Below are 57,671 nucleotides of genomic sequence, written 5' to 3'. Positions count from 1 at the left end.
CCGTGTGTGAGCGCATTCTCAACCAAAGGTTGAATCAAAAAGGGCGGAATCACTTGCTGATCGCTAATGTCGTGCGTCTCAATCGAGAACGCTAAGCGCTCATCTAAGCGTATTTTCTGAATATTAAGATAAGCATCTAACAAGTCGACCTCTTGTGCGATGGTCGATTGCTCAGTGCGGCTGTTCTTCAGAGTCACACGCAGCAAATCAGTCAGCTTTTCGAGCATCAGCTTGGCTTTCGCACTGTCGCTCTCAATCAACACATTAATGGTCGCCAGCGTATTAAATAGGAAGTGCGGTTCGATTTGGCTTTGCAGCTGCTTAAGTTGACTGAGTACCACCACCTTATCTTGATCGGCCTGACGGCGCTTGGCCACTTCTAATTCGTTGTCGGCACGCAGCTGCTTCTCTCTTGAGTAGAAGTAGTAATAGCAAACCGAGCAGAAGATAACGCCTAACAACACCACAGATTTAAGATCAGAGATATTGGATCCGAAATACCCGTTTAACCAATAGTGCGCATTCATAGTACCGAAGGTCATCGCGACCACCATTGATATAGCCACTTCAAGCCTTCTGGATGTTCTCTTAAACAACTTCACCAAGATGAAAGAGGAACCCACGGCGCTATAACCAAAGCCAAAACTGATTGCTAGGTTAACCGTTAATCCTCCGCCCCAAATCGTATGGGTTGTAATCGCAATAAGAACACAAAATAGCGTGGTGAACGCGAAGCTTTTAATCCATGAAAACCGACTGTTTGAAGAAGTGTTCATTAAAATCGTCCTTTGATATTTATAAGAATCATATGACTATCGGGTAAGTTGGCGTAAGCAGAATCACTTTTACCGCCTAGAAAGCGTGCAGCAAGTTCCAATTCCAACGATGAATCGCCATTATCTAACGCCTGATAGTTGAGCCACTGAGTCGCAATAAAACCACCGTCTTGTGGAGACAACATCACATCAAATGTTGGCGTGATATCTTCAAGCCAGCCATGTGTCGAATCCAAAGACCAGTGAAACATGATGTTGTGTTGGACCAAATTAGCGTGCTGATAGCCTTGCGCATAAGAACCAGCCAATGAAGCTGTCATCGGATTCACCGACAAAGACTCTGCACTTTCTATTGCGCTTTGCCACTCAGAATTGCTCCAAGCGCGGCTATCAAACCAATATTCCAGCACCACATTGTGTCCAGTATCATTCGCCCATGTTAATCCGGCTAACGCTTGATAGGTCTCGCCCTGTTCTTCTAAATAAACAGGTTTCAGCAAGGAATCAGGCTGGCTGTAACCAAGGCTTTGTCGCTGATAAACCATCGAACCATGAAACTCCCATGCGAGGTTTAATACCGAAACCAAGCTCGCTCCAAACAAGCCGTGGCGCACATCGTCGTAATAGGCGACCCATTGATACTCGTGGTCGCCAATCAGGTTGTAACGACGTAAACCCACACCTTGTTGTTGGTTTTGCTTTTCGAACTCATTCACGTCTTGGGAAGTCCACGAGGAATCGCTGTAAAGCAGTGTCCATTCGCCCGTCATATCGAACAGTGACGCCGACGCCACACCCGCGCCCTCTTCTGCGACAATGCCTACTGGGTTTTGTCGGTAAGGCTTGATGATGTCTAGTGGTCGGTAGCCATAGCCCACGCCCCAATCGAGGCGCACCTTGCCGAGCGTGACATCGAGGTAGTGGTCACCGATTATAGAATTAGACAGTTCAACACCACCTTGCCAAAACAACTCGCGCACGATGAATTCGGATTCAAAGCTCGCCTCTTGCCCTTGAGGGTTATTGCTCAAAATGTCGTTGGCTTTCACTGCAAACAGACCAAGCCAATTGTTATATCCAACCTCTAGATCCAGCAAGCCATTTAAAGACTGACGATTATCAGACGCTAAAGGGCTGAATGGCGACTCTCTCGATTCAACGGCTTCTGCACTCAGTTGCCAGTCCCACGCTAGGCTCAGATCGTCCGCTTGAGTCGTGTTACTCATACAAGACAATGCAAGCAAGGTAGCGATTGAAGACTTGATGTGGAATCGACGGCTAGAAGCTTTCATAGCAACCACCTACAGCCCAGACACGCTATTACGCGATAAGTAAGCAGGGTTGTAATACTTATCTTCCAAGGCTTGTTCAATCACTTCGCGGTACTCAATCACGGTTTTTTTACTTGGCTGAATCTTATCGAGCAAGGTCATCGACACCACTGTTGGTAAGCCATCTCGCACGCCTTCAGTAAACCACGCTTGCTTGGCTAACTTTCCTGAACGCAGGTACAAATCCGCTTTAACTGGAAATGCGCGATCTGCCGTTAACCACAGATCGATGGATTGATAGCTCGCGCCTTTGGTTTTCGCAGTTAGCTTTAGGTGATGGGTATCAAGTGTCTCGCTAGTCGGCATCTCAACCTGTTGTTCGGCAACCCACTTGCCTTGATAATCTTCGCTCCAAGTGAGCGTCGAAATATCCCCAACTGAAGCTTCACCCAATAGTTTTTGCATCGGGGTGATACGAATCGGACGGCGAGACTTCGGCATCAGTAGCCAGTAGTTATCTTCAATCATCAACATCTTTTGACCTGCTTCAACAGCAGACTTGAACACGACCAATGACTCTCGGTTTGGTCTTGTATAGACGTTGTACTCACGGGTTTTATCCAGTTGTTCGTCTTGATATAACGCGACTAAAGAGACCACCTTTGACGCTTGTGCACTGTTCAAGCGGTAGCTGTCTGCTTTAGCAATCATCTCGGTGACTTGTTGTGAATCGACAGCCCAACTTGGTGCCGATGCTAGAACCAAAGCCAACGCAGAACCTAAAATAGTGAATGAACGAGTTAATTTACACATAAACCAGCGCCTCCGTGATTGGCTTATTCACGCCTTTACGAGCAGAGAAATAAGCAGCCAGCAAACATATCGTCAGCACACCTAAAGTGGCGTAACCAACCAATTCTAATGAGAAGTAAATGTTGAGTGGATAACCTTCTGTTCGACCCGGAGGTGGTGGCATTTGTATATCAACCACCAGCAATAACACCGACACTAAGCCACTCACAAGCGCGCCTATCGCACTGCCAATCACCGCCAGTAACCCTGCCTCTTTTAAGAAGCCTGCGACGATTTCAGAGGGGTAACTGCCGAGTGCCGACAAGGTGCCAATTTCACGAGTACGCTCTGTGACTGACATGGTCATGGTATTGAACAGCGACACGAACACCACCAATGCCATCACTGCGCCCATGATGCCGAAGATACGGTCGTAAAGGTCTTTAACCTTGGTGTAGAAGAACGCGCGATCTTGCCATGGGGTGATCTCTATTTCGGAATCTTGTTGTACGTTTTGTCTATTCAGTAACACCTCAATGCGTTGCTGCACGGTCGATGTCTTGCTGGTTTCAAAAAGAAATACCGATAAGGTACTTACTTTGTCTGACGCTAAAAGCTCTTGTGCGGTGGTGATGTGCACGTACAACTGACGTTTGTCCAACTCAGGCACGCCAGTCGAGTAAATGCCCTGCACCTTAAAATCAAAGGCATTCAATGCGCCATCACTGGTGGTCGCAAGCAATGTGACCCAATCACCAACGGCCACTTTAAGGTTACGAGCAAGATCGGTTCCGAGCATCACTTGTGGCTCTTGGCTGTCGTATCTTGGTGATTTCACATCCGAGAGGGTTTGACCGTTGCGCACATCAAGAAACGGCCCTTTCATGTCGAACTCACGCTCATTAACGCCTGTTCCCATAAAGATGGTCGACTTGCTTCCGTTAGACACCAAACCGCTAAAGTAAACTCGTGGCTGCACACCACGTACGTCGCTGTCACCAATAATGCTCTTGGTGAGCGCTTGGACGTTATCCAGACCATTGCTCAGCGGCATATCTTCGTCTTGTTCAAAATAACCCGGCGTGCTCAGAGTAAGATGGCCCGTATCGCGCGCGGTTGATTCTCTCAAGGATTCGTAGGTGTACAGCCCATAACCGCCCGCACTAGTCAGCGCAAACACAGCAATCGCGATGATCAACACCGAAAGCAGACTACGTCGACCATTTCTCAATAGATTGAGCCACGCCAAACGCACCGAAGTTGGAAGTAAAACGGAACTAAAGCCTTGCGTTAACTTGCCCATGAGATAACCTCCATTGCTTCGGCTTGTGGTGCCAGTTGTCCGTCGATAAGTTCAATCACTCGATCACAACGCTGCGCCATTCTTGGGTCGTGCGTTGCGACGATAAAGGTGGTGCCCATCTCATGACCGAGCTCTTTCATAATGTCGATCACAAGGTTGGCAGTGTGGCTGTCTAAGCTCGCGGTCGGCTCATCAGCAATCACTAGGCTTGGGTTGTGGATTAACGCTCTGGCTATTGCGACACGTTGCTGCTGACCACCTGAAAGGTTATCTGGACGGTGATGAACGTAATCTCCTAGCCCAACACGCTCTAACATCTCTTGCGCTCTGGTCTGCTGTTCTTGTTTCGTGCATTGGTTCAACATCAATGGATAAGCGACGTTCTCAAGCGCAGTCATTACAGGAACTAGATTGAAGCGCTGAAATACAAAACCCAACGACTGGCGACGAAAACGCGCAGCAACGATCTGCTCTGTTGGATACGCTTTGCCATCAATGTCTATCTCGCCCTGAAAGTCCATATCCAACAAACCAAGAATGTTCAAAAGCGTGCTTTTCCCTGATCCCGACGGGCCACACAACGCCACCATTTCACCGCGTTTGATTTGGCCATCGACGCCCTTGAGCGCATCTACACTTTGACCGCCAGTGAGATACGATTTGCCGATACCTTTAAATTCAATCATCCCGTTGTCCTCCGATTACCAATCCATTCTTAAGCGTTCGCAGCTACTATTTAGCTTCCGCGTCCATTATTTAGCATTCGCAACTGTTACTTGGCTTTCGCTATTAGGGCCTTCGCAGTCATAGTTTCGATGTTGCCAGCATCGGCTGTTTCCATTTGTTCTAACCAAGCTTGTGCTTGTTTTAGGTCTTCAGCACGAATCGATGCCTCAATCGCATAACGGTAAATCCACGATGTCGCAGCGAAATGCTGTTGCTGGAAAGCATCTTCAGCCAGTAGCGAGAGGAACAGGTCGTAACCGCGATCAAAGTGGTTAAACATGTCTGGAAGTGAGGTGTAAGTCACCGCAGCCATAGCGCGAGTCAGGTAAGAATCTGGTAACCCTTGAACACGAGGTTGTTCATGAATGGGTTGGTCTTCGTCTTTCAGCAGCACCAATGATTTATCAATGGTCGATAAGCCCTTTTCTACATACTTCATCTTGTTCCAAGGCAAGAATGCATCACGGCCCATCAGGGTTTCTGTGCTTCCTAGATAAACCAAAGTCAGTGGCGTCGCGCCGTCTTGTTGCAGCGTGTCGTTAAGGCGTTCATAAGCCACCTCAACCATGTCTTCATTGCCTTGCGCGGCTTGGTTGTAGATATCGAGCACGTCTGAGCTTGGGTTAGCCAAAGCTAACGTAGAAGCGATTGAAACAAGCCCAATCAAAAATGAGCGCTTAAATTGAGAAATAAGTGAGTAAGTCGTGTTTACAGTAGTCATGATTTCTAATCCCTTTCAAATATTGACGTTGAAAGGTTAACTAGAATTTGTCATGCAGTTTTATCAATGCGACGAATGGTAATAGTAAGGAGTGAATGGTTTAGTTGGGTCGTGAGTGGTAGAACAGAAGTGGAAAAAAAAAGCCCGCGATACCTTCGAAGCACCTTTGCTTACTCAGTATCACGTCGCTTTTAATGGATTCGCTAGTTAACTACTTTTAGTAGCATTAATTTGACAACTTAAATTAACCTACTTTCTTAATCATCGTCGCTGGGTTGTAACCTTTCTCGCCTTTGCTCACTGGTTCGCTCGGGTTGTAGTGGCGCATCAGAACATTAAATTTACCCGTGTTATTACCGTTCATAGTTGGAATGTTGTTTGGCTGACCTTCACATCCGAAACGGAGAGTGTAGGTTCCATCGCTGTTCATCACGGGTGCCATTTCACTCGAAATATTGGCCTTGTCGTTGAACATGCGTCCATCAGCGTTATATACGGTCGCCGACCAGAATGAGCCTGCCTTCGGATCTTTGAAAGTCGTCTCGTAACATGCATTCGCATCGAAGTACTGGCTGGTTTGATAGATGTTGTCTTCAACCATTGCACCACCCCAACCGCCAGCTGCGCCAACGTAATTCATATAGTCAGTTTGGCCGCTTTCTTTGTTACCAAACGCTTTGGATTGGTCATATCCATCACTGAAATCGATGTTGCCAGCTTTATCCGTGGCCTTGAATGACGCCATGTCCCACTCTTTTACTTCAAACGGTTTCTCACTGCCTGTTTCAATCTTCAGATTACGGCGCGCATCATCTTCAAGCGCACGGACAATCACAAATGCGTGATCGGTTTTTGCACTGATTTTATGACGACCCGAACCGTAGATCATTGGTTGCGTCTCGTGGTTTTCATCGACTACTTGCAATGACACATATTGGTCAGTTTCTGGAACCGTCACGTAGACATCATCGTTCGACATATCGATGACAGAAACGGAGTAAAAGGTGTCTCGATTCATTCGCACAACAAACTGCTCTTCTGGAACGCTGCTTGGTACTGGCATCTCAAAGAATGTATTGATACCACCCGCTTTCTCTACTACCGCGCCGAGACGCATATTGGTGTATGCCTGAGCAAAATTATCTTCCGTGACAATGGTTGGCGCTGCAATAACGCTGGTTGAGAATAAAGCGACAGCAGTAAGGGGAAATAATGTTTTCATAGTAGCGACCTTTATATTTCAAAGTGAATGTCATTTGGAAGAGTATTATTTGCTCTGCCGATAGTGATCACTTTATACTTCCAAAATGGAAAGCGTGGAAAATAGGACTTGCCAAAATGGAAAGTACAGACTTGAACTTGCTGCGTACCTTTGTATTGCTGTGTCAGTCGAATAGCCTTAAAAGGGCTGGGATGAAACTGGGGATCTCCGAAAGCGCCGTCAGCAAACAAATGACCAAGCTAAGAGAGCAATTAGGACACCCACTTTTCGAGCGCACCACAGAAGGGCTGAGACCAACGCACTACAGCAAATCTATTTTGCCCAAGATTGAACAAGCCTTGTCCTTGATGCACTCCGCCACCTCACCAATGACATTCGATCCTGCCACCTATGAAGGGCCAATTACCCTTGCTTTCTTCGCTTACACACTCGAGTTTTCAGGTGTTAGTTTATTTAGGGAGCTCTCGAAAACATTTCCCAAAGCACAAATAGAGCTGAAAACTTGGACATCGGATACAGAACAAAAATTAGAAGACGGTGATATCACCTTAGGTGTGCATTTTCTAAATGAAGACCGTAGTTCGAATATCTTCCAGAAACGCATCATGGCCGACCAATTGGTGATTGCCGTATCAAAATCATTGGGGCGGCTAACATGGGAAGAGGCGTTGCGGTTGCCTTTTATCAAGATCCGAAGCCAAGGTTGGAATGAAGAACGTTACCGATATTTAGAAATGTTGAGAGGTAGTGGTATTGATCCCCACATCAGTATCACGGTGGACAATTTTTCAGTGGCGAGGCAAATTCTAGAGCAAGGTGACCACGCCTGCGTATTAAGCGATAGTTGGAAGGACGCTTCGCTTAACACCATAGAACCACCCAAAGAGCTTAGGATTGATCTAAATCTTGTGTCCTGCATGCGTCTTGTCGATCGCCAAAGCCCTCTAAACCTTGCCGTTCATGACGTGATTAAAAGGGTCATGCTTCAATCTATATAGGTTTTAATCTAGATAGTTAGTGTCTGAAACGAGTTAAAAAGGCTTGTTATCGTTTCATGCAAACAAAAATAGCCGCTAATCAGCGGCTATTTTTAGTTATCTAAACGAAGCTTCAATTACTTCTATTACTTCTGTCTTGCTACTTCTTTCTCTCTTCTACTGCTTCGTCTCTTCAACGACAGCTTTCATCAGTACTGATGTATCCATGCGGCCTTGTCCTTCAGCAGACAATGCCTTGTAAGCGTTGTTAGTCTTTTCAGTCAACGGAAGTTGGATGCCTTGGCGTTCTGCTTCATCTAGGCAGAAACCTAAGTCTTTGATCATCCAATCAATTGCGAAGCCGAAATCGAACTTGTCTTGCGCCATTGTCGTGGCGCGGTTTTCCATCTGCCATGAACCTGCTGCGCCGTTTTTAAGGCAATCAACCAGAGTTGGGATATCCAAACCTGATTTTTCAGCCAGTACCAAGCCCTCAGATAAGCCGTTCAATACACCCGCGATGCAGATCTGGTTCACCATTTTCGCGCGTTGGCCTTGGCCGACTTTACCCATTAGAACTGACGATTTACCGTAAGCTTCAAATACAGGTTGAAGGTCGTTGAATAGCTCTTGCTCACCACCACACATGATAGTTAACACGCCGTTTTCTGCGCCCGCTTGACCACCAGACACTGGTGCATCCATGAAGCGAACACCTTCTTCCTTCGCAGCGACTTCAAGCTCTTCAGACAGGATTGCAGACGTTGTTGTGTGGTCAACAAGAATCGCGTTTGGCTTCATTGCCGCCAGTGCGCCTGTTTCGCTGGTTGTCATGCTGCGCACGTCGTCATCGTTGCCTACACAAACCAATACTACGTCAGCTTCTGCGACACACTCAGCCACGCTCTCAGCGGCTTTACCTTGGTGTTTATCAGCCCAGTCTAATGCTTTGCTATGAGTGCGGTTAAATACCGTTACCTCAAAACCGGCTTTGACTAGGTGGCCTGCCATTGGGAAACCCATTACGCCTAGCCCGATAAAACTTACTTTCATTTCTTTCTCCTTTTCATTTAACTCAGCTCATCGTGATGGAACGATCGAACGCTCTCAATCAAGGTCTCGATAAGCAAAGTCAAAGCCTTCGGCTGATATTTTCTTTCTTTGTACACTAAATACGCTTGGCGATCACCCCGATGATACTCAGGGAGCACTTGAATCAGATTCATTTCCGGAGAAACATGACGAAAAGGCAGTGAGGCGATGCCCAATCCCTTTTGCGCAGCGGCCGCGACCGCATAAATATCGTTAACGATAAACTTAGGTTTGATCGTCACCATCTGCTCTAACTGACCAGATTTGTAGAGCGGCATATCAAACACATCATCGACATTAATCCACTCTTGATGCTCGAGATCGTCTGGCTTTTTAATCTCTTCGCGAGAATCCAAATAAGCTTGGCTCGCAAAAAATCCGTGCTTGGCCTTAAACAGTGGTCGCGCAATCATGCCGTCCATGTCGGAAATTTGAAACGTGATCAACAAATCACGATCGGTTTCAGGCACAACTTGTTGCTGGCTCAAGATGAGGTTGAGCTGTACTTTTGAGTACTCAGCAAGGAATTTCTCGACAGTCGGGCGAAGAAAGCCACTATAAAAGTTATGAGGAACGGCGAGCTTTATCTTGCCTTGAATGGTATCGCGCTCTTCAAGCAAGCTACTAAAACCCTGATGCAGTGACTCCATGCTGCTACTCAGCGCTGCAAAGGCCGCCTCACCATCTTTAGTGGCCACCAGCTCTCTACCCTTCTTCTCCAAAAGGCGAATGCTCAGGCGCTCTTCCAAAGCGGTTAATCGGCGCGACATGGTCGACACCGGCAGTTGAAGTCGCTTCGATGCCGATAACAACGACCCCTCTTCCACCACAGTACAAAACAGGAATAGATCATCAATGTTTCCAAATATGGAATTCATACTTCTATATGTGCCTATTTTTCTCATTTATGGATAGGAGTAACCTTAATGCATTCCAATAATAAAATCACCAAGGAGAGCAGATGAATAACAAACTGCATTGGGTTACCGCGATACTGTCTTCACTTGTCATGGCATTCATGATGTCGGGGATCATATCGGGTTATAAGATGGGTTTCAGTCAAGCATGGCCACCAATTTGGTTAAATAGCTTTTTGATTGCTTGGCCGTGTGCACTCACACTAAGCCTAACCTTGTTACCACAAGTCAGAAAGGTCGCCGAGTGGCTATGTCGCCCAAGATCAAAAACGATAGCCAAAGTGAGTTTATGCGATGAATAACGCCATGAATTCCAAAGTTATTTATAGAACCACCGGAACGATGATCAAAGAAAACAGTCATTGTTACCGACATAAAAAAAACCGAGCACTAGGCTCGGTTTTTTAATAACTGTTATTACTGTAAAGATTACAGCTCAGCGTTGTGGTAAACCTGCTGAACATCATCACAGTCGTCAAGCATGTCTAAGAACTTCTGGAACTTCTCAGAATCTTCTTCAGCTACTGGCGTAGTCGTTTGAGGAACGAAAGTGATTTCCTCAACGTCTAGCGTTAGCTCTGGGAACGCAGTGTTTAGTGCAGTCTTCGTTTTGAAGAACTCAGTCGTTGGAGCGAATACAGTGATAACACCGTCTTCTAGCTCAACGTCAGTCACGTCTACGTCTTCCATCATTAGCGTTTCTAGGATGATCTCGTCATCTTCGCCTTTGAACTGGAATACAGCTTGGTGAGCGAACATGTGAGAAACAGTACCTTCAACACCGATTTTCGCGCCAGTCTTAACGAAACATTGGCGAACGTCTTGGAAAGTACGGTTGCCGTTGTCAGTTAGACAGTCAACGATCACGCTTGTGCCACCTGGGCCAAAACCTTCGTAACGAGCTGGTTGGAAGTCTTCACCGCCGCCGCCGTTCGCTTTATCGATCGCTTTGTCGATAACGTGAGCTGGTACTTGGTCTTTCTTCGCTTTAGCAATCAGGTGCTTAAGAGGTAGGTTCATGTCTGGGTCAGAGCTGCCGTTCTTAGCCAGTACGTAAATCTCTTTACCGTATTTAGAATAAACTTTAATTTTTGCGCCTGCAGTTTTCGCCATTGAGGCCTTGCGCACTTCAAAACTTCTTCCCATCGGGATCTTCTCTCTGATTCAATTAACGGTGCAAATTCTAGCAAATTACTGTGTCATTTCAATTCTACAGCATTGCTGGGCAAGGTTTGTCTGCGTTTATGCGACACCCATTACCCGTTTGTATTTTTCTACAGACTGTTCAAACCACACCTTTTCATCTGGGTCACCTAGCTTCATTGCTTCTTCAACAATGGCTTCAGGGCCACATTTCGCTTGCTTCAGTTTCCATACAAGAAACGATGCTTGCTTATCCAGTTCGATTTTATTTTTCTCGCTGGGTGGAAGGAGTGAAAGGTTGATAGACATTGCTAGCCTTCGTCTGTAATACACTTGGCCGAGAAATATATCATAGAGCAGCCTCATAAAACCAATACTATGAGTAGTAGAAAGGGTTTATGAGACCCGAAACCAAACAAGTCACTGATGCAGGTCAAGCTAGTTTGAGAGAAGTGACGCCCCATGATGCGAAAGTATTACTTATTCGACTCACCTGATGAGCCGAATAATGAGTTAATCACATCACAAAGGCGCAAGAGTAATTTCTAACCTGCAATACTATTCACTCACCGCGAACACATCGCAGCGTGAAGCACAGATGAAATCATTTTTGTGGAGGCCTTTGATTGAGTGGCTCCACCAAGTAACGGTGACTTTGCCCCACTCCAATAAGATAGAAGGGTGATGGAACTCTTCTTCTGCCAACTCTGACACTTTGTTGCTGAATGCCCATGCTTGTTTGTAGTTCTTGAACTTAAACACCTTCTCAAGCTGTGGGATGCCGTCTCTTTCCATGATCTGCCAGTCAGACAACTCCAATAGTAAAGATTGTTGTTCATCTTTACTTAGGGCAATCGCGTCGATACTGCAGGCTTCGCATTTTTGTTCATTCAACATGTGTTGGTTCCTTGGGTTCAAAAAGTGGTGGTAGTAACCCCGCATCAATCGCGAGATCAGCTTGCTGTAATAGGTTTTCCTGACTGATTTTGAAGAGCTCAGATAGCTCGTCGATTACGTAATATTTCGGCTGCATGATGTCGATGCGATAAGGGGTTCTTAAAACCGTTTGTAGATCGAACCGCTCACGAACGGCTAAATCCCCTCCCAACGCATACATGGTTTCCGCCGGAGACGAAAGAATGCCACCGCCATAGATTTTCAATTGTTGGCCTTCTTTTACTAAACCGAACTCGACCGTAAACCAATACAAACGGGCAAGATAAGCGCGTTGTTTGGATGTCGCCGCTTGGCCTAGTTTTCCATAATGTTCAGTGAAGGCTGCGAAATCAGCATTAGTGAGCATGGCACAGTGACCAAAAATTTCATGAAAGAAATCAGGTTCTTGCAAATAATCGAACTCGTCTCGCGTTCTCAAAAATGTCGCGACGGGGAATTTCTTATTGGCAAGCAAATCAAAGAAACGGTCAAAATCGATTAACGCAGGAACAGGCTGAACCTGCCAACCTGTTGTTTCCTTTAGCACTTTGTTTATCTCTGGAAGCTGGGGAACTCTGTCTAATGGCAGATCCAGCAGGGTCAAACCGTGCAAATAGGCATCACAAGCGCGGTCACTAATGACGTCCAGTTGCCTTTTCACCAAGTCGTGCCAAATGGCATCTTCTTCGAGGCTCCACTCAACCCATCCCTCTTGGCTCACGGGCTTAGAATGATATTGAGTCATTACACACCTCCTTTTGAATGTCTCACTTTAAGCCTATCTCCACTCCTTATAAGCGCCAATTTGCGTGATTTTTCGAAACAGGCGATCGTGTAACATTTTATTTACACAATTCCGGCAAGCGCTTATTTTGCTGAACTTTTGACTTTGTAAAACCTAAATACCAGACTGAAAACGTTAACTTTTTGTTAAAGGTAAAGGAATGCACGAAAGCAATAAGCCCATTTGGCAGCCCAGTGAGCAGCGTATCGCTGATGCCAACTTAACCCGATTTATCGATAGCCTTGAACAATCTGGGTTAAACCTAGATAGGGACGTAAAAAGCTACGCCGAACTCCATCAATGGTCTGTGGAACATCCCGAGTCGTTTTGGCAGAACGTTTGGCAGTTTTGTGGAGTGGTCGGCTCGCAAGACTCTATTAATAAGGTAGAAAGCGAGACCATCAAAGCTCAAGGTGAGAGCCGCTGGCAGCAGCCTAAATCGAATCGTGATGCGGTTTGGTTTCCCAATGCACAAGTAAACTACGCCGAGAACTTGCTGCGTTTGGCACAAACCATGCCTAATGAACTGGCGATTTGGTTTGAGAATGAACGTGGCGAACAACAGAGTTATACATGGAAAACCCTGTGTGAAGCGGTCTCTAGCGTTCAGCAATGGCTTGTCGATAGCGGAGTGAAGCAAGGTGATGTGGTTGCTGCGTATACGCCCTATCTGCCACAAACCGTAATAGCGATGCTGGCAGCCACCAGCTTGGGCGCGATTTGGACATCAACCTCTCCTGACTTTGGTGTCGAGAGTGTGATTGAGCGATTTGGCCAAGTGAAACCCAAGGTGCTGTTCACCTGTGATGGCTATACCTTCAATGGCAAAACGTTCGATATGACGGACAAGAACCGTGAAATTATCGAGCACTTAACCGAGCTAAAACAGGTGTGTCAGATCGGATATTTGGGAAGGAATGACTTTGAAAATGATGTGTCGGCCCGAAGCTGGCACAGCATCATTAACCACTATCAGCCACAACCTGTGCGATTTGTGCGTGTCGGCTTCAATGAACCATTGTTTGTGCTCTACTCTTCCGGTACCACAGGCAAGCCAAAGTGCATTGTTCACTCAGTTGGCGGCACCACCATCAACCACCTAAAAGAACATCAACTTCATTGCGATGTTAAACCAAACGATCGCGTGTTCTATTACACCACTTGTGGTTGGATGATGTGGAACTGGCACGTCTCTGCTCTCGCCAGCGGCGCTTGTTTGGTGATCTTTGATGGCAGCCCAGTTTACCCGCAACCAAACGTTCTATGGGACTTGGCACAGCGCGCCGATGTGTCGCTGTTTGGCACCTCTGCCAAGTATCTAGAAGCGATCGAGAAGGCAGAGCTCTCGCCAATCGACAGCCATTATCTTCCCGACTTAAGAACACTGTGCTCAACCGGTTCTGTGCTTTACCCAGAGCAGTTTGATTACGTTTACAAACACATCAAACAAGACCTGCATTTGGCGTCCATTTCTGGTGGTACGGATATTTGTGGCTGCTTTGTATTAGGTAACCCAATCTCGCCAGTGTATCGCGGTGAGTGCCAACAGGCAGGGCTTGGCGTCGAAATCAAGGTGTTCAATTTGTCTGGTCACAAGGTCGATCACGAACGTGGTGAACTGGTGTGCACAAATTCCCTCCCCAACTTCCCTGTTGGCTTCTGGAATGACACCGGAGAGCGTTATCACAGCACGTATTGGGATAGGTTCGATAATGTGTGGCATCACGGTGACGAAGTCGCACAGAGCCTGCATGGCGGCTATCTGTTCTATGGGCGAGGTGACACCACACTCAACCCCGGTGGTGTGCGAATTGGTACTGCCGAGATCTACCAGCAAGTGAACACCATTGACGGCATCATCGATTCCATCGCCGTCGGTAAAGATCTCGACCGCAATGAGCAGATCTGGCTGTTTGTTCAACTCCAGCAAGGTGTGGATTTAAATGAAACGCTATTGACTGCCATCAAGAGCAAGCTCAAATCATCTTGCTCACCAAGGCATGTGCCCAACCAGATTTTTGCGATCAGTGACGTGCCAAAAACACGCTCTGGTAAACTGGTGGAGTTGGCGGTGAAACAGGTAGTGAATGGTAAGGCTGTCGAGAACATCGGCGCGATAGCCAATGCGGACGTGCTCGATGAGATCAAGCGTGTGATTTCACTTTAGCGCTCTTATCTCATAAGCTCTCAATTAGAAGAAAGTAACTTCCAACAAAAAGCCCTCCACTATTGAACATCGTGGAGGGCTTTTTGATCATAGCAACTGTTTTGTCGTTAACCTGAACTATGCGTTCGCATCAGCCTGATTCTCTGGCATTGCTTCGATAAACGCAGATAATTGATTGCACGCTTCGACAATCGAGTTAATCAGCGGATACAGCGACATATCAACGCCAAAACGCAGCGCGTTGTAGACTTGCGGCACTAAGCAGATATCAACGATACAGGGCGAATCCGTCAGGCTATACACCGAGTCGCCATGTGCTTTTCTGTGCTTTGCTAGCTTCTCTTCCAAAGCATGGAAACCTTGGCTCATCCAGTGATGAAGCCAATCCATTTTTGCCTCTTGCTCGCATGACAACTCTCTCTCCAAATACTGCAACACGCGCAGGTTATTAATAGGATGGATTTCCATCGCGATATCCTGCGCCATTGCCAACGCTTGATAGCGAAGTGGTGTTTGCTCAGGGATCAATAAGGAATCTGGGCTGCTCTCACACAAATCGCTCTCGTCCAAGTATTGTAAGATCGTCAGCGACTGATTGAGTTGAACATCACCATCCACCAGCACTGGCACTAATTCACTGGCATTAAGCTCACGATATTGTGGATCATGCTGCTCGCCGCCATTACGCACCAAATGCACCGATTTCGACTCATAGCTAAGTTGCTTTAGGTTCAACCCAATACGCACCCGATAGGCTGCCGAAGAGCGCCAATAACCATAGAGTGTAATCTTCTTGTTCATAAAGAGCCCTCGTTCATAACGTGCCTCTCTGTAGTTTTACTCTTGTCGTTATCACTAGCGTGGTCGATATTGACTGACTTTCTGGTCAATCGCGCCAAAGATCGAGTCACCATCGACATCAAACATCTCTAGACGAATCGAATCACCAAACGACATGAATTGTGTCGACGCCTTACCATCACGAATCGTCTCTATCATGCGTACTTCTGCAATGCATGAATAGCCTACGCCGCCCTCGGAAATTGAGGTGCCATGGTCAGTGCCTTGCTTATTCGATACCGTGCCTGAGCCAATGATCGCACCAGCCGACAGTGGACGAGTTTTCGCAGCATGGACGATCAGCTCAGCGAAATTGAAGGTCATGTCCACACCGGCATTAGGACAACCAAAAGGTGTGTCGTTGTAGGTTGAAGTCAGTGGCAGGTGTACCTTACTGCCTTTCCACTGTTCACCCAGCTCATCAGGCGTAACGGCAACTGGAGAGAACGCTGAAGAAGGCTTCGACTGGAAGAAGCCAAAACCCTTGGCGAGCTCTGCCGGAATCAAGCCACGCAGCGACACATCATTCACCAACATCAGCAGGCGAATCGAATCATGCGCTTGCTTGGCGCTAGCCCCCATTGGCACGTCACCGGTGACAATCGCGACCTCACCTTCGAAATCGATGCCCCATTCGTCGCTGGCAAATTCGATGTTGTCACGAGGGCCGATAAACGCGTCTGAGCCACCTTGATACATTAATGGATCGACCCAGAAGCTTTCTGGCATTTCAGCACCACGCGCCTTACGCACCAGTTCAACGTGGTTTACATAAGCGCTGCCATCCGCCCATTGATAAGCGCGTGGCAATGGTGATTCACAATACTGAGTGGCAAACACTTCACTGCCCGTTACATGCCCGTTATTTAACGAGGTGTATAGCTCTTCTAACTGAGGAGCAACGCTGTCCCAGTTATCCAAGGCTACCTGCATGGTAGGTGCCAGATGCATCGCGTGGAAGATTTCAGTGGCAGGTACACACTGTTTGAGATCTTTACTCACGACCATCAATAAGCCATCACGAGTACCATTTTTCTTGGTTGCTAATTTCATCCTTGTTGCCCCTTACTTCTCTTGCCAACTGTAGACATATTCTTTGTTCTCAACGCTATCGAGTTCGTCAGAGAACTGCAGTGCATGGCGTGTATCGATCATCACAGCCACTTCATCGGTGAACTTTTTCTTATGCGCTTGCCCAGCCTTAAAGGCTTTAGGATGAGGCCCATGAGTGAAGCCCGCAGGGTGGAAAGTCACCATGCCCGCTTCAATATTATCGCGACTGAAGAAGTCACCAGCGTGATAGAACAGCACTTCATCGTAGTCGTCATTGTTGTGATAGAACGGCACTTTCAGCGCTCCGGGATCGCTCTCAATCGGGCGTGGTACAAAGGTGCACACCACAAAGCCTGCGCCAACAAATGTAGTGTGTGCTGACGGTGGCAAGTGGTAGCGGTGTGACATCAGCGGTCTGATATCGCGCCAATTCACTTTCACTACGGCCAAATCCCCATGCCAGCCAATTGCATCCAGTGGATTGAACGGATAAGTGATCACGCTAACTTTATCGTGGCGTTTTACCTGTACTTGGGTTTGATCTTCTGAATACTGAGCGCGAAATTGATCGTTGATCGACGGGATTTCAAGAACCGCCGGATCAAACACCGCGTGATTACCGACCATGCCTTTCTCTGGCAAGGAATAAGCCGCGTCGGTGTTCTCTATCATCAAGATGAACATCGGCTCGCTTGGCTCTAAGCACCAGTTGGTCGAGCGCGGGATCATCACATAATCCCCTTCACTCACCGCTAGATGACCATAGTCACAATAGAGATCAGCACTGCCTTGGTGAATGAACAGCAGCTCATCGCCATCGGAGTTACGTACCAAGAAATCCATCTTCTCGTCCATGCGCCATACACGAATTTTACAGTCCGCGTTGTGCAAAAGATGAGGCACAGCCCAAGGGGTTATCTGGCTGGCTTTTTCCACCAGCGTAAAATAAAAAGCGCGAGGGCGTAAGTCGCCCTCCCACTCCGACCAACCTGTTGGGGCATGTTGGTGATGAAAGTGAGCGGCAGGGCCGAAAAATCCACTTCGACCCGCCTCTCGCTCATAGATTGCCTCTTCAGGGAAGTCGGCATGCGCTTGTTTAGAACACACCCCCTCCCGATGAGGAAACGAGATCCATTTATGCATCGTCTAATACTCCTCGACGAATCTGGTCCTCTTCGATCGATTCAAACAGCGCCTTGAAGTTACCTTCGCCAAAGCCTTCATTGCCTTTACGCTGAATGATCTCAAAGAACACAGGCCCGATTACTGTCTGCGTGAAAATTTGCAGCAAGATGCCGTCTTTGGTCGGCGCACCATCAATCAGAACGCGTAGGTCGCGTAGCAGATCGGTGTCTTCACCGTGGCCTTTCACACGATCGTCAACTTTCTCGTAGTAGGTATCTGGGGTTGGCATAAAGTCCATGCCGCGATCACGCAAAGTCTTCACGGTTTTGTAGATGTCATCCGTAGCTAGGGCGATGTGCTGGATGCCTTCGCCGTTGTATTCGCGAATAAACTCTTCAATTTGTGATTTGTCGTCTGAAGACTCATTGATAGGGATGCGGATTTTGCCACATGGTGAAGTCATAGCGCGGCTCACAAGGCCTGTTAGTTTACCTTCAATATCGAAGTATCGAATCTCGAGGAAGTTGCCGATACGCTCATAAAAACCAGACCACAGATCCATATTGCCTTGTTTCACGTTATGCGTGAGGTGATCGATCTCATAAAGGCCCACGTCGGCTTTCGCCATGCGCTCTTGCGCGTCATCATAGAATCGGAAATCAACGTCGTAGATGCTCTGCTTGCCGTAGCGATCCACAAAATAAAGCAAACTTTCACCGATACCATAAATGGCAGGAATGCTCAGCTCCATCGGCCCTATTTCTGTTTTATACTCTTCACCACCACCGCTGAAAGCTTGTGTCATTGCCGCAGTTGCATCGTTCACACGAAACGCCATGCCACACACAGATGGGCCGTGAACTTTAGCGAACGCTTCAGCTTGGCTGTGTGGCTGTTCATTGACGATAAAGTTGATGTCACCTTGTCGATACAGCCAAGCCTCTTTTGAACGGTGCTTGGCGATCTCAGCAAAACCAAGTGACACAAACAGCGCTTTAAGTTGCTCAATTCCCTTGTGGTCGACAGCTGTGTATTCAACAAACTCGAATCCATCCGTACCAAGCGGGTTGTATGACTCCACCATGAACTTTCTCCTTGTACCTATTGGTTTTGTATTACTGGTTTTTATTACGTGACTTCTTATGGCTTGAAGAAGTGTTGTGTGTTTTTTGTCTTTAATTAAATTTGGCTCACAAGCGGAAAGATTGGAATGCATGGAAGGAAATGGGTAATCTCGCTAAAAACCCGTCAATTTGTAAAAAAATTGTTACACGAAGACAATTAAGGAATGAAAATGAGTGCTATCAAGGGATTGAAAGGTGATGGTTTGATTTACAACTGAGGAATAGATGTTATTGAATTGTTACACGCATAGGCTTTTAAGCGAAAGGGATGGGATAAATTCGGCTTAGTGCCGCCTTCGATGTTATCAGAAATAGAAGGCGACTTTTGAACTTCATCAATTTAAAGAGTCACAGACGAGATACTCTTGAACGCATAGAAAGCACAGACATTAAACTGATGAGCATTAATAACCCGGTACCGGCACCACTACGTTCAACATCTTCAGCGCTATCATCACTTCTTTCAGCAATGTCTTCACTTGTTGCTCCAGATATCGGGATAAGTTTCACTGCCACCACCCTCTCATCACCCACTCCATCATTACAATAAGCAAAGTGCGCGGTTGAATCATAAGCCATAGAAGAGGAGCTACTTTCGCTCGCAAAACATTGTATTGCCGTCCCAGAGATAACACCCGCGTCATTAATGTCGGTTGCGTCCAATATCCTAAAGTGGTTGTTAGCATCACTGTAGTCACCACCGTTAGTTAGGTCGTCTAACCACCAAGCTTGATCATTATATCTTGCACGTCTATCAGCATAGCTACCAGTGTCGTTGTAAGGGAAAATGAAGCCGCGATGCCTTCTTTCATGGCCGTCTACTTCAGAGTGAGTTTCTGCGTCAACATAGCCAACAATTTCATTGTAATTATTGATCTCACTTGCTTTTCCTTCTGCACTATCAAAGAAAATGTCTTCACCTAAACTTGCGAAGAATGTGGCTGTTGGCGTTGTGTCATTCGCATCAGCGACAAACATACGATTGTCAGACACACGATCCGACGCATAATCACCATCTCGTTTTGCATAACCAATAACCATCATGTTTTCATTAATATCTGTTGCAACAGAATTACTGTGAATGTATGAATCACTCACTTCTACCGTCGCATTAGCGATAAATGTAGTCGTCCAAGCATTTTCCGAAACGCTGAAATTTGACGTACTGCTTGGCCTAAACACAGCAGCCTGCATAAGAAAGTTATCAGAATCATCTAGCTCTGTATTGTAACCAACTAAAACAGGATAAGAGCTATATGTCCCTCTAGATGAAATCGTTGCAGCCCTCACACTCGCCTGTGCTGAAGCTTCATCATCGTTGTAAGAGTAATAGGTCGAACTGGTTTCCCAATCGGATACAGCAAAACGGTTTCCATCATCATTGGGGCCATTCGCATCAGTTATATTCCAGACAAAAGCTCGATTAGCAAAAGCAAAGTTCTGACACTCTGGATATAAAGCAGGCTCAATATCTCCATCGATACAATTATCTAGATCCTCTGCATCACTGTCGGATGTGTACGGAGAGTCATAATCTTTGTATCCATCACTGTAATAAAAAGTCGCAACGGACGCGCTTCCGACCACATAGCTTTCTCCTTCATAACTGAAAGAGTCAAAAGCCATCGTTCTTCCCATTTGGGAAATTATATTCGCTTCGCCGTCAGCATCGCTGATCGTAATACTGGTATCGGCTTCAGGTTGGAGAACCGTAAATTCAGTGCCTGTATCGTAGTAACCACGCTGCCTATACAACTGAATATATTGGTTGTTATAGCTGTAGTAACCACTGCTGGTGTTACCAAGAACAAAACCATTCTCGTTAACTTTAGTGATGACCTTCTCCTCTGTTCCATCAACAAAGGAATAACTATAACTGCTCACATCAGGTGGGTTACTACCGACATCCGGGATCTCACTTAACGAGTAAGAGTCATAAAAAGCCGTGGAATTCGTCTGATAGCTCAACTCGTAATATGCATCACGCTCATTTTTCAAGCCTCCAATACCAGCATCCTCATCGCCATACCACAACAAAGAACTCCAAGCTTCACAAGTCGCGTAGCCAAGTTCGCTCGTGCAGTAGCTATAGATATCGTCATAATCCAAATAGTAGAACGTGTTATCGAGACCTAAAGGGACCTCCTCTTTAAAGGAAAAACCTGGTTCTGCATTTTGAGCTTCCCCTGCGAATGCGTAGTCGGTGTCACCACAACTGGTACTAAAGCAATCCGTTGTACCAAGCTCTGGTTCAACTGCGACCCCATACACCGATTCCGTTTCTACTGGTGATTCCTCTAAAACCACCCTATAAAGCGCAGCGTTGCTATAAGAAGCAACCAACAACGTAGAAGAGACAACAACTGACTTTTTTACCATTGCCTTCATTCTACGGCTCCTAAAAAATAATCCATTTCAATACCAACGATAGCTTTCTGCCTTTATTGCTAAAGACATTAAATTCATGAGTTCAATAGTGGACTAGGATAAAAATAGAAAATGTGGAAACTATGTAGAAACAATGGAGGTTTAAACAACCTGACTTAATGGGCTGATGATCTGATGCGCTATTAAAATTAAGCGCTTACTTTCATCTCCTAGATTTATCCATTTTCTCTGCTAATTTGATCGCTAACCTATTTGCGTCAAAGAAATACACTTATATTTGGTTACGAATAGGAATTAAATTATGAAAAAAATCACGACAGCATTACTTTTACTTACATCGACATTCGCGCTTCAAGCGTGTGCTGAAAGCCGTGAAGGTCCAAGAGAAATGCCAAGCTTTGAAGAAATGGATGCAAACGGTGATGGCGAATTACAATTAGAAGAGCTCAGAGGTCCACTCGCCGATGACTTTGACAAACTAGACGCAGATGGAAGCGGTGGTCTATCGGAAGAGGAAGTTCCGCCACCACCACCAAGACGTCAATAATTGTTAGAGGGTTATCCAAAAATAGTGATAATTCAATGCGAGCTGATGGGACATAGCACCCTGCCAGCTCGCTATTCGTTTCTAACAAAAAGACGCTTATACATGGCCTAAGATGAATTAAGAAATCAATGTCCATATTTCCCACAAGATTGGGGATTAATATTGGTTTAACTCACTTTTGTCTTAACTCATTTTACTGTCCTAATTCACTTTAACTTCTGGAGAGAACGTGCGCATATCAATTTTCACTAAACTGTTTGTTTCAATACTAATGGTATGCGTGACCATGCTCTTTGTACTCACCTATTTTATTAACTCCAGTTTTCAAAGAGGGCTCCAAGATTTCACAAATAATAATGAGATTGCCCTAGCTCAAGAACTCGCCAATAACTTAAAGCAATATTACTCACCTTCCGAAAAGTGGAGGCGGCTAGAACGTGAACCACATTTAATCGCCAGTAGCATTGGTGGTCCCTCACGACCACATGCTCGTGACAGACACCCATCTCCACCACCATTACGAGAGCCGGAAGCGCCTGGTCTTCAACCTATTTGGCAACGACTCAACATTTTAGATCAAAACGGGCGAGCTATAATTGGACCTCCTGAAAACCTACATCACCTTGAAGATGGTCAGCATCAAGCACTAGTCGAAATAACACGGGATGAGCAAGTGATTGGGTATATCTCCATAATCCAGATGGATGAAATATCAGGGCCTTTAGCTGAAAGCTTTTTCAAACAACAAACGACGCATGTAAGCACTATCGCATCGATTACCGTGTTGCTTTCATTTCTTATCGCTTTGTTTCTTGTTAGGCGATTTTTGAAACCATTGCGTGCTTTGTCGAAAGGTGCCAAATCTATCGAAAATGGCGATCTCGATTTCTACATTGAAAAAAGCGGCAATGATGAATTGTCCGATCTCATCGGAATATTCAACGGTGTAGTCGAAACACTAAGAAAACAAAAAACACTTAGAGAACAGTGGTTATCGGATATTTCACATGAACTTAGAACGCCTATCACCGTGCTAAGAAGTGAACTAGAAGCGCTACAAGACGGTATTCGATCACCTGAACCAAAATACATAGACTCGTTACATCAACAAATCATCACACTGGGTCAACTCGTTGAGGATCTTCATCAACTCTCCCTGTATGACATCGGATTTAACCTCAATGTAAAAAACAACGTTGATATACATAAACTGATTGATTCGGTGATCGTTCAAAACTCGATCCGTTTAGAACAAAAAAACATCACATTAACAAAGCACTATAACCATTCAGCCCCACTGTTAACCTTGTGTGATGATAGATTACTGACACAACTGTTTGTGAATCTGTTGGAAAATAGCGCGCGATACACTAGCGATAATGGGCATGTATCGATAGATGTTACCGACATTAGTGATAGTATTATTATCAACGTTGAAGACAGTGATCCAGGTGTACCTGATGCATCACTCCCGCGTTTGTTTGAGAGGCTTTACCGCGTTGATAAATCGCGCAGTCGCTCAAGTGGCGGTTCTGGGCTTGGCTTATCTATCTGTAAAAATATCGTTGAAGCGCACCAAGGACACATTACTGCCGACCACTCAGAATTGGGTGGGCTACGAATCATCATAGCGTTGCCAAAGGAAATAAAATCGTGATTTTAGTCGTCGAAGATGAGCCTGCATTAGCAAGTGTACTGTGTGAGTACTTAGAGCACTCTGGCCTTGAAAGTCATCATATTATCGATGGTAATCTTGTCATTGACTGGGTAAAACAAGCATCGCCTAAACTCATTATTCTCGACCTAATGCTACCCAATCGAGACGGGTTGGATATTTATCGAGAACTGAGAACGTTCAGTGACATCCCAGTAGTTATGGCGACAGCCAAAGTAGAAGAGATTGATCGACTCGTTGGGCTTGAATTAGGTGCAGATGATTATATATGTAAGCCGTACAGCCCGAGAGAAGTGGTCGTGAGGGTGAAAAATATTTTGCGCCGTTCCAACAAGCCCCAAGCCACGTCAGCAACGAACGCCATTGATATTGATGAATTGAGTATGACCGCCGTCCTATGTGGTATTAAGTTAAGTTTAACGCCAGCTGAGTTTCGGCTTTTGCACCTTCTTTATCAAAATGTTGGCCGCATTTATAGTCGCGATCAATTGATTGATAAAATCTACGACGATAGAAGAGTAGTCAGTGATCGCACTATCGATAGCCATATTAAAAACTTACGCAAAAAAATGGTCTCGATAAATGAAAAATGTGACTACATTAAATCCATTTACGGGATAGGTTACAAACTTGAAATAGAATAATACGAATCAAAAAAGCCGCTGTAGTCAGCGGCTTGATAAGTTCTAGAACGAAGCTAATTCGAATATAAGATTCGCGTTAATCCCAGTTGAGAATCGACCAATTTGGTTGATCAGCCAATGCTTTCAAACGCGGGCATGGATTCACTAGATACGCAAAATCAGCGTGTTCACACAAAGGTAAGTCGTTGATTGAATCCGTATAAAAGTGAATGTCTGAGTAGTTGGTTTCTTGGTTGTCTAACCACTCTTTTAAACGCGTCACTTTACCTTCACGGTAGCTTGGCACGCCTGATATTTGAGACGTGAAACGGCCTTGGTTTTCGACTAAATCGATACCGAGTGCATTCTCGATACCAATCTTGCGGCCGACCGCTTCCACTAAGAAAGTCACGCTGGCAGAGATGATCAACATGTCGATGTCATCATTCTCTAGCTGCTCAATCAAAGGTTTCGACTGTTTAAACTGCTTAGGCAGAATATGCTGTTCAACACACTCTTCCACCAAGGCAGTGACTTGCTCTGTTGGCATGTCCGCGAGCGGCTGCATAGCGAAAGTGAGGTAATCTTCCATGTTCAGTTTACCTTCCGAATACAGACCCATTAAGCGCTGATCTTCTTCGATAAAGTTAGGCGAAGTGGCAATGCCCTTTTCAACCAAGAACTCATTCCAAAGCATAGCTGCATCGGCATTGATCAGCGTTTCATCCATATCAAATACATACAAAGGTTTGAACATCTTAGGCTCTCACAGGTTGAATTTCGTTAAGGTTAAACAGGAGTTCAAGTTGGCTGCCGTTTGCCAACAGTCGCTCAGAAGAACGGTTAAGTAAGTCGACCGTTAATTCACACTCATCAACGTCCACTTGGTAGCGAATCACGTTACCCAGGAGTTGGTGATTGCGAATGGTGCCGGTTTTCGGCGCAGAGATATGCTCGCCATATTGTCGGCCTTGCTCTTTAACGTAGATAGATTCAGGTCGAATCGCCACCTTCCACTCGGTTTCAATATTAAACAGCTGCTTAGCCTTGTTCGCTTGTACCAAGTTGTAGTGCCCCATGAACCCTGCCACGAATTCATTAGCCGGTTGAGTGTAGATCTCTTCAGGTGTGCCGGCTTGCACGATCTCGCCTTTATTCATCAAGAAGATACGGTCAGACATGATCATCGCTTCTTCTTGATCGTGAGTCACGAAGATCGTGGTCAGGTTCATCTCTTTTTGAATATCTCGGATCTGCTGGCGCAGATGTTTACGGATCTTCGCATCCAGCGCTGAAAGCGGTTCATCCAACAACAGAATACGCGGCTTGACCACCAAGGCTCTAGCCAAAGCCACACGCTGACGCTGACCGCCTGATAGCTGATGCGGGTAGAACTTCTCTTTGCCCATTAAGTCCACCAGCCCAATCACCTTCGCGACTTCGCGCTTAATCTCGTCAGCAGCAAGCTTTTTCATCTTAAGACCAAACGCAATGTTGCCTTCAACCGTCATGTTTGGGAACAACGCATAAGATTGAAACACCATACCGATGCCACGCTCTTGCGGTACTTGATGAGTGATCTCTTCACCATTCACCCAGATTTCACCACCATCGACCGGATTCAAACCCGCCAAGCTACGCAGAAGGGTTGATTTACCGCAGCCACTTGGGCCAAGCAGCGTGATGAATTCACCCTTCTCGATGGAGAATTCAATGTCTTCAAACACCGTGTTGTCACCAAAGCGCTTGGTGAGGTTTTTTGCATTTACATAGCTCATTATTTTGTTCCCTGGCTGAAACGACTTGCCAACCAAGTCAGTAAGAAAATAAACAGGAAGTACGTCATCACAAGGGCTGACGTGAAGTGACCACTGGTTTGACGCATGTTGTATAGGTAGATTTGCAGCGTCTCGTAACGTGTACCCACCAAGATGTTGGCGAACACGAACTCGCCCAATAGGAACGAGAACGACAAGAACAGCGACGCCATTAAGCCTTTCTTAAGGTTTGGCAGAATAATCAACAAGAACGCCTTGGTGGTGCTTGCACCGAGCAGGTGAGCAGCGTCCATCAAGTCATGCAGGTTGATTGCTTCAAAGCTGTTGGCAATCGCGCGATACATGAATGGCAGTGCGATGGTGAAGTAAGTACCAATCAAGATCCACGGTGTACCTATCAAAGAAATCTCGCTATCGGCATACAACTGAAGTAAGCCGACTGACGAAACTACTGGCGGTACTGCGAACGGCAATAAAATCAGGATATTCATCACCTTGTCGAGTTTCGGGAAATAGTAAAACACCACGAAAATCGCAGGCAAGACCAACACCACACTCAATGACAGTGCCGCCACACAGATAAACAGTGAACGACCAAAGGCGTGTAAGAAGCGAGGATCCGTCAGCAGGTTGATGTACCAATCTAGAGTAAAACCATCCGGCAGGATCGTTGCACCCCATCGAGAAGAGATCGAGTAGATAAAGGTCGCTAAGATCGGGATCATCATGATACCAACGATCGAATAGACCACGGTTTTATGAAAGCGAGTATTTACGGTGTTCATTACTTTCTCTTCCCTGCGTAGCTTTTGCTGATCAGCCATTGGTTAATCACGGTGATAAAGGCCAGCATCGCCATTAGAATTACGGAAATTGCAGCAGCTAGGTTTGGCTCTAGGAACAAGTCGCCCGATACTAAGCTCGCGATTCGAATCGTAATCACGTTGTAGTTGCCCGAGGTCAAGGCATACACACTCGCATACGCGCCAATCGCATTGGCAATCAAGATGATGAAAGTGCCAAACAAGGCAGGAGATAGCACAGGCAGCGCAATTTTGGTCCAGTATTGCCAGGTTTTCGCGCCAAGCAGTGCTGAGGCAGCTTGCCAGTCGTCACTCAAAGCATCGAACGCTGGATATAGCAACAACACCGCTAATGGGATCTGGAAGTAGATATAAATCGCCAGCAGGCCCCACTTGCCATACAGGTCGAAATCCCCCAGTAAACCGTACTGCTTGAGCAATAAGGTGATCGCGCCGTTGGTGCCCAAGATGATGATGAAAGCAAACGACAGAGGCACACCAGAGAAGTTGCTGCTCATATTGGTGAAGGCAATCACCGCATCGCGGATTTTAGAATCAACGCGGCGCAATGAAGAGACCAGCAGAGTCGCAATCGCTAAACCAACAATACTCGACCAAATCGATAACCATAAACTGTTGCCAAAAGCCTGCATCATGAAGGCAGAATCGAATATTTCAGAATAGTTTTCGAGAGAGAGCTCATCGTCATAGAAGAAGCTGTTGATCAGCACCCAAACCATAGGTGCCAGTTGGAACAGGTAGAAAAACAATGCGAAAGGCGCAAGCCACAAAGCGGGCTTGAAGCGTTTGAACCAAGATTTGGTTTGAGGTTTAAGCGCAGAGCCATCGCTCTGCGTGATTACAGAACTGCTCATAGGGCCAACAATTCCTGAGTGTAAGATTTATCGTGTTCAAGGTTAAGCAACTGACACACGCTGCCGCAGATGTCGGTCTGTTTCACTGAACATTCTTGGTGTGTGAACTTATCGCCAATCACAAAGAATGGCACTTCACGCTCTTCAGGTAGGATGCCACCGTGAGACAAGTCATTGTTCATGCCGTGGTCACTGGTGATGATCACCTGATAACCATCGTCTACCCATTTCTCAAGATAGTTCGACAGGTAGATATCCGCGCCACGTGCACTGTTGCGGTACTGGCGAGAATCCAACCCATGCTTGTGCCCAATATCGTCAATGTTCATTGGGTGAATCAACAAGAAGTCAGGCTGATGAGTGACGCGCAGATGCTCTGCATCCAAGAACAAGGCTTCATCTGGGTAGTGGTCCCAATGGTAGAAACAGCCGTGTTGAATGTTCATGGTTTCATCGTTGGTGAAACGGTCGCGCACTGCATCAAACGGCGCTCGGTTATATAACTCACTCACCCAGTGATAGGCAGCTGCAGCCGTCACTTTGCCCTGAGATTTCGCCAAGCTAAAGATCGACTCGTGATTCGACAAACGCACGATTTGGTTGTTAACGATACCACTTTCAACAGGGCGAACTCCGGTTAAAATGCACTCATACAATGGGCGTGACATAGACGGCAGTTCACACTGCATTGGGTAAAGTGTGGCGCGCAGTTTGTTTTTTTGCGTGCTCTGTTTATTTTGCAAATCGCCCTGTTTTTCATGAAGATCTTTAAGTTCTAGAAGACCGTTCAGGTAGCCCATACAATCACGGGCTACCTGATAATTCAGTCCATCTAGAACAACAAGGATAACCTTATTGCTCATGGTCTATTCTCTATTGCTTGTTTCTATAAGCCACCCGTTACAGGTGGCATGTTAAGCGGGGTTATTGCTGGTGAATCAATACGCTTTCTTGCCATTGGCGCGGCAGGCGACGTGCTGATTTTTCCCATGCTGAGAAGTCAGATACTGGGTGAACGTTGCTGTATTGCTCGTTCGAGATCAGTTTGTCTTGTACTGATTGAGGTAGCGTAACGCTGCTACGGATTGGACGTGCGTAACCTTCTGCTAGGTTGATTTGGCCTTGGTCGCTGAAGATGTATTCACGAGCCAACTTCGCCGCGTTCGGGTTTTTCGCGTATTTGTTGATGATGGTGGTGTAACCAGAGATCACTGAACCATCTTGTGGAATGCTTACTGTAAAGCGCTCACGGTCGATCTTGTCGCGGTAGTTCAATGCGTTGAAGTCCCACATGATCGCCACTTCTACTTCGCCTTTTTCAAGGTTCGCGATACTTGGATCTGTGTAAGACAGACGGCCTTGCTTCGCTAACTCGCCAAAGAACTTAATCGCTGGTTTTAGGTTTGATTCGTCACCGCCGTTAGCAAATGCAGCCGCTAGAATTGCGTTGTTTGCTTGCGCTGCTACGCCTACGTCACCAACAGTAACTTTGTAGTCGCCTTCTAGTAGGTCACTCCAAGACTTTGGTGCGTCTTCAACAAGGTTATTGTTTGAAATGAACGAGATAGTGCCTGTGTAAGCCAGAGCCCAGTGACCATCTTTGTCTTTCGCCCAGTCTGGAATGTCATTCCAAGTGGTTGGCTTATATGGCTGCGTTACGTCTTTCTGCACTGCGACACGTGCAAAGGCGAAACCAACGTCACCGATATCTGCGGTTGCGTTTCTTTTCTCTGCTTCAAATTTCGAGATCTCTTGTGCCGAGCTCATGTCTGTATCCTGATGCTTCAATCCGTAGTTCGCTTTCAGATCAGCCCATGTGCCTTTCCAGTTTGCCCAACTGTCTGGCATGCCTACACTGTAAACCGCACCCTCTTTTTGAGCGGCTTCAATCAGTGATTCAAGATCAGCATCCTTCGCCATCGCTGGCATTGAAAGTGTTGCCGTTATTAGCGTTGCGCCAATCAGTTTAGCTGGCGATACAGTTGAACGGCTAAGCAAAGTTTTCATTGTCTCTATCCCTCTGGACTAGGTCAGTAAGTTCGTTTTGTATGCTATCGCCAGAATATGACGCTTTCGCGCAACTTATTTGACAGTTCAGATGCATTTACATGGCAGTTATATTTCACTCATATGACAGCAAGTCGTTGTTTACTGTCACATTCCTGTTAACTCCGTGGTTTACCTTATTGAACACACGAACTTATGGACTAGATCAGTAATGAGAACATTGGCAACAGGGCAATCAGGGACACAGCTAGGCAGAATTAAGGCAAGCATCAGAGAACAGCTTCAATCTGGCATCTTCACCGAGGGGCAAAAACTGCCATCCGAAAGAGAGCTTAGTGAGCTGTTTTCCACCACACGAATCACGCTCAAAGATGCGTTGGTGTCGTTAGAAACCGAAGGTCTGATATACCGAGAAGAGCGCCGAGGTTGGTATGTGTCGCCCGAACGTATTCGCTACAACCCATTGTCACGTTCTCACTTTCATCAAATGATTCGCGAACAAGATCGCATAGCAGAAACCAGACTGCTGAGCACCCGCACAGAGATGGCGGCAGGCGATTACGCCAAAGCACTAGAGATAGAACAGATCACGCCTATACACGTGATTGAACGATTGCGATTTATTGATGGCAGAGCGGTACTGTTCGTCGAAAACGTCTTGAAAGCGCCCTTGTTTGAAAAAATATTGTCGGAAAACCTCACCATGTCACTGACAGGTATCTACCGAGAAAAATACGGCTACGAGACCAAGCGTTCGCGCTTTGATGTGATTCCTACTTCTGCCCCTGCACATGTCGCTAAGGCGTTGAATTTAGCTGAGGGGCAACCTGTTCTTAAAATCTGTCGAGTGAACTACAAACAGGACGGCGAGTTGATGGACTGTGAGCTGGAATACTGGCGACCCGATTCTGTAGTGATCCATATTGATAGTATTGGGTAATGCTGTGCCTGCTTAAGAGAAGAACCCCACACATATAAAAACTCCGACGGATTGAGTCGGAGTTTTGGGTTTAGCGATGAAACATTAAGGTGATGTAAATCATCTAGTTCATGAATCAAGTTTAAGGAACTGCCTTACCCTTGGTGAGTCTGGGTTAGTGAAGAACTTCTCTGGATTAGATTTCTCAATCAAGATGCCCTTCTCAAGGAATACCACCTGATCCGACACCTGACGCGCGAACTCCATCTCATGAGTCACTACCACCATGGTGTAACCCTCTTGCGATAGCTTCTTCATCACCAGTAATACCTCTTCGACCAATTCAGGGTCAAGCGCCGAGGTTGGCTCATCAAACAGTAAAACATCCGGTTCCATCGCGAGCGCTCTGGCAATCGCGACACGTTGCTTTTGTCCACCCGATAACATACTTGGGTAACTCTCTAGCTTGTGTGACATGCCCACCTTGTCGAGTTGCTTACGAGCCATCTCTTCAGCGTCAGGCTTCGCTATTTTCTTTACGTGTACCAGCGCTTCCATCACGTTTTGCAACACGGTGAGATGCGGCCATAAGTTGAAGCTTTGGAAGACCATTCCAAGACGCTCTCGAAGTTTCGCCAACTCTTTGTATTTGAGCGGCTTCCCCGTTTCAGAGTTGATACCAATACGCTCATCACCCATGAAGATAGTGCCGCGTTCTGGTTGTTCTAACCAATTCATGCAGCGCAATAATGTCGATTTACCCGACCCCGACGAACCAAGAATACTCACCACATCGCCTTTGTTGATGGTGAGGTTGATGTCTCGGAGCACTTCGATGCCATCAAACTGTTTCGACAAGTTTTCAATGTTGATGATCGTCTCGCGCTCTTCCAACAGTGGCTCGCACTCAATCACTTCCAAACTCACTCCCGAAGAGGGGGTAATCGGCGCTTCCGTTTCAATAATCTCTGATTGTTTAAGCATGGCTAAGCCCTCTAAGTTCAACTTTGGTTTGAATTCGTTTGGTAATGGTTTCAAGTGCAATACTCACCGCCCAGTAGAGCGCAATCGCAATGATGAAGGCATTCAACGGGATGAAGTAGGTCGATTGAATACTATTGGCTGCCGCGGTAATTTCTGCGACGGTAATGATGCTAAGAAACGCGGTGTCTTTTAAGCAGATGATAAGTTGGTTAGTGATCAGAGGAACCGACTTAAATAACACGTTGGGGGTGATGACTCGGGTGAAGGTTTTGAGCTTAGAAAAGCCGTAAGCGTGCGCCGCTTCGATGTAACCAGGCTCTAACCCTTTGCGTACACCGCGGAAAATCTCACAGAAATACGTACCATGATAGAGGCTGAGTGCGATGATTCCCGCAGTCACTGCATCTAATCGAATGCCAACCTGAGGCAAACCGTAATAGAGCAGGTAGGCTAAGATCAGAAACGGTAAGGTGCGCATCATGCCTATCAAACTGTTGATGGTGTATTTCACACCAAATCTTGAATTTTCAAGACAGTACAACAAACCAATACCTATGACGAAACTCAAGATTGAAGACGAAACAAAAAGATAAAACGTGGTCACAAAACCAGAAGCAAACAGCTCTTTTTGTTGCCAGATAATATTCCATTCTTCCATATTTACTCCTTAAATTTACCCACTCAATGACACTTCATAAGCAGGTAAATGGTGTTGCTGACCAAGTAGTTATGACGGCCAAACTGTGGCTGCTGATAACAGCTATGCATTTATTGCTGAAGATATGTGGCTCTGTTTTCAGCCACAGCTTGCAACTTCACCAACACGCCAATAATCAACATGTAGATGGCACCAGCACATAAAATTGGCCCGAGTGGCTCATAGGTAACCGCTGCAATTCGATTGGTGACACGGGTCAAATCAACGATACCGATCACTGCAATCGCTGGGCTGCCTTTGATTAAGAACGACATCTCATTGACGAGCGCAGGTAAGCTCATGATCACCATCTGTGGGAACATGATTCGGCGGAAGTAAGTCAGTCGTCGCATACCAATCGCTTCGGCCGCTTCCATTTGCCCTTTTGAAAAGTTGAGAAAAGCATTGCGCCAAATTTCAGCATTGAATGCCGATGTATTGAGTGTGAGCGCTAAAATGGCAGATACGTGTTTGTCTAAATTGATGCCAAATGACGGGAACGAAAGAAAGATAAACAGAGCCAGTGTAACCAAGGGTGTTGCTCGAGCCCAACTGACATAGATACCCAACATTTGATCCACAAACGGGATTTTCATCATTCGAATCAAGGCAATGACTAGCCCGATGACGACACCTAATACAATCGAGACGGCCGATATCCATGCCGTAGCCCACGCGCCCTGTAGCAACTGTTCCCAAGCGTAATAATCCATAAACGACCTCTTTGATAAGCGACTTCTTTCGATAGGTTTTGCGCAAATGACTCATGAGTTAAACCGCTTTGAACCCATTGGCATGGACACAAACAGCCGTTAACTGTTTGTGTCAGCGCATGCTTATCCATCTATTGGACTGCTGTTAGCTTGTGATACTGCTCAACGGAAGTGATGGCCTCTGAAGGCAGTTGGTCGAACGACTCACCGAACCACTTCTTCTGCAACTCCGCCATTTTTCCGGTTTGCTCTAGGTGCAGGAAAAACTCCGTTAAATAAGCCAAAAGCTCAGGGTTCTCTTTAGGAACAGGCCAGCTCACGAAACCCGGGCCAGAGACTGCCTCGCCTTTTTTGAATACCTTCGACTTGGATTTCACCACCTCGTTAACGGACACGACACTGTTGATCACGTAGTCTATTCGGCCGATTGCCAAGTCGGAATACGCTTCTGGGTAGGATTGATACTGAACGACTTTGCCCAAATACTTGCCTTGTGCTTCGAGCATCACTTCTAGCTCTGGAAGTCGCTCTAGCAAAGCACTGCCCGCTTGTAAGCCCACGGTTTTACCATCTAAATCCGCTACCGTATTAATGTCTTCCGCATCAGCTCTGGTTAAGAAATAATGCTGCGCTGAAGCAATCGGTGGTGTGAAGTCAAAGGCCTTCAAGCGAGCATCGGTAATGATCGCGCCAGTTAACGCCACATCATATTGACCGGCAGATACCGAAGCGAGTAATCCAGTCCAAGGTAAGATCTCTTGCTCAATATCGAACTTCGAATATTCACGTAACTCATCAAGCAAATCTTTGTTAATCCCCGCAGGCTTACCGCGGTCGATATAGTTGAATGGAGAGTAGTTATCTTCTGTCGCCACTTTCATGAAGCCTTGCTTTTCGATGGCTGCAAGCTCCGATGCTTGTGCGACTCCAAAACAGCCCAGTACAACTGTCGCTGCCGCTGTTGAAACCCATGCCTTCATCGTCATTCCCTGTTTCATACGCTTTCCTTATCGAGATTATTTGCCTGCCTTTACTTTATGAACGGAATGCATCGAAGACGTAGAGCCAATTTAATTTTCAGATTGGGACAGAGCGGTTTTCTAGTTTGGGACAAAGTAACTTTCGGGTTTAAGAGTGTGCAAAAAACTGTCCCTAGAACATCAATATGAACTCTGGCGCATTTCTTGCTCTTTTATACAGATTGGACCGAGGTTCACTGAGAATAAGGACTGTATCTCATGGCGATAAATCACAATTGTTTCATCGAGTTTGATTCCAAAAGAAGCCTTCAAGAACAAGTACGTAGCTATTTGGTGACGGCGATATTGAATGGTATTTTTCCGGCAGAACAAGCGCTTCCGTCTTGTCGTAAGCTCTCTAGCCAATTGGGTGTTTCACGCAATACTGTCTCCTTGGTGTACGACAGTTTACTCGACGATGGCTACCTCATCAGTAAGCCTCGCAGTGGCTATTACCTTTCAGAAAAGTATCAAAATCCGAGTGACACTATCGATGCGAGTTTGGATCATTTTGAATCAACCGACAGCGACAATGCACCGGATTGGAGCAAACGCGTTAAGCTGCAATTGGGCCAATACCCACGCATCGTCAAACCCTCTCATTGGAGTTGTTACCAATACCCATTTATTTTTGGCCAACCCTCTATCAATGACTTCCCATTAGCTCAATGGCGAGAAGCGACAAGAAAGGTCACCTCAGACCCACATGATCACCGCTGGCTTTGCGACAAGGTCGATAAAGACGTCGATATGCTGGTGGAACAGATACGCACAAGAGTGCTCCCACAGCGTGGTATTCATGCTCAAAGTGATGAGATCTTAATAACCTTAGGCTCTCAGAACGCGCTCTATCTACTCTCTACCTTGTTGATGAATCACCAGAGCCGAGTCGGTGTCGAAAACCCCGGTTACAAAGAAGCGAACCACATCTTTAATCTCTCTGGCGCACAGTTACACCCACATCAAGTAGATGAACAAGGCCTAAGGTTCAATGAACACTCTTCACTGTGTGACCACTTCTATGTCACACCCAGCCATCAAGCACCTACTGGCGTGACCATGAGTGACGAACGTCGAACTCAGTTACTTGAGATGGCTAAAGCCAATGATGCAGTGATTATCGAAGATGACTATGACGCCGAGTGCAACGTGGAGTGGAACCCTAAACCTGCGCTGAAAGCCAGTGATAAAGAAGGGCGTGTCATCTACGTCAGCAGCTTCTCTAAACTACTGGCACCCGGCTTAAGGTTAGGCTACATCGTGGCACCTGAAGAGCTAATCTACGACCTTAGAATACTGCGTAGGTTGATGTATCGACATGCACCAAGCCGCGTTCAAATGGAAGTGGCTCACTTTATTGAACAAGGCTACTACGACAGCTTCGTGAGGCGTTTTAGAGAAAACACGCGCCAACGCTGGAAGCTGATCAATGATGCAGTCTTAAAGTACTTACCAGACTGCAAGCGACTGGCTCAGAGTGAGCAAGCCAATTCTTTGTGGCTACAAACACCGAGTCACATCAATAGTCAACGCTTAGCGTCACGAGCCGCACAAAAAGGGATTTTGATTGAGACAGGGTATTCTCACTTCATGACCGATCCCGAAACCAAGTTGAGCAATGACACTTCATCTGAATTTGATCCCAATTCTTATTTCAGATTAGGTTTTCACGCGATCGATAAAGACTTGATCGCACCCGGCATCAAAGAGCTGTCAGAGGTAATGAAGAGCTAGCATCACAAAGCGTTATATGGACGTTGTTATTCAAGGCAATAACGTAAAAAAAGAGCATCAATCGATGCTCTTTTTCGTCTATACCTAATCAATTAAAAACTAGACACTCAAAAGCTAAGCACTCACTAAAAATAAGCACTTTGAAAAGGACGGGGAATCCTTTACCAAAATGCCTGTGTTTCTGTGTTAGCTATCTTATTTAAGAATCAAGAAGCGAGCTCAAGCAAAACTTCATCAATGATCTTCACACCTTTCTTAATTTCACTCGGTTGAATAACCAGAGGTGGCGCGACGTGAATACGGTTATTCACAATGAAGGTCAACAAGCCTCGTTTGGTTAGTTCCGCTTTCAATTGACCCATTTTTTCATTGCTCAATGGAGTCTTGCTTTCACGATCCTCCACCAGCTCTACCGCCCAAAACATCCCTTTCCCGCGCACATCACCAATCATTGGGTGCAACTCTTGAAGACTGAGTAGAAGTGGTCCTAGAACGCTGTTACCGACATTATCGGCATGTGTGACAATACCCTCTTGCTCCATCACATCGAGCGTTGCAACAATAGAAGCCATCGCCAAAGGGTGACCAGAATACGTCAAGCCACCCATAAAGAAGTTCGACTTAAAGTACTCAACGATTGGTTCACTGACTACCACGCCACCAGCAGGAACGTAACCCGAGTTAACCCCTTTCGCGAAAGTAATCAGATCCGGTACAACATTGAAATGCTCAAACGCAAACCACTTACCCGTTCGGCCAAAACCCACCATGACTTCATCAAAGATCAATTGAATGCCGTACTTGGTTGCAAGCTCACGCACACCAACAAGGTAGTCTTTGGGCGGAATGAGAAAGCCTGCTGTTCCCGGAATGGTTTCTAAGATAATCGCCGCAATCGCCGTTGGCCCTTCGCACTCTATCACTCGCTCTAAATGCTGCAGGGCACGCTCACTCTCTTCTGCCTCAGTCGCCGCATTGAACTCGCTTCGATAGAGAAATGGATTGAAGAAGTGAACGTGCCCACGGCTATACTCGTTTGGAATACGACGAAAATCGCCCGTCGCCGCTATCGCTGTTCCGGTATTGCCATGATAAGAACGGTAAGCCGATAGCACCTTATCGCGCCCTGTAAATTGTCTCGCCATGCGAATCGCATTTTCGTTGGCATCTGCCCCTGCGTTGGTAAAGAACACCTTCTTAAATGTGGTTGGCGCTTTCGACAAAATGCGTTTCGCCGCCAAACCACGAGTGAGGTTGGCAGTCGCAGGTGCAACAGTCACCAAGGAATCCGCTTGATCTTTAATGGCTTTGATCACCTGTGGGTGCTGATGGCCAATATTGGTGTTGACGAGCTGGCTACTAAAATCGAGGTATTCCTTACCTTCGTAGTCCCACATTTTGCAGCCTTGTCCACCCGCAATGGCGATAGGTTCTGCCGCCTCCTGAACTGACCAAGAATGAAATACGCTCTTGTCGAGGTCGATAATATCTTGGTTCACTAACTGTTCTGTTGATACTTCCATTTCATCGTCTCCATTAACAACACTAGATTCACAGCCCCTTGTGTCCAGCACGCCTTCAACAACGGAAGACGCGAAACACCAAACTGAAAAGGCTGCGCTATCGGATGGAATAATCTTCATCCCAAACAGGGCGAACCGCATAGTGTCAGTTTCAACAAAACCGTGGGCCAGTGAAATTGGCCCGACCCCACATTCCTTCCAACCGACAACCTGACCCAATCCAATCGTCGAACTGGCTCTATTCAAAATTCTTAGGAGTGAATAGATTGAAAGGCAGACGAGACAAATCTCATCAAATGCGAATGAAGAACAGCAGCTACAACAGTAGACAAGCACGCAACAACAAAGAGGTAAGTAAGAGTGGAAATGGGCTTGGCGATGACATTGATTTTGTTTGCAGGGGTAGTACGAGGCTATTCAGGGTTTGGATTTGCGATTATCGCAGCGCTATCCCTCAGCTTTATTGTTCCACCGCTGCAAGCCGTGACCATTGCGATCCTATTGGATTTTTTAAGTACTTTTCCTCTGCTCAAACGAAGTAAGTCCGCCGTCAACATACGGCTTATTGCGCCGTTGTGTATCGGCATGTTGGTTGCGGTGCCCTTCTCGCTGTACTTCATTAGCACGATATCTGAATCAGGCTTAAAGGCCTTTATCGCGATGATGTCTTTAGTCGCTGGCTCATTAATCATTTGTGATTTTCGCCTCACATGGCTACACCAGCGACACGCATTTTGGGCTGGGGCAATTTCCGGATTCAGCATGACTACCGCTTCTTCGGGAGGGCCTCCGTTGGTGACGTATTTGATAAGCCTGACCATTGAAACCAGTGAACAGAGAGCCACTGCAATTGTGTTTTTTCTACTGAGTTCCGCGATCTCGCTGATCGGCTTCATGTGGATTGACGCATTTAATCAAGCGTCATTCATCACAGGTTTATGGCTCTTACCGGCAGCTTTGATTGGCAATCTACTCGGGCAAAAGCTGTATCTATCAGTACCGAACTTGTCAGCAAAAACAACGACCGCGCCGATTTTGATCGGCATGGCACTACTTATGTTAATTTCAAATTAGAAGGATTTACTTATGGATAAGATAGCGTTCATTACAGGGGCGACCTCTGGCTTCGGCAAAGCGGCAGCAAAGCGTTTTGCAGAAGATAACTGGTCATTAGTGTTGTCTGGTCGTCGTATCGAAAGGTTACTCGACCTAAAGGAAGAATTAACGGTGCCTGTGCATGTGATTCAACTCGACGTTCGAGACGCAGACGCCGTAAAACAAGCCATTGATTCACTACCCGCTGAATTTTCATCGATTACCGCATTGGTTAATAACGCAGGCCTAGCCTTAGCGCCAGAAGGCGCGCCTGATGTGGACTTAAAAGATTGGCACACCATGATCGACACTAATGTCACTGGGTTGGTCAATGTCACGCATGCACTGCTGCCGACGTTAATTAAAAAAGGCTCAGGGAGCTCTATCATCAATGTTGGCTCTATTGCAGGACAGTGGCCTTATCCAGGTAGCCATGTGTATGGCGCGAGCAAAGCATTCGTAAAGCAGTTTAGTTACAACCTACGCTGTGACCTACAAGGCACAGGAGTGCGTGTGACTGACTTGTCTCCTGGCATTGCAGAAACGGAATTCACGCTAGTTCGAACCAAAGGTAATCAGATGGCTTCAGACAATCTTTACCAAGGTACGACGCCACTGTCAGCAGAGGATATCGCCGAACAGATGTTTCATATTGCGACCTTGCCAGAGCACATCAACATTAACCGAGTCGAGGTGATGCCGACTCGACAAGCGTGGTCTCCGTTTGCAATCGACAGGGATTAAACTTAAGCAGACAGAACGAAGATCAAACATACACAAACAGAAAGGTGGTCTACCCAAGTAGACCACCTTTATCGCTTCCTCAGCTTTTCACTTAAATGTAATCGACCACGTCAAAGGCTTGCCCTGATTCATCACTTGAGATGGCATAGCGATACGCTTTGGCCGTATCTGCAACTGGCACGCCAGTACTGCTATCCATTCCCATGAGTTTCATAGTTTCATTCTGAGGCGGAAACCCATCGTAGATGCCACTTAGGCGTGACCATGGATGTACCTAAACTCTTGCTCAATTGCATGAAGCATATTAATTGCGTTCTCAGACGATGCATGGATGATCTCGGTCTTAGGTACCGCGCCTATTTGTTCGATTTTTATTTCATTTTCAGAGAGTAGAGAGATAGTCGTACGCTCAAACTCAAAGCTATTTAGGTTCACGTCCATAATGGCGCTCGCCCACTCAATTGCCTCCAAATCTTTGGTTGTGTATTGGTTAGTCAAAATACCGCAACTGCCATCTGGTTTCGGCAAGACATGATCAACAATGCCATCGTAATCGTTGTCCCAAATCAGAATTTCTAATTCACCGTCACCATCACTCACTGCAGTAACTGGGTAACCACTTTCATCCAATGTGAGCAACACTTGGGTATGAGGCTTCAATTCAGGTTCATGGTGGGTGTCTGGCTGAGAGATTGAGTCGAGAAATTGTGAGAATGAGTATTTGAGATAAGCCTGCACTTCTTCACTGTCATTGATGTTCATGCTGCTTGGTGCGTCTGTGTGAGCGGTATTGATTGAGATTTCCGGCATGCCCGCTAAGAAGTCGTCGAATAGTTGCGTTGCTTTGTCTAACTCAGAGAGAGTTGCGATTACTTTACTCATGTTTATAGCCCTTTCAATTGATTAGGTTTCAATAAAAGCAAATAGCAGAGGTACAACAAATGATGGATGGGATGTGGGTGAATCCTTGATGGATCATCACTTTACATTAGCAAAGCCAAAGGAAAACTGTATGACAAAGAAATGAAGCTTGAGCATGGGTTCAATAAAGTGAGCTAGCGATCAATGTTCACGGTTCTTAACTGTTTTTTTAACTGACGGGTGCCAATGTCTTCTAACAACACATAAAAAAGACCCAAAGCACGGTGATGCTTTAGGTCTTAATAAAGGCGGGAATATAACTCACATCAAGCTAGACAATTTTTTGCTCACTCTCTTCGTTCGTTGAATCGGTTTCTTTCGCTAAAAAACTCTCAACGATCTCTCGTAGCTTCCCTTGATTAACAGGCTTAGGTAAAAACTCATCCATACCCACATCAAAACAAAGATGCTTGTCTCTCTGCACAACGTTGGCTGTGAGTGCGACGATAGGAATATGTTGTGAAGAGCCCTCTTCCAGCACTCGGATCTGCTTAGTTGCTTCAAAGCCATCAAGAACAGGCATCTGACAGTCCATAAATATCATCACGTAGTCATTAGCTTTAAACTTCTCGACGCCGATTTCCCCGTTGTCTGCGATATCAACCTCAAAGCCCAGCTTCTTAAGCATCATCTTGGCGACTTGTTGATTCACTCTCGAATCTTCCACAACTAAGACTTTGCCACTAAAAGAAGCCGTGACCGCCGCAGGTTTTGATTCTTCTTTTAAAGCCGTTTTCTCTGGTTGTGCTGGCTTAGCAACAGTAGCGGGGTTGGTGACGGGTGCCGGTTCATTGTCTTTAAACGCCACCTCGCCTCGATTTGGGTAGGTGAAGGTTGAAGTATCAGCGGCTCTCGCAAGTACCTCACTGATGGTCCACTTAAGTTGGTTGTCCTGATAAGGGCGAGCGATGTAAGCGACAAAGCCGACTTGTTTCGCGCGAACTTCATCTTGTTTTCTTGGGTCGGCGGAGATCATCACTAACTTAGGACACTCGCTACCAAAGCGCTCGACTAAACTTCTCGCTAGTTGGAAGCCATCAACCGACGGCATCACTTTATCAATCAACACCAAGTCGTAGGGTGACGACTTAGCCACAGACTCTGAAACCAACTCTAGCGCTTGGTTTGCCGTTTCGCAGCACTCTGACTTAACGCCGAAGGATTGAAGCTGTGTGGACGTTATACGCATGTTCAACTGGCTATCATCCACCAGCAATACCGAGACCTTATTAAAGTCGATGTTGCTCTCGTCCACTTCTAAACACGGATCAAAGTCGGCAACGAAATAGAATGTACTGCCCTTACCTTCGACACTGGTCAGTTCAAGCTTGCTACCCATCAAGGTCACGATCTTATCGCATATCGTTAGACCAAGTCCTGTGCCGCCATAAATACGTGTGGTACTGCCATCGGCTTGTTGGAACTTATCGAATACCGATTGCTGTTTGTCTTCTGCAATGCCGATACCGCTGTCTGTCACTTCAAATCGAACCCTTAGCTTTTGCTCCGGTTCAATCACTTGCTCTAAATGAAGCGACAGCGTGACATGGCCATGCTCAGTGAATTTGATGGCGTTGCCGACCAAGTTGTTCAGTACCTGTCTGAGCTGAGTTCCATCGCCAATCACCATGGTTGGGATCTTAGGATCAATCGCGAGTTGGAATCTAAGCCCTTTCTGTTCAGCTTTAACTCGGAACGTCGATTCAACATCGGCTGCGATGCCCATCATTTTCATTGGTTCTTGCTGAAGCTCTAAGCGACCCGCTTCAATCTTCGAGTAATCGAGGATGTCGTTAATCAGGTCGAGCAGCGTGAGTGAGGAGGTGTTGAGCATATTCACATACTCTTTTTGCTCTTTCGGCATGTCCATTTCAGAGAGCAGAGATGACAGCCCAATAATCCCATTCATTGGGGTACGGATCTCGTGGCTCATGTTCGCCAGGAATTCACTCTTGTTACGGTTAGCCACCTCGGCGATATCTTTGGCTTTTTCCAGTTCTTGGTACTGTTGACGAATGCGTTCAATCGACTGGTTGTAACTGCTCTCTAGTGTCGAGATCTCATCTTTGTAAGTCGAATCGGTTGGCGTTAAGAAGCGCGGTTTGTTGTCTTCAACCTGTTGTTGATTGATCTGAGAGGACATGGCCATCAAGCGTTTCACGACAAGACGATACACTATTGTTAGACACACCAGAGAAAGTAAGAAAACTTTGACCGCTTCGAAGGCGAGTAATAACAGAACCCGTTCTTCGAAGTCATTGAGGATCATACTTAAATCAGATTGCACCGTGAGCGTCGCTAATGGGAAGTCTTTGCCGCCCATCTGGTGCACCATCTCCCAAGACTGAGAGTAAGACTGGCCAGTGGTTGGTCGGCCTAGTTCTAGAATTTTTTCATCGGGGCTTTCTATTAGAAGATAACTAACAGAGGGTAAACGAGAGATGCCTTCAGCTTGCACAAACAGTTGGGTTCGGTCTTCCACCCATAAGCTCGCTGTTAAACCAGAGAGGTAGCCAGCTTTAACCTGTTCGATCTGAGAACTGATAAAAGAAACTCGATTTTGGTACTCCACATATAATCCCAGACCTGTCACTATGACTGTGAATAAGGTACTGATTGCGATGATTACCCCGATCAACTGTCGGGAGAGTCCAATATAGCGTTTTCCTTTTTTCACCATACACAAATTACCATTATTGTTATCCTAGCAAACTACAATTACTCAACTAGTATAATAGTAGTCATTCATCAAATAACTAGGGAAGGTTATGAAAAAACATCTTATCGTTGCATCCATAGTCAGTTTGTTTTCAAGCAGTTATGCTTTTGCAAGCGAACCTCTTCACTACTACATTATTGCGAGCCAAGCGCAACCTTTTCAGATCGAAACTGACGGGTCATCTCACAGAGGAATGGTATCGGATATTGTTGAAGCGGTATTCGATGACAGCCAATATGAGATCAACTACCACACCTACCCTTTTAACCGAATGATCGACAAGCTCGATGCTAGAGAGAACCCAAACTGGGTAACCTACGGCAGCCCAAGTTGGGGAAATATCCAATCTGTTAACCTGTCTGAAGATCCGATTTACAATGTAAAACACGTGTTACTCAGTAGCGGTAAAAAGCCGTTTGAGTTCAATACAATCGACGACCTAGACGGGAAAGCAGTGGTATTGCTGGTGGGATTTGAATATCCGAACCTAGAACCATACATCCAACAAGGCAAGCTCAACGAGATTCGAGTTAAAGATTACACCGCTGCGTTTCGTGTCCTGAACCGAGCACCTGGCGATACTGTGTTTGTGGAAATGGAGTCACGAATCAAATACAACCTAAACGAGCAGAAGCTGAGTATTGATGACTACCAGATGCAAGAGTTCGGTTCAGTCATTAATAACTACCCTATCCATTTGGCGTTCGACCCTGAGATGGACCCTAAACTTCAAACCTTCATTAACCAACGTCTAGACCAGATGAAAGACGATGGGCAGCTCAACGACATCGTACAGAGTTACTTATAGCAACGGCATCACTTATAACCCAAGCATCACCGTATAGCTTAGGTAACGCACTTTAGCTCTCTTCGATACCTAACTCGCTCTTAAACTTAAAAGGCCGCCCTGTTAAGCACACAAGCTAAACAGGGCGGCCTTTTCAATTCCTCTTTAAGGGCTAAAAGAGTTTGCCCGTAATCGACCCACTTAATTTGGAACAACCTAAGGTCAATGGATTAGTGTGCAGCGATCAAATGCAGTTGCTGAGTACGAAGCTGTTGACGCACAGCCATCAGAATCTTGCCTAAATGGTTCTCGCCAGTTCCATCGCCGCCATCGCCCCAAAAATGGTCTTTGTGTGAATGTTCTTTGATCACCGAATCTCCGGTATTGGTAAGAAATAGAGCAAACTGCGGATTCTGTCTGAATTTCTCGGTGACGATGAACTGCATCACTTCAACACGAATCTCATACCAATCCTCACGAACTTGGTCTTCGTAGTCACGGCTCAAAGAGAATGCTTCAGCAGGTGTGCTAGCTTGCAGAATAGTATTGCGAAGTACTTCGCAGGAGAACTTCATAGCTTGATAATAGTGTTCGCTGGTTGCCCAAATTTGATCATCAATCTTGATGGGGCAAGCTGCAAAATTTGACAGGTATCCGTTTGGATCTTCAGGTTCATAAAATAGCACTTCTTTGGCTTGAGCCACAGAATTAGACATAGCCTTCTCCTTACCAACGACATCACATATTTTTGCTTTAACTTTAAAATTAGTGGCGTTGCATATTACTGTCAAACAACTTGGTTAAAGAGTATGTCATGGGCGTGTTTTTAGTCTGAAGGACGTGATTTCAAAAAATGTATAGCGAAGCTGTAAACTAGAGAAGAGAATCAAGCTATTGATTTAACATAGACAGGAATTATAAAAAAGTACTTATAAATCAAAGGGTGGCATGGTGCCACCCTTCTAAATGCAATGGGGATTATTAGTGAATAAGACCTAACTCCCTCGCTTCTTCCAGACTCAAACCGCTTTCTCTAATTTCTCTTAGAGCCTCGATACGACGACGAGCTTCAGCGGACTTCATTTTCTTTTCTGGTTTGAAAGATACTTCTTCTTCAGCATCCCACTTGTTTGCAATATTTGTCATTTCATCATGGTTGATAGAATTAATGGACATGTTTTCCTCCGAAAAGCACCATGTAATGGACAGGTAATCTGTAGCAAATGCTATTTCGCTTGTTAAGAAAATCTGTACTGAAATGTGATGATTCCGACGCTTCACAAACCTAATTAACAAATGCCTCATTTAAACTTTGCCAAAGGCATTTTCTGCAATTACATTTAAAAGATTCCCCATAAGAAATGTGGTTTGATCCAACTCTCATTTTCCCCTCTTCCAATTCTTCTTTTCCGCTGAAAATTCGTGAAATAACCCAAGATAAATTTCGAGGCACTTCATTCTTTTTGTGCTCATCGCTTTCACTAAATTCAACACATGTTAATGATAATAGTTATCAATATCATAACTGAGTATTTATCATGTCTGTGGGAATTTCAGATACACCACTTCTCGAAGTGAAGAATTTATGTGTCGACTACATCACCGATGACGGTGATTTCAACGCGGTCAAATCCGTCAGCTTTAGCATAGGCCAAGGTGAGATTTTTGGCTTAGCCGGGGAATCTGGCTGTGGCAAAAGTACCATCGCATTTGCCATTAACCGTCTGCATAAGCCGCCCGCGTTCATATCTGGAGGCCAAATATTGTTTGATGGACAAGATCTACTGAGCTTATCAGACAGTCATTTGAATACCTTGCGTTGGAGCGAGATTGCCATGGTGTTCCAAAGTGCAATGAATTCACTCAACCCTGTATTAACCATCGAAGAGCAATTTGCTGATGTGCTGCGCCACCATAAAGGCATGAGTAATGAACAAGCCAAAGATCGCGCAGAAAAGTTACTCGACCTGGTAAACATTCCGCGCAACCGGCTCACAGAGTACCCTCACCAATTCAGTGGCGGCATGCGTCAGCGTTTGGTGATTGCTATTGCCCTCGCCCTCAACCCTAAGCTGATCATAATGGACGAGCCGACTACTGCTTTGGATGTGGTTGTGCAGCGCGAGATTTTGCAGCAGATACACCAACTCAGAGAAGAATTTGGCTTCTCGATCCTCTTTATCACTCATGACTTAGCGTTAATGAGCCAACTGTGTGACCGCATTGCCATCATGCGCCATGGCCAAATCGTCGAAGTCAATCAAGCCTACGAGATTCGCAATAATCCGCAGCACTCCTACACCCAAAAGCTATGGAGTTCTTTCCCTAATATTCACGAACATGCTCACGCGACAGCGTGCTAGGAGAGCTCTATGTCACAACCAATTTTTCAAGTAAAAAACCTCGTCAAAGAGTTCACTGTTGGCGGTGGATTTGGCAAAGAAGAGATATTCAGAGCGCTGCATGGCGTAAGCTTTGACCTATATGCAGGAAAAACGCTGGCACTGGTTGGCGAGTCCGGTTGCGGGAAAAGCACCTGCGCGAGGCTGATGACCAAGGTTTACCCTGCGACAGAGGGAGAGATTTTATTCAATGGCAGAGACATCTCGACACTCAAGAGCCGTAAAGACATCTTGGATTACCGCAGCCGTGTGCAAATGGTGTTTCAAGATCCATTTGGCTCACTCAATCCGACTCACACCATAGAGCACCACTTAACTCGCCCGCTTAAGATTCATAAGCAAGTCGCCAATAAAGCGGCTCTAGAAGAACGCCTCAAAGAGTTGCTCACGCTGGTAGAGCTGCCTGTCGAAACTCTCGCGAAATACCCTCACGAGCTCAGTGGCGGCCAAAGACAGCGGGTTAACCTAGCCAGAGCGCTTGCGGTTGGGGCTGAAGTCATTCTTGCCGATGAACCGACCTCGATGTTGGATGTTTCAATTCGACTTGGCGTGCTCAATCTCATGCAAAAAATGAAGAAAGAGCTTGGGATAGGCTTCTTATACATTACTCACGACCTTGCGACCGCTCATTACATCGCAGAAGAAACTGCGGTGATGTACAAAGGACAGATCGTTGAATGGGGATCAACTCAGTCGATCTTAACGAATCCGCAGCACCCATATACCAAACTGTTGATCTCTGCAGTGCCGGATCCTGATCTGCCATTTGGCGAACTCGTAAAAAATGAGCCAAACTATTCCATAGACGCAGATCGTATTCGAGAGCAGAGCAGCGAAATACAGCATGACATTAAGCAAGTCGCTGATAATCACTTTGTAAAACAGTGGGATAACGTTGCATGAATGAACTAGACACTTGGTTAGAGCGAATCGGAGATTGGTACAAAGACCGAAAGCATGATCAAGTGGAACGGTTGGAACCTTTGATCTTAACGCCTCCAGATGCACTCTGGGGGCCTTTGATCACAGATGAACAAAGCAAAGGCATCGCATGTTGGTTAGACGGGTGCCTGCGTATCTTTACTTTCTACCGAAATTCAGACCACAAGCCACATCATCAAGAAAAAGCGTATCAATACCTAATGTTCGCTTACAGTAAGCTTCAAGCCGTGTGTTGTGACACGAAAGCGGAGCCAGACTTACAAGAGTGGTGTACACAGCGAGTACAGCATTTGTGTGTGCTCGCGTTGGAGTTTGCGAATCAACAACAAGAGCCGCGCTGGTTACAAGAATCCGAAAAATTGATCGAATCGCATGTCCGCTTTATGGCAAGCCAGTCCCAGAACGATGATCAAGGAAACGTGAAACATCAGATTCACTGATCATCCCCTATCGATCCAATATCAACTCATCAAAATGACCGTCTAGTTGAAACGACAGGATCAATTAAAAGCATGATCTCACCTTGATCATGCTTCAGAAGCCGAAGCATGTAAGCTATTGATTTTTTAATGTTGAGCGGAATTTAAGACAAAAAAAAGCGAGTCCCTTGGGGAACTCGCAAAAATCTATTCAGTATGATGTAACAAAATATGAGCCAATCTATTAATCATAAGAAAGGACAAAAGGTTGTCTATTCGGGATAAATAATAATCAACTGGATGCGTTACATTGTCATCGCTTTGTCAGCATTAGGTGCAATTATTATCAGCACCTAATGATGATTAAATGACCTATTCACAACAGTGAAAGCGGGGTAAAAACTAGTGGCCAATCGCCATTTCATCGAGCGCCAAGAACACATTTTCATCTAGATGACCTTCGTGCACTTGTTTACACACTTTACGACGCACCGCCAAACCAGAGATCAGACGTTCGATAGAGAGATGTCGATTACTGTTGCTATCACGGTCGTTGTACAGCTCAATCAGCTTACTCAATGTTTCGTAAGGGATAACATCTTCCCCTACTCTCAGCCAATCAAGCTTCTCAATGAGCTCTGAGCACTCTTCTTTGATCGAGGCATGTGAGTGCCCTGTCATAGCAGATAAAGCCGTTATACTGCGTTCTAGAGCCTCTGCAGAGGTATATTTAGAGAGCGTTATCATGATCTCGTCAGCATTGATCTCAACAGAGTGCTTACGTTGCTTCACTCGACGTCCTAATTTGCCTCTTGGCGACGGTGCCTTGCGCTGAATCGGTTCAAACTCACCATCGATGATCTCAGACAGCTCTTCCAGCTTCTGCTTAGAGACCATCTCGTTGCGAAGTGGGTTTGGCAGCGTTGGTGCCATGTTACGTTTACCGGCGTTGGTGGTACGTGCTCTTGAGTATCGCAGTACTTCTTCCACGTTACATTTGATATCTACTTGATAATCGGTCGTTTTGCCTTTTTCGATCAACGCGGTGATCGTCAAGTGATAACCCCAAAGATTAACCAGGAAGGTATCTTCTTGATCTCCGACTTCGCCCAACTTTCTCAATTCGCGGATCAGATCCATCGAAAAACGACGCCAATCGATGTTACGAGCCAACTTCTGATTCAGTTCGCTCAGCAACATACAATCTGAATGACGGCGGGCCATACGGCTTCTGAAGTACGAATACATTTGGAAAACCAAGGTATGTTGCTTAAGGATTTCTGGCGGGAACAAGAAGAAATAATCACGAGTCAGGAGCTCTTCGTAGAACGAAGGTTCCCAAACGAGGATGTATAGGTTCGGTTTAATGCGAATTTCGCCGTCAGAGCCCTCTGTAGGCGCTTCTTCCGATGCAGTAATGGTTCTTGCTAAGAATCGGAAACGATCACTCTTAAAGCCTTCTGGCATGTTCTCACTAAGCCAACGACCAGTAAGCTCATGCAGTTGGAAATCCGTAAACTCGATACGATCAATACTGTCGCGAATCGAGTCACGAGCAGGGCCACTGTCTTTCTTACCACGCAAAGACAAAATGTCCGTGATGTAGAGTGGTGTTTTGTTCGGCGTGTGTTTCGCGTCTAGGTGGTAATCATCTTGGTGATGGTCATGATACTGAACGGTTAGCGTGAACAACGCGAAAAGCGTCATCAGATCATCGACCGTCATAATATTTTTAGACGATCTTGTCTCGATCACAGCGCGAGTGCCCGAGATCGAAACCATTGATTTCTGGTAGCTCTTGCGCGTTCTAGGTGGCGCTAACGCTTGATCAATAATGCCCGCCCAATTGGTTGGCGAAACAATGAATTGATCCGCTTCGTCTTTCATCGTTGGGGGAGTATTAAGACCATGCTCATTCAGTAAACGTTTGTTTACTTTAGTTTGAGCGAGGGCTTTAGAACGCTTCTGCTTTTCGTTTTGCTTGACGCTTTCTGTGACTAAGCTGGTGGCACCCAGTACCGATATCAATTGGTTTGGGTTAACAAAGCGATGCAGCATGGTTTTACCTGCAAGGCCTTCTTCAAAGCGAACGGGGATTTGTTTGAAAAGACCGATATTTACCGCTGCTCTCAGCCTTTGTTGCAAGGCTGCGCGAGTGACTTGACCATCGGTTGATTCAATAATCTCAGTGGTTGAAACGTATCCGTCTTTGCTGCTAAACCCACGAAGTGAAATTAGGTTAAGAAGCTCAACTATGCTTTTGGTGACACCTTTGAAGTGTTGATATTGTTCTATCCATTCAACGGCTGTTTCAGATACCTCAAATAAATGACCATCTTTGTGGCTTCGTGCCTTAATTAACAATTTCTCTTCTGGTTTCATTTTTGATCCGTATCACACTAACCGTAATTTCACTATAGTTCCTGAATGATAAAGAAAGAATGATCATAAATAAAGAGAATTTATTGGCTTTTAAATAACTGATCTTTTTGATTAATATGATCTTAAATGATTAAATGATTAAGTGATTTAATGATCTGGACGTGAGTTTGCTTTTAAGTGGCTGAATTTAAAGTATTAAAAAAAATCCGCTTGGAAAGCATGATCATAAAGAGTCCGAAACTATGATCATTAAACCTAAGAAAGCATGATCACAGAACGTCAGAACGATGATCATTAAGTCATTGTAAGCATGATCATTATTGGTTCGAAAGCATGATCATTATACTTGTACAGCTTATCCACAGTCCATAATTCAACATGGTTGGTTAAGTCACTTCTAACTCGTCAATGTGGATAGTTTTGATGGCTTATCTATCGGAACAATGATCAAGCAAGTGCCCTTTTCTATCGTTCCTACCCTATTACGTACAAAATTTGTTCTGAAGCCGGTGTTAACGGCTGGCTTGAGTGTCATTAAAGCGGGCCTGCGTTACTTAGGAAGCATGATCATGAAATTGTCATGTTTCTGTATTCTGAGTCTGTGCAGATTGAATTTCCAAGCAATGAGGCCTTATAGGCCTCGAATCCCCATTGCAAAAGCATTTGCCCGTAAGTTAGCTGTTAAATTATATGCTTCCGGAACGATATTTACTTGATCATTTTTCCGGAAGTTGATCATTTCGAACAGTCACTCATGCGGATCAATATTGATGAGTTTACACCTTGATCATGCTTCATAATACCGCCTTATCAATTCTCTTACGCCTGATGTATTCCATGATCATTCTTCCGTATTAGGTTCAACTCTCTTTTATCTAGTGACGCCTCATCTTGTCGTGGTTTTATATTAGCGATGCTATTTTGGGTTTTTTATTGTTTCTTGGTTGAAAAACTCACAATTTCGAATGCAAATCACACGAACCGTAATCTATGCTTGTATTTCAATCGTTCCGAAGGTTTTTTGCTGAAATTGCATTTACATTGTAAATAAGTGATGCTGTAACATTTAAAATCTAAGCCAGAAATAGCATGGTTGTGCATGATAAAAACGGTCATTTTTTGTGTTTGTCTCAGCCGTTGTTTCATCAAACTGTAAAAATACAGTCTATTTTATGTGATTTTACTCATAAATGTATGTTCATGTTTTTGTTGTGTTTGTTGTTAATCGCTGTACAATTTGTACTTAGTTAATCATTACGGAAACTGGCAATGAAAAGAGAACAAACGATTGATAAGCTCTATCAGCTGGCCGAACAAACTCAACAAGTTCAGGCTGACCGAATTGAGATTATTCTGGAAGAGCGAAGTGATGAACATTTCCCTCCAATGTCTAAAGCTATGATGGAGACTCGTTCAGGCTTAACTCGTCGAAAATTGGATGAGGCAATTACCAAGCTTGAAGCGGATGGTCACCAGTTTACAAAGAACAACGCCAATCATTACTCGATTTCATTGACTGAAGCTCACATGCTGATGGACGCGGCGGAAGTGCCAAAGTTCCACCAACGCAAACAGCATGCAGACAACAAACCTTGGATTATCAACGTACAAAACCAGAAGGGTGGTACAGGTAAATCAATGACGGCGGTTCACCTAGCGGCTTGTTTGTCTCTGAATTTAGACAAGCGCTACCGCATCTGTCTGATTGACTTGGATCCACAAGGTTCATTACGTCTGTTCTTAAACCCACAAATCAGTGGTGCAGAGCACGACAGTATCTATTCTGCCGTTGATATCATGTTGGACAACGTGCCTGAAGGCCAAGATGTTGACCTAGAGTTTCTTCGCAAAAACGTACTCTTGCCAACTCAGTATCCAAACCTAAAGACAATTTCTGCCTTCCCTGAAGATGCGATGTTTAACGCTGAAGCGTGGCAAAGCCTCTCTCAAGATCAGTCACTTGATATCGTTCGTCTTCTTAAAGAGAAGCTTATCGACAAAATCGCCGATGACTTTGATGTGATTATGATTGATACCGGCCCGCACGTAGATCCATTAGTGTGGAACGCAATGTACGCGTCGAACGCTCTTCTTATTCCTTGTGCTGCAAAGCGTTTGGACTGGGCTTCAACGGTTAACTTCTTCCAACACTTACCAACCGTGTACGAGATGTTCCCGGACGATTGGAAAGGGCTAGAGTTTGTTCGCCTGATGCCAACCATGTTTGAAGATGACAACAAGAAGCAGGTTTCGGTTCTCACTGAAATGAACTACCTGCTGAATGACCAAGTGATGATGGCAACGATTCCAAGAAGCCGCGCATTTGAAACCTGCGCTGATACCTACAGCACGGTTTTCGACCTCACGGTTAGCGACTTCGAAGGTGGTAAGAAAACTCTGGCTGTCGCTCAAGACGCAGTACAAAAAAGTGCTCTAGAATTAGAGCGTGTATTACACAGCAACTGGCCTTCACTTAATCAGGGATAACAAGAATGGCAATTAAAACATCTGACTTAAATGCAAAGCTATTTGGTAAAGCAAACAAACGTCGCGTAGCAACGCCTCAAGAAGCGCAAACTGCGGCCAAAGAACAGGCTCAAGTGATTGAACTTTCAGTTGCGGGCGAAGAGTTGGTTTCATTTGAATTGGTTCGAATTCCTGCTTCTGAAGTAGCGACTCGAACGGTTGTTTTCGAAGAGAACGCGCGTGAGCAATCTTTCCTTAATGAACATGCGCTTTCTGACGTACTGACTACGTTAAAGGAACGCGGCCAACAATACCCAGCGGTTGGTCGTAAAAATAAAGACGGCAAGATTGAAGTTCTTGATGGTAGCCGTCGTCGTATGTCATGTATTTTGGCCGACAAAGAGTTCCTTATCTATGTTGCTGAAAACATTAACGGCGACCATGCTAAATTCTTATCTGATGTTGCAAACGCTCACAAACCACTTTCTCTGTATGAGAAGGGCAAAGAGATGCAAGCGAAGCTAGATAAAGGCGAAGCTGAAGATCAAAAAGCACTCGCGAAAATGTTCCAGTGTAGTGAAGCTTTGGTGAGTGGCGCATTAAAAGCGGCGGCTTTACCACTTGAATTACTACAAGCTTACCCAAATGTGAGCGACCTTGGTCGTCCAACGATTGTTAAGCTACACAAACAATTTGGTGGCCTAACGAGCGAGCAACAACAAACACTACTGACTAAGTGTGATGCTTCAGAAGGTTTTGTATGGCAGCGTAGTGAAGCTCAAGGCGTGACTCGTTTGACCAAAGACGTGACTGAAACCTTAGAAGGTTGGATTCTTGAACTGGCACCTGCGCCAGCAAAGAAAGCGTCTCCAAAAGTTGAACTAATTAAAGGCCGCGCTTCATATAGCCGTAAAGGTTCAAACTTAGCGCTAAATCTTAAGAAAGTTGATGATGCGACGATGGAAGAAATCCTGGCGTTCGTACAATCGAAGCTCGATTAAATCGACAACTTTCCCTTACTACTCTAAAGCCGCTTTATGCGGCTTTTTATTTGGCTGTGATAAACTGTGTTTAGACGAATCTGGACACTAACTATGACAAACCCAACCAACACTTTTCTACACACACTTTCTAACATCGCTCAGCATAACGACCACCGTTATGGTGTTGTCTTTGATGGCGATTTCGATTGGCAAAATTCCGCTGTTATACAATTCCTTCAAGATGCAGATGCTCAAACCGTTTTCCAGATTGGCGGTACTCCGTTTGAGGGCGCGATTCATGCACCAGTAAAAAAAGGCCAACAACTTCTTGGTCGTGAATGCCAAGTTCTTGTGTGTGATTTTAGAGAGCAGTTCGATGCGAATGGTTTTAGCGCAGCATTGGGTTCATTAGTCGGTGGCGGGTTGTTGTTGGTGTTACCGCCAAAAGTTGATGGCTCTGAAGATAGCGAATGCTTTGGTCAATCTTGGTTAAAGCTACATTTTGATAAACTACTTTCTGTTTCGCAAAGTGACGAACAGGCGGGTGTGATTGAAGCGGTTAATTCGCTTCCTCAAAAACTTAATGATGAGGACAACTCGATTGACCGATTTGAACAGCAAAACACGGCGATTGAGTTAGTTAAGAAAGTCGTCACTGGACATCGAAAACGTCCACTGATTTTAACCGCAGACAGAGGTCGAGGTAAAAGCTCAACACTGGGTATTGCAGCTGCCCAGCTTTTGGCAGAGCGACAGGGCTTAAATATTATTGTTACTGCTCCGTCTGTGAAAGCTGTTGAGCCCGTGTTTACTCATGCATTGCAGCGACTCGATGCGTGTGAAGTAATTAACGCGACTCACATTGGTTATCAAGATGGAAGTTTAAGGTTTGTCGCGCCAGACGAGTTACTAAAATCTAAGCCCGATTGCGATCTGTTGTTGGTTGATGAAGCCGCTGCCATTCCAATCCCAATGCTTAAATCTATGGTCGGTAGTTATCATCGCATGGTTTTTTCAACCACAGTTCATGGTTACGAAGGCAGTGGACGAGGGTTTGGAATTAAGTTTGAAGCTTGGCTGTCTGAGCATCGCCCTGGATGGAAGGGTTACAAACTTGAACAACCCATCCGTTGGAATCACAACGACCCACTAGAGCGTTGGCTATTTGATTGTTTCCTTCTTGGTGAAGATGCGTGCCTGAATGAATCAGCTGTTGATGAGTCGGAAGATTTTTCCGGTGATGTACTCAACCAACTTAGCTTGGTTGAGTTGTCAAAAGCAGACTGCTTGGTTAACCCTCAAAAACTCCAGCAATGTTTTTCTCTTTTAGTCGATGCTCATTACCAGACGTCTCCTAATGATTTGATGCAGTTCCTCGATAACCCAGCTATACATCTATTTGCCGCTTGGCAGCAAGACGAGTGTCTTGGTTGTATGTTGGTGACGGAGGAGGGCGGTTTAGATAAAGAGTTGATTGCACAAGTTCAATTTGGGAAACGTCGTCCACAAGGTCACCTTGCACCAGTTCTTTTAGCCAACCAACTTGGTTCTGTTGAAGCTGCAACTAGCCGTTGTCTTCGAGTGATGCGCATAGCTGTCTCGACACGTCATCAAGGTTTGGGTATCGGCCGTTGGATGTTGGATCTGTTATCTGAACAAGCAGTCCAAACAGAGCAAGTTGATTATTTGGCTACGAGCTTCGGTGCGACCAGTGATTTGATTTCTTTCTGGCGAGATAGTGAATTTGTGCCTGTTCATATTGGCCACCAGCGAGATCAGGCAAGCGGCTGTCACTCTGTGTTGATGGTTAAGTCGCTTAACCAAAACTCTCAAATCTGGATGAGTCAATTACAGAGTCACTTTGAGCGCAGTTTCTGTTTTGTGGTTTCTGGTTCTTTGGCTTCTGTCGAAGTCGATCTGGTTCGCGCATTACTGCCTAATCAAGCGGAATCTATGGCTGAGTCTGAAATCCAACTCATCAAGAATTATGTCGATGGCGGCAATAGTTACGACAGCATTGGTTTCAGTGTCCTGAATCTGATTCTGCAGAGTAATGGTCGTCAAGCTCACATAGCTGAATCTGACACTATAACCGATACAGGTTTCGCTGTTTCAGACTTACTTATCGCGAAAGTTGTACAGCAGAAAGACTGGGGGACTTGTGTCGAACAGTTTAATCTTGTTGGGCGAAAACAAGCCGAGATTCAATTCCGACAAGGCGTCGATTTCCTATTATCAAATTTACACTGTAAATAGGTAGTTTGGCTGCCCAACCCGTTTTCAGAGTTAATTAGATTTACAGTGTAAATTAGGATATTCGATTTACACTGTAAACTGAAACTCCATATTGAAGTCCCGTTTTACCTTCATCATCGCTTTCATTGTCGCCCTCACCATTTTTAGTTCGCTCTCTTTAAGACAGCCCTTAATCTTCTAAACCGATTCGTTTTTATCATATTGCTATCACATCAGTTCAACGTTCACTCGAATGGAAAATGTTGAAACTGTTCTCCTTTATATTTGTAAAGTTGAAGCGGATCATAAAATAGTTAAGTCTTATTTATGAGTCATGTTTGCAGAATCGAAAGTAAGTGATGTGACGCTGATTATTCTAATAATGTGATACTAAGCGCAGAACGAATTATATAGACTGAATAACAACTGAGTCATTAGGGATACTCAATTCGAATGTGGGATAACATCGTTACACTGTCGGAAGATAAGCAACAAGTGATGGCATGTCTGCCGTCGGGGTTTGTGGTCGACGTAAGCTTTGACAATAAGACTCTGCCACCAGCCTTAGAAGCTTTGAACGCATCTAACTATTTTCTTTTTGAAGATGAGGTGCTGCGCTTTGTGACTCTTGCAAAAGAGGGCAAAGGGGAAGCTTATGAAGGAATCTTGATTGCAGAAGTTCGTAATGCCAGTGTAGCGGTCGAATTAACTGATGATGAGATGCTAGCAAGCCTAGTCGTCACAGGTCCATACAATGGACACCCTCTACGCGGTAGCGACATCATTCATTGTTTAGCACAAGCTCACATCACGAAAGGCATTAATAAGTTAGCACTCAGAAAAGTATTGATGATGAGTAGCAAACTTAAGCCTGGAGAAAAGTTTACGCAACCCGTCGCCAAGGGGACACAACCCGTAAAAGGTAAAGACGCAAAGTTTGCAGCCTTGGTTGAAGACATTACTCGACAAGTTTTGAAACCTCGCAGTAAAGACGAAGGCAAGATTGATATGCGAGACTTGGGAGAAACCATTACCGTTGGTCAAAACGACCAATTAATGAAACGTACTCCCGCGACTAAAGGTATTGCAGGCTTTACCGTCCAAGGTCGAATTATCCCTCCTCTTCCTGGACAAGACAGTTTAATCAAGCCTGGCAAGGGCACCTATATCTCTCCTGATGACCCCAACTTATTACTCGCCTCTTATCCCGGATTACCCATCATCAAAGATCGCACCATTGAAGTCGATGACGCCTTATGTGTTAGCAATGTTGATGTTTCCACCGGACACGTCAAATTCAAAGGCAATGTGTTTGTCTCTGGCAACATTGAGCCGGGAATGATTGTGAAAGCGACCGGTAGTATTACGGTGGGTGGTTTTATTGAATCGGCTGAAGTTCAGGCTCAAGGTGATATCAAAGTCGCAAAAGGCATTATCGGCCACACCACCAAAGAGGGTGAAGCGAAAAGCTGTAAGGTATTCAGCAAAGGTTCCATCACCGCGAGCTACGCTCAGAATGCAGAGCTACAAACCGCCGGTGACATTCGACTTGGCGTGCACAGCATGAGTAACGACATTCGCTGTGGAGACAATCTTGTCGTAATGGATACCATGAAGAAGCATGGCACGCTCAGTGGTGGCGAAGCCAAAGTCGGTGGAAAGGTCGAATGTGTATTCTTAGGTGTAGAAGGAGACACGGCAACTAAGGTTCATGGTTTTGCTCGTTACGATGGATACCGACAGAAAATTGCTGAACTAAAGGAAACCTATAAACACACCCAAGAGCAAACAATGGATGTGATTCGTCAAGAACTCGAATTTAAGAAACGACCAAAAGCTGAGAGAAGCGAAGAGCAAGCGTTGGAAATTGAGCAACAACGAGAAAAGAACAATCAAGCGATTGAAAACACCAAATCACAGCTAGATACACTAGAGGCGGAATTTGAAACCAACCTTGCTGAATGCACAGTTGAAGCGCACGAAAAAGTGTATACCCGCGTGACGATTCAGTTTGGTGATGAAACAGTCACAACTAAACGAACTCACGGCGGAAGTGTTTTCTCATTCAACCAATATGAGATTCAGTGTTCGTTTAAAATGGAACAAGAAGACATTGCTTTGTAGCCTATCTTCATAAGATGAAGCGATGCATGGCCCAAGTGCCAAGACTGACTGTCTCGTCCTAAAATACGTTGACAGTATTTCTACTAAGCCAACAGCGTCAGCTGTTGGCTTTTTTCATGCACCTCATTTGGAGTTTTCATCCTGAGACTAAGGTGCGGCCTCATATTGTTATAGGTACTTATAGACTCTTTTACTAGT

At 45.5% G+C, this 57,671-nt stretch carries 53 protein-coding genes (1 of these 53 running past the window's edge); 18 read left to right on the top strand and 35 right to left on the bottom strand.

The annotated features are described in order from the left end of the window. From L1D37_RS12400 to L1D37_RS12370, 7 genes are all read right to left on the bottom strand, one after another. Positions 1-776: the 5' portion of a sensor histidine kinase gene (locus L1D37_RS12400; RefSeq protein WP_239848074.1), read on the bottom strand. It extends 259 nt beyond the left edge of the window; 776 of the gene's 1,035 nt are visible here — the first part of the coding sequence; the start codon lies at positions 774-776; its stop codon lies beyond the left edge, outside the window. Continuing rightward, positions 776-2,068 (bottom strand): hypothetical protein, encoded by a 1,293-nt coding sequence (locus L1D37_RS12395; protein ID WP_239848073.1) that lies wholly within the window; start codon positions 2,066-2,068, stop codon positions 776-778. Before L1D37_RS12395 ends, L1D37_RS12400 begins: the two co-directional genes overlap by 1 nt. Before the next feature lie 9 nt (positions 2,069-2,077). Next, positions 2,078-2,860, bottom strand: coding sequence for an outer membrane lipoprotein-sorting protein (locus L1D37_RS12390; RefSeq protein WP_239848072.1), 783 nt, complete (start codon positions 2,858-2,860; stop codon positions 2,078-2,080). Next, complete coding sequence (locus L1D37_RS12385) at positions 2,853-4,142, bottom strand: FtsX-like permease family protein (protein WP_239848071.1); 1,290 nt, start codon at positions 4,140-4,142, stop codon at positions 2,853-2,855. Before L1D37_RS12385 ends, L1D37_RS12390 begins: the two co-directional genes overlap by 8 nt. Beyond that, entirely contained in the window at positions 4,130-4,828 is a 699-nt protein-coding gene (locus L1D37_RS12380) for an ABC transporter ATP-binding protein (RefSeq protein ID WP_239848070.1), read from the bottom strand. The genes L1D37_RS12385 and L1D37_RS12380 overlap by 13 nt, the downstream gene beginning before the upstream one ends. An 86-nt stretch (positions 4,829-4,914) precedes the next feature. Then, positions 4,915-5,589: a hypothetical protein gene (locus tag L1D37_RS12375; protein ID WP_239848069.1), complete on the bottom strand. Its 675-nt coding sequence runs from the start codon at positions 5,587-5,589 to the stop codon at positions 4,915-4,917. A 244-nt stretch (positions 5,590-5,833) separates the two neighbouring features. Then, positions 5,834-6,811: a DUF1254 domain-containing protein gene (locus L1D37_RS12370; RefSeq protein ID WP_239848068.1), complete on the bottom strand. Its 978-nt coding sequence runs from the start codon at positions 6,809-6,811 to the stop codon at positions 5,834-5,836. Between the two features lie 116 nt (positions 6,812-6,927). On the opposite strand from L1D37_RS12370, the gene L1D37_RS12365 reads away from it, so the two are divergent. After that, positions 6,928-7,809, top strand: coding sequence for a LysR family transcriptional regulator (locus L1D37_RS12365; RefSeq protein ID WP_239848067.1), 882 nt, complete (start codon positions 6,928-6,930; stop codon positions 7,807-7,809). A gap of 156 nt (positions 7,810-7,965) precedes the next feature. Here L1D37_RS12365 and L1D37_RS12360 read toward each other — a convergent pair whose 3' ends face one another. Both L1D37_RS12360 and L1D37_RS12355 read right to left on the bottom strand, forming a co-directional pair. Then, positions 7,966-8,841, bottom strand: coding sequence for an NAD(P)-dependent oxidoreductase (locus L1D37_RS12360; RefSeq protein ID WP_239848066.1), 876 nt, complete (start codon positions 8,839-8,841; stop codon positions 7,966-7,968). 17 nt (positions 8,842-8,858) lie between these two features. Next, the gene (locus L1D37_RS12355) at positions 8,859-9,758 is read right to left on the bottom strand and encodes a LysR family transcriptional regulator (protein WP_239848065.1); all 900 of its coding nucleotides are present in this window, start codon (positions 9,756-9,758) and stop codon (positions 8,859-8,861) included. Between the two features lie 83 nt (positions 9,759-9,841). Here L1D37_RS12355 and L1D37_RS12350 point away from each other — a divergent pair, with 83 nt between their 5' ends. After that, positions 9,842-10,099, top strand: coding sequence for a DUF2798 domain-containing protein (locus tag L1D37_RS12350; protein ID WP_239848064.1), 258 nt, complete (start codon positions 9,842-9,844; stop codon positions 10,097-10,099). 127 nt (positions 10,100-10,226) lie between these two features. Here L1D37_RS12350 and L1D37_RS12345 read toward each other — a convergent pair whose 3' ends face one another. The 4 genes from L1D37_RS12345 to phhA all read right to left on the bottom strand — a co-directional run bounded on the left by L1D37_RS12345 (position 10,227) and on the right by phhA (position 12,621). After that, entirely contained in the window at positions 10,227-10,943 is a 717-nt protein-coding gene (locus tag L1D37_RS12345) for a YebC/PmpR family DNA-binding transcriptional regulator (protein ID WP_017057670.1), read from the bottom strand. Positions 10,944-11,039: 96 nt separating this feature from the next. After that, on the bottom strand, positions 11,040-11,249 hold the full coding sequence (locus L1D37_RS12340; protein WP_008216860.1) for a DUF3283 family protein: 210 nt from the start codon (positions 11,247-11,249) through the stop codon (positions 11,040-11,042). Positions 11,250-11,498: 249 nt separating this feature from the next. Continuing rightward, the gene (locus L1D37_RS12335) at positions 11,499-11,837 is read right to left on the bottom strand and encodes a 4a-hydroxytetrahydrobiopterin dehydratase (protein WP_017102223.1); all 339 of its coding nucleotides are present in this window, start codon (positions 11,835-11,837) and stop codon (positions 11,499-11,501) included. Next, positions 11,827-12,621, bottom strand: coding sequence for a phenylalanine 4-monooxygenase (gene phhA, locus L1D37_RS12330; protein ID WP_017630281.1), 795 nt, complete (start codon positions 12,619-12,621; stop codon positions 11,827-11,829). The genes L1D37_RS12335 and phhA overlap by 11 nt, the downstream gene beginning before the upstream one ends. Before the next feature lie 199 nt (positions 12,622-12,820). Between phhA and L1D37_RS12325 the strand changes: the two genes are divergently transcribed. After that, positions 12,821-14,827 (top strand): acetoacetate--CoA ligase, encoded by a 2,007-nt coding sequence (locus L1D37_RS12325; protein WP_239848063.1) that lies wholly within the window; start codon positions 12,821-12,823, stop codon positions 14,825-14,827. 117 nt (positions 14,828-14,944) lie between these two features. Here the strand turns inward: L1D37_RS12325 and maiA are convergent, their stop codons facing one another. The 5 genes from maiA to L1D37_RS12300 all read right to left on the bottom strand — a co-directional run bounded on the left by maiA (position 14,945) and on the right by L1D37_RS12300 (position 21,357). Next, entirely contained in the window at positions 14,945-15,628 is a 684-nt protein-coding gene (maiA, locus tag L1D37_RS12320) for a maleylacetoacetate isomerase (RefSeq protein ID WP_239848062.1), read from the bottom strand. 54 nt (positions 15,629-15,682) lie between these two features. Then, on the bottom strand, positions 15,683-16,720 hold the full coding sequence (locus L1D37_RS12315) for a fumarylacetoacetate hydrolase family protein (RefSeq protein WP_239848061.1): 1,038 nt from the start codon (positions 16,718-16,720) through the stop codon (positions 15,683-15,685). 12 nt (positions 16,721-16,732) lie between these two features. Next, positions 16,733-17,863, bottom strand: coding sequence for a homogentisate 1,2-dioxygenase (locus tag L1D37_RS12310; RefSeq protein ID WP_239848060.1), 1,131 nt, complete (start codon positions 17,861-17,863; stop codon positions 16,733-16,735). Then, on the bottom strand, positions 17,856-18,929 hold the full coding sequence (gene hppD, locus L1D37_RS12305) for a 4-hydroxyphenylpyruvate dioxygenase (RefSeq protein WP_239848059.1): 1,074 nt from the start codon (positions 18,927-18,929) through the stop codon (positions 17,856-17,858). The genes L1D37_RS12310 and hppD overlap by 8 nt, the downstream gene beginning before the upstream one ends. A gap of 388 nt (positions 18,930-19,317) precedes the next feature. Continuing rightward, entirely contained in the window at positions 19,318-21,357 is a 2,040-nt protein-coding gene (locus L1D37_RS12300; protein ID WP_239848058.1) for a DUF3466 family protein, read from the bottom strand. Between the two features lie 301 nt (positions 21,358-21,658). Between L1D37_RS12300 and L1D37_RS12295 the strand changes: the two genes are divergently transcribed. The 3 genes from L1D37_RS12295 to L1D37_RS12285 all read left to right on the top strand — a co-directional run bounded on the left by L1D37_RS12295 (position 21,659) and on the right by L1D37_RS12285 (position 24,223). After that, entirely contained in the window at positions 21,659-21,904 is a 246-nt protein-coding gene (locus tag L1D37_RS12295) for a hypothetical protein (RefSeq protein WP_010432281.1), read from the top strand. 286 nt (positions 21,905-22,190) lie between these two features. Then, positions 22,191-23,561 carry an ATP-binding protein gene (locus L1D37_RS12290; protein ID WP_239848157.1) on the top strand — a complete coding sequence of 457 codons (1,371 nt, stop codon included), beginning with the start codon at positions 22,191-22,193 and terminating at the stop codon, positions 23,559-23,561. Continuing rightward, positions 23,558-24,223, top strand: a complete 666-nt coding sequence (locus L1D37_RS12285; protein ID WP_010432275.1) for a response regulator — start codon at positions 23,558-23,560, stop codon at positions 24,221-24,223. Before L1D37_RS12290 ends, L1D37_RS12285 begins: the two co-directional genes overlap by 4 nt. A 76-nt stretch (positions 24,224-24,299) precedes the next feature. On the opposite strand, the gene L1D37_RS12280 is transcribed toward L1D37_RS12285, so the two are convergent. From L1D37_RS12280 to L1D37_RS12255, 6 genes are all read right to left on the bottom strand, one after another. Next, positions 24,300-24,959 (bottom strand): HAD family hydrolase, encoded by a 660-nt coding sequence (locus L1D37_RS12280; protein WP_239848057.1) that lies wholly within the window; start codon positions 24,957-24,959, stop codon positions 24,300-24,302. A gap of 1 nt (position 24,960) precedes the next feature. Beyond that, positions 24,961-25,980 carry an ABC transporter ATP-binding protein gene (locus L1D37_RS12275; protein WP_239848056.1) on the bottom strand — a complete coding sequence of 340 codons (1,020 nt, stop codon included), beginning with the start codon at positions 25,978-25,980 and terminating at the stop codon, positions 24,961-24,963. Continuing rightward, positions 25,980-26,765, bottom strand: coding sequence for an ABC transporter permease (locus L1D37_RS12270; protein ID WP_239848055.1), 786 nt, complete (start codon positions 26,763-26,765; stop codon positions 25,980-25,982). Before L1D37_RS12270 ends, L1D37_RS12275 begins: the two co-directional genes overlap by 1 nt. Further along, positions 26,765-27,658: an ABC transporter permease subunit gene (locus tag L1D37_RS12265; protein ID WP_099165983.1), complete on the bottom strand. Its 894-nt coding sequence runs from the start codon at positions 27,656-27,658 to the stop codon at positions 26,765-26,767. The genes L1D37_RS12270 and L1D37_RS12265 overlap by 1 nt, the downstream gene beginning before the upstream one ends. After that, positions 27,655-28,521, bottom strand: a complete 867-nt coding sequence (locus tag L1D37_RS12260; RefSeq protein WP_239848054.1) for an alkaline phosphatase family protein — start codon at positions 28,519-28,521, stop codon at positions 27,655-27,657. The genes L1D37_RS12265 and L1D37_RS12260 overlap by 4 nt, the downstream gene beginning before the upstream one ends. 61 nt (positions 28,522-28,582) lie before the next feature. After that, the gene (locus L1D37_RS12255; RefSeq protein ID WP_239848053.1) at positions 28,583-29,665 is read right to left on the bottom strand and encodes an ABC transporter substrate-binding protein; all 1,083 of its coding nucleotides are present in this window, start codon (positions 29,663-29,665) and stop codon (positions 28,583-28,585) included. A gap of 211 nt (positions 29,666-29,876) precedes the next feature. Here L1D37_RS12255 and L1D37_RS12250 point away from each other — a divergent pair, with 211 nt between their 5' ends. After that, positions 29,877-30,605, top strand: a complete 729-nt coding sequence (locus L1D37_RS12250; RefSeq protein ID WP_239848052.1) for a UTRA domain-containing protein — start codon at positions 29,877-29,879, stop codon at positions 30,603-30,605. A 108-nt stretch (positions 30,606-30,713) separates the two neighbouring features. On the opposite strand, the gene L1D37_RS12245 is transcribed toward L1D37_RS12250, so the two are convergent. From L1D37_RS12245 to L1D37_RS12230, 4 genes are all read right to left on the bottom strand, one after another. Further along, positions 30,714-31,568, bottom strand: a complete 855-nt coding sequence (locus L1D37_RS12245; protein ID WP_275665508.1) for an amino acid ABC transporter ATP-binding protein — start codon at positions 31,566-31,568, stop codon at positions 30,714-30,716. Beyond that, a complete protein-coding gene (locus L1D37_RS12240) occupies positions 31,561-32,226 on the bottom strand; it encodes an ABC transporter permease subunit (RefSeq protein ID WP_017630969.1) in 666 nt (221 codons plus the stop codon). The genes L1D37_RS12245 and L1D37_RS12240 overlap by 8 nt, the downstream gene beginning before the upstream one ends. A 110-nt stretch (positions 32,227-32,336) precedes the next feature. Beyond that, the gene (locus tag L1D37_RS12235; protein WP_176679065.1) at positions 32,337-32,978 is read right to left on the bottom strand and encodes an amino acid ABC transporter permease; all 642 of its coding nucleotides are present in this window, start codon (positions 32,976-32,978) and stop codon (positions 32,337-32,339) included. 131 nt (positions 32,979-33,109) lie between these two features. Then, positions 33,110-33,976, bottom strand: a complete 867-nt coding sequence (locus L1D37_RS12230; RefSeq protein ID WP_239848051.1) for a transporter substrate-binding domain-containing protein — start codon at positions 33,974-33,976, stop codon at positions 33,110-33,112. A 240-nt stretch (positions 33,977-34,216) separates the two neighbouring features. Between L1D37_RS12230 and L1D37_RS12225 the strand changes: the two genes are divergently transcribed. After that, positions 34,217-35,731 carry a PLP-dependent aminotransferase family protein gene (locus L1D37_RS12225; protein ID WP_239848050.1) on the top strand — a complete coding sequence of 505 codons (1,515 nt, stop codon included), beginning with the start codon at positions 34,217-34,219 and terminating at the stop codon, positions 35,729-35,731. Between the two features lie 206 nt (positions 35,732-35,937). On the opposite strand, the gene L1D37_RS12220 is transcribed toward L1D37_RS12225, so the two are convergent. Continuing rightward, a complete protein-coding gene (locus L1D37_RS12220) occupies positions 35,938-37,254 on the bottom strand; it encodes an aspartate aminotransferase family protein (protein ID WP_239848049.1) in 1,317 nt (438 codons plus the stop codon). Between the two features lie 378 nt (positions 37,255-37,632). Between L1D37_RS12220 and L1D37_RS12215 the strand changes: the two genes are divergently transcribed. Beyond that, complete coding sequence (locus L1D37_RS12215; protein ID WP_239848155.1) at positions 37,633-38,328, top strand: sulfite exporter TauE/SafE family protein; 696 nt, start codon at positions 37,633-37,635, stop codon at positions 38,326-38,328. 12 nt (positions 38,329-38,340) lie between these two features. After that, complete coding sequence (locus tag L1D37_RS12210) at positions 38,341-39,093, top strand: SDR family NAD(P)-dependent oxidoreductase (protein ID WP_239848048.1); 753 nt, start codon at positions 38,341-38,343, stop codon at positions 39,091-39,093. A 91-nt stretch (positions 39,094-39,184) separates the two neighbouring features. Here the strand turns inward: L1D37_RS12210 and L1D37_RS24030 are convergent, their stop codons facing one another. The 3 genes from L1D37_RS24030 to L1D37_RS12200 form a co-directional block, all read right to left on the bottom strand. Then, entirely contained in the window at positions 39,185-39,307 is a 123-nt protein-coding gene (locus L1D37_RS24030; RefSeq protein ID WP_275665507.1) for a hypothetical protein, read from the bottom strand. Between the two features lie 38 nt (positions 39,308-39,345). Further along, the gene (locus tag L1D37_RS12205) at positions 39,346-39,975 is read right to left on the bottom strand and encodes a hypothetical protein (RefSeq protein WP_239848047.1); all 630 of its coding nucleotides are present in this window, start codon (positions 39,973-39,975) and stop codon (positions 39,346-39,348) included. A gap of 310 nt (positions 39,976-40,285) precedes the next feature. After that, a complete protein-coding gene (locus L1D37_RS12200; RefSeq protein WP_239848046.1) occupies positions 40,286-42,694 on the bottom strand; it encodes a response regulator in 2,409 nt (802 codons plus the stop codon). An 88-nt stretch (positions 42,695-42,782) separates the two neighbouring features. On the opposite strand from L1D37_RS12200, the gene L1D37_RS12195 reads away from it, so the two are divergent. After that, positions 42,783-43,541, top strand: coding sequence for a transporter substrate-binding domain-containing protein (locus L1D37_RS12195; RefSeq protein ID WP_123283671.1), 759 nt, complete (start codon positions 42,783-42,785; stop codon positions 43,539-43,541). Positions 43,542-43,750: 209 nt separating this feature from the next. Here the strand turns inward: L1D37_RS12195 and L1D37_RS12190 are convergent, their stop codons facing one another. Both L1D37_RS12190 and L1D37_RS12185 read right to left on the bottom strand, forming a co-directional pair. Beyond that, a complete protein-coding gene (locus tag L1D37_RS12190) occupies positions 43,751-44,311 on the bottom strand; it encodes an NADAR family protein (RefSeq protein WP_239848045.1) in 561 nt (186 codons plus the stop codon). A gap of 190 nt (positions 44,312-44,501) precedes the next feature. Continuing rightward, complete coding sequence (locus tag L1D37_RS12185) at positions 44,502-44,696, bottom strand: hypothetical protein (RefSeq protein ID WP_004736928.1); 195 nt, start codon at positions 44,694-44,696, stop codon at positions 44,502-44,504. A gap of 362 nt (positions 44,697-45,058) precedes the next feature. On the opposite strand from L1D37_RS12185, the gene L1D37_RS12180 reads away from it, so the two are divergent. Genes L1D37_RS12180 through L1D37_RS12170 form a run of 3 tightly spaced genes read left to right on the top strand, consistent with a single transcriptional unit; the run spans position 45,059 to position 47,304 of the window. After that, complete coding sequence (locus L1D37_RS12180; RefSeq protein ID WP_239848044.1) at positions 45,059-45,883, top strand: ABC transporter ATP-binding protein; 825 nt, start codon at positions 45,059-45,061, stop codon at positions 45,881-45,883. 9 nt (positions 45,884-45,892) lie between these two features. Next, complete coding sequence (locus L1D37_RS12175) at positions 45,893-46,825, top strand: ATP-binding cassette domain-containing protein (RefSeq protein ID WP_239848043.1); 933 nt, start codon at positions 45,893-45,895, stop codon at positions 46,823-46,825. Beyond that, complete coding sequence (locus tag L1D37_RS12170; protein WP_239848042.1) at positions 46,822-47,304, top strand: transcriptional regulator; 483 nt, start codon at positions 46,822-46,824, stop codon at positions 47,302-47,304. Before L1D37_RS12175 ends, L1D37_RS12170 begins: the two co-directional genes overlap by 4 nt. Positions 47,305-47,685: 381 nt before the next feature. Here the strand turns inward: L1D37_RS12170 and L1D37_RS12165 are convergent, their stop codons facing one another. Then, positions 47,686-49,665, bottom strand: a complete 1,980-nt coding sequence (locus L1D37_RS12165; RefSeq protein WP_176679076.1) for a replication initiator protein RctB domain-containing protein — start codon at positions 49,663-49,665, stop codon at positions 47,686-47,688. Positions 49,666-50,934: 1,269 nt separating this feature from the next. Here L1D37_RS12165 and L1D37_RS12160 point away from each other — a divergent pair. The 4 genes from L1D37_RS12160 to L1D37_RS12145 all read left to right on the top strand — a co-directional run bounded on the left by L1D37_RS12160 (position 50,935) and on the right by L1D37_RS12145 (position 57,473). Continuing rightward, positions 50,935-52,152: a ParA family protein gene (locus tag L1D37_RS12160; protein ID WP_048660527.1), complete on the top strand. Its 1,218-nt coding sequence runs from the start codon at positions 50,935-50,937 to the stop codon at positions 52,150-52,152. Positions 52,153-52,157: 5 nt separating this feature from the next. Beyond that, positions 52,158-53,132, top strand: coding sequence for a ParB/RepB/Spo0J family partition protein (locus tag L1D37_RS12155; RefSeq protein ID WP_132761652.1), 975 nt, complete (start codon positions 52,158-52,160; stop codon positions 53,130-53,132). 93 nt (positions 53,133-53,225) lie between these two features. Further along, entirely contained in the window at positions 53,226-55,370 is a 2,145-nt protein-coding gene (locus L1D37_RS12150; protein WP_239848041.1) for a GNAT family N-acetyltransferase, read from the top strand. Between the two features lie 432 nt (positions 55,371-55,802). Continuing rightward, entirely contained in the window at positions 55,803-57,473 is a 1,671-nt protein-coding gene (locus L1D37_RS12145) for a FapA family protein (protein WP_239848040.1), read from the top strand. Positions 57,474-57,671 lie beyond the last annotated feature (198 nt).

This window comes from Vibrio sp. Isolate33 (genome assembly GCF_022397895.1).
GTDB lineage: Bacteria > Pseudomonadota > Gammaproteobacteria > Enterobacterales > Vibrionaceae > Vibrio > Vibrio pomeroyi.
The sequence above is the reverse complement of the archived record's forward strand: the minus strand, read 5'-3'. Positions and strand labels throughout refer to the sequence as shown.

Bases quoted from the DNA above. Each gene is read 5' to 3' on its own strand.
- L1D37_RS12395 (WP_239848073.1), bottom strand. From the start codon at position 2,068: ATGAAAGCTTCTAGCCGTCGATTCCACATCAAGTCTTCAATCGCTACC.
- L1D37_RS12390 (WP_239848072.1), bottom strand. From the start codon at position 2,860: ATGTGTAAATTAACTCGTTCATTCACTATTTTAGGTTCTGCGTTGGCT.
- L1D37_RS12385 (WP_239848071.1), bottom strand. From the start codon at position 4,142: ATGGGCAAGTTAACGCAAGGCTTTAGTTCCGTTTTACTTCCAACTTCG.
- L1D37_RS12380 (WP_239848070.1), bottom strand. From the start codon at position 4,828: ATGATTGAATTTAAAGGTATCGGCAAATCGTATCTCACTGGCGGTCAA.
- L1D37_RS12375 (WP_239848069.1), bottom strand. From the start codon at position 5,589: ATGACTACTGTAAACACGACTTACTCACTTATTTCTCAATTTAAGCGC.
- L1D37_RS12370 (WP_239848068.1), bottom strand. From the start codon at position 6,811: ATGAAAACATTATTTCCCCTTACTGCTGTCGCTTTATTCTCAACCAGC.
- L1D37_RS12365 (WP_239848067.1), top strand. From the start codon at position 6,928: ATGGAAAGTACAGACTTGAACTTGCTGCGTACCTTTGTATTGCTGTGT.
- L1D37_RS12360 (WP_239848066.1), bottom strand. From the start codon at position 8,841: ATGAAAGTAAGTTTTATCGGGCTAGGCGTAATGGGTTTCCCAATGGCA.
- L1D37_RS12355 (WP_239848065.1), bottom strand. From the start codon at position 9,758: ATGAATTCCATATTTGGAAACATTGATGATCTATTCCTGTTTTGTACT.
- L1D37_RS12350 (WP_239848064.1), top strand. From the start codon at position 9,842: ATGAATAACAAACTGCATTGGGTTACCGCGATACTGTCTTCACTTGTC.
- L1D37_RS12345 (WP_017057670.1), bottom strand. From the start codon at position 10,943: ATGGGAAGAAGTTTTGAAGTGCGCAAGGCCTCAATGGCGAAAACTGCA.
- L1D37_RS12340 (WP_008216860.1), bottom strand. From the start codon at position 11,249: ATGTCTATCAACCTTTCACTCCTTCCACCCAGCGAGAAAAATAAAATC.
- L1D37_RS12335 (WP_017102223.1), bottom strand. From the start codon at position 11,837: ATGTTGAATGAACAAAAATGCGAAGCCTGCAGTATCGACGCGATTGCC.
- phhA (WP_017630281.1), bottom strand. From the start codon at position 12,621: ATGACTCAATATCATTCTAAGCCCGTGAGCCAAGAGGGATGGGTTGAG.
- L1D37_RS12325 (WP_239848063.1), top strand. From the start codon at position 12,821: ATGCACGAAAGCAATAAGCCCATTTGGCAGCCCAGTGAGCAGCGTATC.
- maiA (WP_239848062.1), bottom strand. From the start codon at position 15,628: ATGAACAAGAAGATTACACTCTATGGTTATTGGCGCTCTTCGGCAGCC.
- L1D37_RS12315 (WP_239848061.1), bottom strand. From the start codon at position 16,720: ATGAAATTAGCAACCAAGAAAAATGGTACTCGTGATGGCTTATTGATG.
- L1D37_RS12310 (WP_239848060.1), bottom strand. From the start codon at position 17,863: ATGCATAAATGGATCTCGTTTCCTCATCGGGAGGGGGTGTGTTCTAAA.
- hppD (WP_239848059.1), bottom strand. From the start codon at position 18,929: ATGGTGGAGTCATACAACCCGCTTGGTACGGATGGATTCGAGTTTGTT.
- L1D37_RS12300 (WP_239848058.1), bottom strand. From the start codon at position 21,357: ATGAAGGCAATGGTAAAAAAGTCAGTTGTTGTCTCTTCTACGTTGTTG.
- L1D37_RS12295 (WP_010432281.1), top strand. From the start codon at position 21,659: ATGAAAAAAATCACGACAGCATTACTTTTACTTACATCGACATTCGCG.
- L1D37_RS12290 (WP_239848157.1), top strand. From the start codon at position 22,191: ATGCTCTTTGTACTCACCTATTTTATTAACTCCAGTTTTCAAAGAGGG.
- L1D37_RS12280 (WP_239848057.1), bottom strand. From the start codon at position 24,959: ATGTTCAAACCTTTGTATGTATTTGATATGGATGAAACGCTGATCAAT.
- L1D37_RS12275 (WP_239848056.1), bottom strand. From the start codon at position 25,980: ATGAGCTATGTAAATGCAAAAAACCTCACCAAGCGCTTTGGTGACAAC.
- L1D37_RS12270 (WP_239848055.1), bottom strand. From the start codon at position 26,765: ATGAACACCGTAAATACTCGCTTTCATAAAACCGTGGTCTATTCGATC.
- L1D37_RS12265 (WP_099165983.1), bottom strand. From the start codon at position 27,658: ATGAGCAGTTCTGTAATCACGCAGAGCGATGGCTCTGCGCTTAAACCT.
- L1D37_RS12260 (WP_239848054.1), bottom strand. From the start codon at position 28,521: ATGAGCAATAAGGTTATCCTTGTTGTTCTAGATGGACTGAATTATCAG.
- L1D37_RS12255 (WP_239848053.1), bottom strand. From the start codon at position 29,665: ATGAAAACTTTGCTTAGCCGTTCAACTGTATCGCCAGCTAAACTGATT.
- L1D37_RS12250 (WP_239848052.1), top strand. From the start codon at position 29,877: ATGAGAACATTGGCAACAGGGCAATCAGGGACACAGCTAGGCAGAATT.
- L1D37_RS12245 (WP_275665508.1), bottom strand. From the start codon at position 31,568: ATGCTTAAACAATCAGAGATTATTGAAACGGAAGCGCCGATTACCCCC.
- L1D37_RS12240 (WP_017630969.1), bottom strand. From the start codon at position 32,226: ATGGAAGAATGGAATATTATCTGGCAACAAAAAGAGCTGTTTGCTTCT.
- L1D37_RS12235 (WP_176679065.1), bottom strand. From the start codon at position 32,978: ATGGATTATTACGCTTGGGAACAGTTGCTACAGGGCGCGTGGGCTACG.
- L1D37_RS12230 (WP_239848051.1), bottom strand. From the start codon at position 33,976: ATGAAACAGGGAATGACGATGAAGGCATGGGTTTCAACAGCGGCAGCG.
- L1D37_RS12225 (WP_239848050.1), top strand. From the start codon at position 34,217: ATGGCGATAAATCACAATTGTTTCATCGAGTTTGATTCCAAAAGAAGC.
- L1D37_RS12220 (WP_239848049.1), bottom strand. From the start codon at position 37,254: ATGGAAGTATCAACAGAACAGTTAGTGAACCAAGATATTATCGACCTC.
- L1D37_RS12215 (WP_239848155.1), top strand. From the start codon at position 37,633: ATGACATTGATTTTGTTTGCAGGGGTAGTACGAGGCTATTCAGGGTTT.
- L1D37_RS12210 (WP_239848048.1), top strand. From the start codon at position 38,341: ATGGATAAGATAGCGTTCATTACAGGGGCGACCTCTGGCTTCGGCAAA.
- L1D37_RS24030 (WP_275665507.1), bottom strand. From the start codon at position 39,307: ATGAAACTCATGGGAATGGATAGCAGTACTGGCGTGCCAGTTGCAGAT.
- L1D37_RS12205 (WP_239848047.1), bottom strand. From the start codon at position 39,975: ATGAGTAAAGTAATCGCAACTCTCTCTGAGTTAGACAAAGCAACGCAA.
- L1D37_RS12200 (WP_239848046.1), bottom strand. From the start codon at position 42,694: ATGGTGAAAAAAGGAAAACGCTATATTGGACTCTCCCGACAGTTGATC.
- L1D37_RS12195 (WP_123283671.1), top strand. From the start codon at position 42,783: ATGAAAAAACATCTTATCGTTGCATCCATAGTCAGTTTGTTTTCAAGC.
- L1D37_RS12185 (WP_004736928.1), bottom strand. From the start codon at position 44,696: ATGTCCATTAATTCTATCAACCATGATGAAATGACAAATATTGCAAAC.
- L1D37_RS12180 (WP_239848044.1), top strand. From the start codon at position 45,059: ATGTCTGTGGGAATTTCAGATACACCACTTCTCGAAGTGAAGAATTTA.
- L1D37_RS12175 (WP_239848043.1), top strand. From the start codon at position 45,893: ATGTCACAACCAATTTTTCAAGTAAAAAACCTCGTCAAAGAGTTCACT.
- L1D37_RS12170 (WP_239848042.1), top strand. From the start codon at position 46,822: ATGAATGAACTAGACACTTGGTTAGAGCGAATCGGAGATTGGTACAAA.
- L1D37_RS12165 (WP_176679076.1), bottom strand. From the start codon at position 49,665: ATGAAACCAGAAGAGAAATTGTTAATTAAGGCACGAAGCCACAAAGAT.
- L1D37_RS12160 (WP_048660527.1), top strand. From the start codon at position 50,935: ATGAAAAGAGAACAAACGATTGATAAGCTCTATCAGCTGGCCGAACAA.
- L1D37_RS12155 (WP_132761652.1), top strand. From the start codon at position 52,158: ATGGCAATTAAAACATCTGACTTAAATGCAAAGCTATTTGGTAAAGCA.
- L1D37_RS12150 (WP_239848041.1), top strand. From the start codon at position 53,226: ATGACAAACCCAACCAACACTTTTCTACACACACTTTCTAACATCGCT.
- L1D37_RS12145 (WP_239848040.1), top strand. From the start codon at position 55,803: ATGTGGGATAACATCGTTACACTGTCGGAAGATAAGCAACAAGTGATG.